Here is a 56702-nt window from a genome sequence, read left to right on the forward strand (position 1 = left end):
CCGGCCAGGTGCTGGATCGCGCCCGAGATGCCGCAGGCCACGTAGAGCTGCGGCGCGACGATCTTGCCGGTCTGGCCCACCTGCCAGTCGTTCGGGGCGTAGCCCGCGTCCACCGCGGCGCGGCTCGCGCCCAGCGCGGCGCCGAGCTTGTCGGCCAGCGGGGTCATGACCTCGTTGAACTTCTCGGCGCTGCCCAGCGCGCGGCCACCCGAGACGATGATCTTGGCGGCGGTCAGTTCGGGGCGGTCGCTCTTGGCGATCTCGCTGCCCATGAAGGTGCTCTTGCCGCTGTCGGCCTGCGCTGCCTGGGTTTCCACGGCGGCCGATCCACCGGCGGCGGCGGCGGGATCAAAGCCCGTGGTGCGCACGGTGATGACCTTGGTGGCGTCGGCGCTCTGCACGGTGGCGATGGCGTTGCCGGCGTAGATCGGACGCTCGAAGGTGTCGGCGGCGATCACCTTGGTGATGTCGCTGATCTGGCCCACGTCGAGCTTGGCGGCCACGCGCGGGGCGATGTTCTTGCCGCTGGCGGTGGCAGGGAACAGGATATGGCTGTAGGCCGATGCAATGGCCAGCACCTGGGCGGCCATGTTTTCGGACAGGCCGTGCGCGAGGTACTCGGCGTCGGCGTGGATGACTTTGGCGACGCCCGCGATCTGGGCAGCGGCGGCTGCTGCGGGGCCGGCGTTGTGGCCGGCGATGAGCACGTGCACATCACCCCCGCACTGGGCGGCGGCGGTGACGGTGTTGAGCGTGGCGCCCTTGATGCTGGCGTTGTCGTGTTCGGCAATGACGAGTGCGGTCATGTTGTTTCTTCCTCAGATCACTTTGGCTTCGTTCTTGAGCTTGTCCACCAGGGCGGCCACATCGGCCACCTTGATGCCGGCACCGCGCTTGGGCGGCTCGCTGACCTTCAGGGTCTTGAGGCGAGGGCTCACGTCCACGCCGAGGTCTTCGGGCTTGACGATGTCCATCTGCTTCTTCTTGGCCTTCATGATGTTGGGCAAGGTCACGTAGCGCGGCTCGTTCAGGCGCAGGTCGGTGGTGACGATGGCCGGCAGGCTGAGGCTCAGGGTTTCCAGGCCGCCATCCACTTCACGGGTCACGTTGACCTTGCCGTCGACCACTTCGACCTTGCTGGCGAAGGTGCCCTGCGGCAGATCGGCCAGGGCGGCGAGCATCTGGCCGGTCTGATTGCAGTCGTCGTCGATGGCCTGCTTGCCCAGGATCACGAGGCCGGGCTGTTCCTTGTCCATCAGCGCCTTGAGCAGCTTGGCCACGGCCAGCGGTTGCAGTTCTTCGGCGGTTTCCACCAGGATCGCGCGGTCGGCGCCGATGGCCATGGCGGTGCGCAGGGTTTCCTGGCACTGCGTGACGCCACAGGAAACAGCGATGACCTCGGTGACGACGCCCTTTTCTTTCAGGCGCACGGCTTCTTCGACCGCGATCTCGTCAAACGGGTTCATGCTCATCTTGACGTTGGCCAGGTCCATGCCGGACTGGTCGGCCTTGACGCGCACCTTGACGTTGTAGTCCACCACGCGTTTGACGGGGACGATGACCTTCATATTCGGTTGCTCCTGATGGTTGTGAGAACGAAAGGGAAAACGAGATTCGAGTTGACGTATACGTCAATCAGTGGATTGTATGCCCGCCCTCATGGGCGGACCATCCAGAGGCAGGAAATCATGCCGCGATTACAAAAAAACGAACGACCGTGCTTTTTCGTGATTATAGGCGAGACCCTCACAGCTGCAACCCCATATCCCTCAGACGCCGTGGAACAGCGTCGCCCCGGCGATTAACCAACCGAATGGTCGGCTAATTCGGGTAAGTCTGGAGACGAGAAAGCCGTGTATTCGCCTATAGTGAATTCTGACTGATTTGCTTATATTTAGAAACCATATCCATTCACCGCCCAAGGAAACGCTTCATGAAACTTCGCCACGTTTTTGCCGCCGCCCTGTCCACCACGGTGCTGTCCAGCGGCCTGGTCTCCGCCCAGACGGTGTTCACCGTGTCCAGCTGGCTGCCGCCCACCCACACACTGTCCACCGTGCAGAAAAACTGGTGCGACATGCTGGAAAAAGAAAGCACCGGCCGCATGAAGTGCAACATCCTGCCCAAAGGCGTGGTGGCTGCGCCCGGCACTTTTGATGCCGTGCGCGACGGTCTGGCCGACATCTCCTACACGGTTGACGGCTACACCCCGGGCCGCTTCATCAACACCCAGGTGGCCGAGTTCCCCTTCCTGGGCGACAACGCCGTCGCCACTTCGGTGGCCTACCAGCGCATTTACAACAAGTACTTCGCTCCGCTGGGCGAGCACCGCGGCGTGAAGGCCCTGGCCGTGTTCACCCATGGCCCCGGCATCATCTTCAACAGCAAGAAGCCCGTCACCAATGCTGCCGACGCTGCCTCGCTGAAGTTCCGCATCGGTGGTGGCAACATCAACGAACTCTCCAAGGCCATGGGCTGGAACACCACGCTCAAGGCGGCGCCCGAGTCGTTCGAACTGCTGTCCACCGGCGTGATGGACGGCACTTTCTTTCCCGATGAGTCGGTGGCCTCGTTCAAGCTCAGCATGATCAAGCACGCCACCACCTTCCCCGGCGGCCTCTACAACACCAGTTTCGTGTTCATGATGAACGAGGGCAAATACAAGGCACTGTCGGCGCAGGACAAGGCCGTGGTCGACAAGCTCTCCGGCGAAGTGGCCGCGCGCATGTTCGGCGAAGGCTGGGACAAGGTGGACGCCGCCAGCCGCGAGGGCGCCCAGAAAGCCCAGGGCGTGAGCCGCATCATGGCCGACAAGGCCTTCGTCAAGGCCGTGATGGACAAGCAGGACTACCTGGAAACCAAGTGGGCCGCGAGCGCCCAGGTCAAGGGTTTGAAGGACCCGAAGGCCGTGCTGGCCGAATTCCGTGCTGAAATCGCCAAGGTGAAGTAAACCCTGGTCAACCGGCCGAAAGCGGCCGGTCAGCCCCCGTGGGCCGATGGAACAGCGACTCTGCTGCCCACCGGCCCATTTCACATGCAGGAAGCACAACATGCACAAAACACTCGACCGGGTGCTGTACTGGTCCACCGGCATCATGGCCGCCATGGCGCTTTTTTCCCTCATGTGGCTGACCGTGATCGATGTGGTCGGCCGCAAGTTTTTTGACAACTCGGTGCCCGGTGGGCTGGAGCTCACCGAGATGCTGATGGTGGTGGTGATCTTCGCGGCGCTGCCGCTCGTGTCGTGGCGTGGCGAACACGTGGTCTTTGACACGCTGGACGCGCTGATTCCCGACTGGCTGAAAAGCATCCAGGCCCGCGTGATCCACCTGGTCTGCGCCGGCACGTTTGCGTTTCTGGGCCGGCTCATGGCGATGCGCGCCGAGCGCTTCGCCGAATACGGCGACACCACGGTGCACCTCGCGCTGTCCATCGCCCCGGTGGCCTGGCTGATGGCGGGCCTGCTCGTGCTCACCGGACTGGCCCACCTGCTGCTCGTGTTCGTGCGGGCACCCCGCACCGGTCACGTGCCGGTCGAAGCCCAGGGAGCATCCACATGATCGAAGCGTTGCTGGGTTTTCTGGGTGTGTTTGGTCTCGCATTCCTGCGTGTGCCGCTGGCCGTGGCCATGTCCATCGCCGGCATGGTGGGCCTGGGTCTGATGCGCGGCTGGCAGCCGGCCTACGCCAGCACCAGCCAGGTGATTTTCGAGACCGGTTTCCACTACGTGCTGTCGGTGATCCCGCTGTTTGTGCTGATGGGCAACTTCGTCGCCCGCGCCGGCATGGCCAAGGAATTGTTCACCGCCGCCAACGCCTTTGTGGGCCACAAGCGCGGCGGCCTCGCCATGGCCAGCATCATCGCGTCGGGCGGTTTCGGTTCCATCTGCGGCTCGTCCATCGCGACCGCCGCCACCATGACGCGCGTGGCCTACCCCGAGATGAAGGCCCACGGCTACAAGGACACGCTGGCCACCGGCGCCATCGCCTCTGGCGGCACGCTGGGCATACTCATCCCGCCGTCCACCATCCTCGTGATCTACGGGATCATCACCGAGACCGACATCGGCAAGCTGTTCATCGCCGGCATCCTGCCGGGCATCGTGGCCGTGACCTGTCTGTGCCTGGGCGTGGTGTTCGTGACCTGGCGCGATCCCGCCGCCGGGCCACCGGCCGAGCGCTTCTCCTGGGCACAACGCTTCGCTGCCATCCGCGGTATCTGGGGCGTGGCCATCCTGTTTGCCCTGGTCATCGGGGGCATCTACGGTGGTGTGTTCACAGCGACCGAGGGGGCCGGCGTGGGTGCGGCGGGTGCTTTCCTGTTCGCGCTGCTGCGCGGCACGCTGCGCCCGCGTGTGCTGCTGGACATCCTGGTGGAAAGCACCCGCACCACCGCCATGCTGTTCATGATCCTGATCGGCGCGATGATCTTCACCAACTTCATCAACTTCACCTCCATGCCCGGGGACCTGCGCGACTTCGTGCTGCAGTTCAGTCCTCACCCTATCATGGTGGTGGTGATGATGATGGGCATCTACCTGATGCTGGGCATGGTCATGGAAGAGCTGGCCATCGTGCTGCTGACGATTCCTGTGTTTTTCCCGGTGATCACCGGTCTGGGCTTCGACCCGATCTGGTTCGGCATCCTGATCGTGACCATCGTCGAGATCGGCATGATCTCGCCACCGGTGGGCCTCAACCTTTTCGTCATCAGCTCGCTGCTGCCCAACGTCAGCCTGGGCACCATGTACCGCGGCGTCTGGCCGTTTGTGGCGGCCGACATTGTCCGGCTGGGCATCCTGATCGCCTTCCCGGCCATCGCCCTGTGGCTGCCGGGCTTCATGGGCTAGGCTTCAGGACTGCGCTTCAGGTGCACGATGCGTTGCGGGTACGGAATCTCGATGCCGTGCTCGCGCAGTGAACGCAGGATCGCCAGGTTGACATCCGAGCGCAGGTTGAGTTGCCCGTTTTCGGGGTCGGTGATCCAGTAACCCAGCGTGAACTCCAGGCCGTCGGCGCCAAAGGCGGAGAGTGCGGCACTGGGTGCCGGGTCCTGGAGCACCCGCGGCTGCGCCACCGCCGCCGCGGCCAGGAGGCGCCGCACCAGTTCCACGTCGCTGTCATAGGCCACCGACACGGTGGTGGACTGCCAGACCCGGGCATCGGCCAGCGAAAGGTTTTCCACCCGGTTGGTGATCAGGATCTCGTTGGGCACGATGGACTCACGCCCCGTGGCCGAGCGGATCACGGTGTAGCGCGCCTTGATGTCGCTGATGCGGCCCTCGAAGTTGTCCACCTTCACGTTGTCACCGATGCGCATGCTCTGCTCGGCCAGGATCACGAAGCCGCTCACGTAGTTGGATGCGAGCTTCTGCAGACCCAGGCCAATGCCCACACCGATCGCGCCGCCCAGCACCGAGAGCGCCGTGAGGTCAATGCCCACGGCCGAGAGTGCAAAGATCAGGCCCAGGAACATCAGCACGGCGCGCGTGGCGTTGCTGACGGCCTTGCGCAAGGAGAGCTGGCCGCCCACGGCCGACTTGAGCAGGCGCGCCTCGATGGCGGCCGAAATCCAGAGCGTGACGATCAGCACCGCGCCCGCGGTGAGCGCCCCTTCGATCAGCGTGCGCAGGCTCAGCGTGGATGCGCCCATCTTCCAGTGGATGGCATCGAGTTCGCTCAGCACCAGGGGCAGCAGTCCGCTGACCCAGAGCACCATGGCCAGCCAGGCCACCCAGGAAATGGTGCGCTCCAGCAAGCGCACCCAGGGCGTGCTGCCAAACGCCACCTGCAACACCTTGACGCCCACGCGGATGACCACCAGCGAGACCAGCACCGGGATCGCCACCTTGAACACCGCCAGCGGCACCACGGTCAACAACAGCGAGCGCGCGATGTACCCCAGCACGAGCAGCAGCAGCGGGAACATCACACCGTCGAACAGCTTGCGGCCAAACAGCACCGACGATTTTTCGTCGCGCATACCCAGGGCCCGACGCAAACCCGCCGCCAGCCCCCAGGCCAACAACACACAGAACGCCAGTGCAGCGAACTCAAACCACACCGTGGTCTGGGTGAAGCCGGCCAGCCAGGCCTGCAGGTCGTCGATGGGCGGCGGGGTGGTGGTAAGGGAGACGGTGGAAGTCATGCGGTATCAAAGAGAGAAATGTCTTTTTTTCCAGAATGCCGCGGAACCGCCCGTCGACAGGCTCAGGCCGGGCCCCAGGCGTTGCCCACGGGTGGAATGCGGCCAGGCGCTGCGAGCAAGCAACCGGGGCTACCAGTTCGGCGCGCGCTTCTCGATGAAAGCCTGCACGCCCTCCTGGGCCACGTCGTGCGCCATGTTGCAGGCCATGGTCTGGCCCGCGAGCTGGTAGGCCGATTCCATGCCGGTTTCGAGCTGGCGGTAGAACAGCGCCTTGCCCATGGCGATGGCCTCGCGCGGCTTGGCCACGATGCGGTCCACCAGCGCGGCCACTTCGGCGTCCAGCGCCTCCGCCGCCACCACCCGGTTCACCAGGCCCCGCGCCCTGGCCTCGTCGGCCGAAATGAAATCGCCGGTGAGCAACATCTCCATCGCCTGCTTGGGCAGCATGTTGCGCGAGAGCGCCACGCTGGGCGTGGCGCAGAACAGGCCGACGTCGATGCCATTGACGCCGAACGTGGCGGCCTGCACGGCCACCGCCAGGTCGCACTGCGCCACCATCTGGCAGCCCGCCGCCGTGGCCAGGCCCTGCACCCGCGCGATCACCGGCACCTCCAGCTTGCGGATGCTCATCATCAGCTTCGAACAGGTGGCGAACAGCGCCTGGTAATAAGCCAGCTCGGGCCGGGCCTTCATTTCCTTCAGGTCGTGCCCGGCGCAGAACGCTCGGCCGTTGGCCGCGATCACCACGGCGCGCGCTTGGGGGTCGGCCGCCACCGCGTCCAGCGCGGCCTGCAGCGCGCTCATCATGGCTTCGCTCAGCACGTTGAAACTGCGTGGTGCGTTCAGCGTGAGCGTGTGCACGCCACGCGCATCGCGGTGGCTCAGCAGCAGATCGGTGTTCGGGGTTTCAGACATCGGCCAGTACCCTCAGATGCGCTTCCACGCTGCGTGCGAGCGCGCTCAGGTCGTAGCCGCCTTCGAGGCAGCTCACGATGCGGCCTTTGGCGTGGCGCTGCGCCACTTCCTTGATGCGCTGCGTGATCCACGCATAGTCGTTTTCCACCAGGCCGAGCTGGCCCATCTCGTCTTCGCGGTGGGCGTCGAAGCCGGCGCTGATGAAGACCATCTGCGGCTTGTGGGCGTCCAGCCGGGGCAGCCACATCATGTCGATCAGCTCGCGCACGTCCATGCCCTTGGTGTAGGCCGGCACGGGCAGGTTCACCAGGTTCGCCGCCGTCGAATGTTCCCAGGGCGGGTAGAACGGGTGCTGGTAGAAGCTGCACATGAGGATGCGTTCATCACCGGCCACAATGTCTTCGGTGCCGTTGCCGTGGTGCACGTCGAAATCGATGATGGCCACGCGCTTGAGACCGTGGCGCTCCAGCGCGTATTTCGCGGCCACCGCCACGTTGTTCACGAAGCAGAAGCCCATGGCCTGGTTGCGGGTGGCGTGGTGGCCCGGCGGGCGCACGGCGCAGAAGGCGTTGGCCAGTTCACCGGCCATCACGGCGTCGGTGGCATCGATGGCGGCGCCCGCTGCCACCAGGATCGCATCCCAGGAATGGATATTGATGGACGTGTCCGGGTCCACCTGCGCGTGGGTCGGGCCGCCGGCCGCGATCTCGTCGCGCAAGCCGTCGGACAGGCCGCGCAACGACGCCAGGTGCATGCGGCCATGGGCCAGCTCCATGTCGGCCAGCGAAGCCGCCGTGGCCTCGCGCCGCTCCAGCGCGGTGTCGAGCCCGGTGATCAGCAGACGGTCCTCGATCGCATCGAGCCGCGCCGGGCATTCGGGGTGCCCCGCGCCCATTTCGTGTCTCCAGCAATCCTTGTGGGTGAAATAACCTGTTGCCTGGCTCATCACATTTTTACGCTAAGGTTCATGGCATGCATGCCGACGAAAAAATCCATCAATTACTGAATCAGCTTAACACGGTGATCGTGGGCAAAAGCCCCCAGGTGGCGGACTGCGTCGCCTGTCTGCTGGCGGGTGGACACCTGCTGATCGAAGACGTTCCCGGCGTGGGCAAGACCACACTGGCGCACGCGCTTTCGCGCTCCTTCGGGCTGCAGTTTTCACGCGTGCAGTTCACCGCCGACCTGATGCCGAGCGACCTGGTGGGCGTGTCCATCTACGAACGCGGCCGAGAGGGTTTTGTCTTCCACCCGGGCCCGGTGTTTGCCCAGGTGCTGCTGGCCGACGAGATCAACCGCGCCAGCCCCAAGACGCAGAGCGCCCTGCTCGAAGCCATGGAAGAAAAGCAGGTCACGGTGGAAGGCGCCACACGCGCCCTGCCCCAGCCCTTTTTCGTGATCGCCACCCAGAACCCGCACGACCAGCTCGGCACCTACGCCCTGCCCGAATCGCAGCTCGACCGCTTCCACATGCGCCTCTCGCTCGGCTATCCGGACCGCGCCGCCGAACGCGAACTGCTGCGCGGCCAGGACCGGCGCCACATGCTGGAACACCTGCAGCCGGTGCTGACCCCGGCCGATCTGGCGCGCCTGCAGCAGAGCGTGGCCGACGTGCACACCGCCGAACCGGTGCTGGAATACCTGCAGGACCTGGTGGCCGCGACCCGCTCGGGCCGCTGGTTTGCGCAAGGGCTGTCGCCGCGCGCGGCCCTGGCCGTGGTGCGCTCAGCCAAGGCCCAGGCGTATCTCAATGGCCGCGACTACGTGGCGCCCGACGACATCGCCGCCATCCTGCCGCAGACCGTGGCGCACCGCTTGATCCCGGTGAGCGACGCCGGGCGCGGCGCCGTCGAACAAGTCCGCGCGATGGTGGAAGCGACGCCGCTTCCATGAACCACCCCCGCCGCGCTGCGCGCGACCCCCTCCAGGGGGCGATGCGAAGTGGCCCGGCCAAGCCGGTTCCACCGCATCCGGGGTTGGGGCCGTTCGCGCCGGACACGCAACCCCCGACGGCCGGTCGACCTGGCCCGAACGCAGCCGTTCTGCGACCTGTCGAAAGTGCATGGCGCCACCCGCTGCGAGCCCTGCGCGGTCGCCTCCAGCGCTGGTTCCACAGCCGGGCGCCGCGCACCGACACGCTCACCCTGACGCAACGCAACGTCTACATCCTGCCCACGCGCGCGGGCTGGATGCTGGGGCTCACCCTGCTGCTGCTGCTGGTCGGCTGCATCAACTACCAGCTCAATCTGGGCTACCTGCTCACTTTTTTGCTGGCCGGCAGCGCGGTCGTGGGCATGCACGTGTGCCACAGCAACCTGCGCGGGCTCACGCTGCACCTGGCCGCGCCCGCACCGGTGCACGCCGGCCAGGCGGTGGCGCTGGACATCCGGCTCGCCAGCGAACGATCGCGTCCGCGCTACGGCATCGGCCTGGGCGTGATCGCCGACAGCCGACCGGGCGACGCCCACCTGGCCTGGACCGACGTGCCCGCCCGGGGCAGCGCGGTGCTGCAGGTGGCTTGGAAAGCACCCCGCCGAGGCCAGCACGAGCTGCCCCCGCTCACAGCGCTCACCCTGTTCCCGCTCGGCACCTTCCGCGTCTGGACCGTCTGGCGCCCTGCCGCGCAGGTGCTGGTGTACCCGGCCACTGAGACCCATCCGCCACCGCTGCCGCCCGGTGAACCCCAGGCCGGCAGCTCGGGCAGTGCACGCGTGCAGAGCACCGGCGAGTTCGACGGCGTGCGCGCCTACCGCCGCGGTGACCCGCAGAAAACCGTGGTCTGGAAAAAAGCCGCCCAGGCCTTCGCCGCCGGCCGCGACGATCTGGTCAGCCGCGACGCCCTGTCCACCCAGCGCCAACAGCTCTGGCTGGATTTCGCGCACACGGGTGCCGCCGACCTGGAGGCGCGTCTGTCGAGACTGGCGACCTGGGTGCTGATGGCCGACCGGCAAGGGCTTGACTACGGCCTGCGCCTGCCCGGACGCGAACTCCCACCCGACCAGGGGCCGACCCATCGGGCACGCTGCCTGGAGGCCTTGGCACTGGCATGAAACACCCCCTGCGCCGTTTCGCATCTTCTTCCTCTCCTTCGGGAGGTGGACACAGCCTGTGGCCCGGCAAAGCCCGTTCCACGGCTGCCAAAGAAGGCTCCTCCGCGCTCCACTGGGAGCCTCTGCCATGGCTTTGACGTCTTTCCAATCACTGCCCAGGGACACACGCGACACGCTGTTCCTGCTCGCCGTCATCGCCTGGGTGGTGGCCATGCAGGTCGGCAACATTCCCTGGTGGTGCAGCGCGCTCGCGGCCGCCGTGCTGGCCTGGCGCACCACTTTGACCCTGCGTGGCCTGCCCCTGCCGGGCTGGATCTGGCGCGTGGGCCTGCTCGCGCTGACTTTGGGCGCGACCTGGACGACACACCGCACCCTTCTGGGGCGCGATGCGGGTGTGACGCTCATCGTGGTGCTGCTGGCGCTCAAGACCCTGGAACTGCGCGCGCGGCGCGACGCCTTCGTGGTGTTCTTCCTCGCCTTCTTCACGCTGCTCACCCACTTCTTCTATTCGCAGTCGCTGCTCACCGCCGCCGGCATCCTGATCGCGCTGCTGGGTCTGCTGACCGCGCTGGTCAATGCCCACATGCCCGTGGGGCGGCCACCCCTGGCTCAGGCCGCCCGCATCGCTGGGGGCATGGCGGCGCTGGGCGCACCCATCATGCTGGTGCTGTTCCTGCTGTTCCCCCGCATGGCACCACTCTGGGGCATGCCGGGCGATGCCATGACCGGGCGCAGCGGCCTCTCGGGCAGCATGAAAGTGGGACAGATCGCCCAACTGGTGCTGGACGAAGGCATTGCCTTTCGCATCCGCTTTGACGGCCGGCCCCCGCCCCAGCGCGACCTGTATTTCCGCGGCCCGGTCCTGAGCGATTTCAACGGCGTGGAGTGGCGCCCGCTGCGCTCGGGCTTCCCTCCCAGCATGGCGCTGGACGCCGGGCTTGCCGTGGCAGGCGAGCCGGTGCGCTACGAAGTCACCATGGAACCGCACAACCGCCCCTGGCTGTTCCTGCTGGAGGCGGCGGCCCGCCCGCCAGTCCTGCCGCGTGGCGAGGCGTTCATGACATCCGACCTGCGCTGGCTCACCCAGCAGCCCACGACCGAACTCGTGCGCTACCGGGCCGAGAGTTACCCGCGCTTTCGCCACGGCCCCCTGAACGCGGTGATTGCGCTGCAGGACCACATCGAACTGCCGCCCGGCTACAACCCGCGCACGCTGGTGCTGGCCCAGCAACTGCGCCGCGAGTTCGGAGCCGGCCCGCAGGCCGCGCCTGCACTGGTGAACGCCGCCATGGAGCGCCTGCGCACTGGCGGCTACACCTACACGCTCGAACCCGGCCTCTACGGCCAGCACACAGCCGACGAATTCTGGTTCGACAAGCGCGAAGGTTTCTGCGAGCACATTGCGTCCAGCTTCGTCATACTGATGCGCGCCCTCGACATTCCAGCGCGCATCGTCACCGGCTACCAGGGCGGCGAGCTCAACGCCGTGGACGGCTACTGGACGGTGCGCCAGCAAGATGCCCACGCCTGGACCGAGGTCTGGCTGGAAGGCCAGGGCTGGGTGCGTGTGGACCCAACTTCCGCCGTGGCACCCGGCCGCACAGATTCGCTGCAACGGCTGCAGGCACCCGAAGGCGCACTGACCGACGCCATGCTCTCCCTCAACCCGACCCTGGCCGCCCATGTGCGCGCCGTCTGGGAAGCGGTGAACAACCGCTGGAACCAGTGGGTGCTCAACTACACCCAGGGCAAGCAGCTCGACCTGCTGAAGAACCTGGGCTTCTCCAGCCCCAGCTGGACCGACCTGGCCTACGTGCTGATCGGCGTGGTCGTGCTGGTCAGCCTGGCGGGCGCCGCCTGGACACTGTGGGAGCGTCAGCAACACGACCCCTGGCTGCGCCTGCTGCGGCGCAGCCGCCAGCGCCTGCGCCGCCTGGGGCTGGACAGCGGCGATCACACACCCCCTCGCGAACTCGCCCAGCAGGTCAAGCGGCATTTTGGCGACACGGTATTCGCCCACAGCCTGCGCTTGTGGCTGTTGCGGCTGGAGGCCCAGCGCTACAGCCGCCAGCCCGGCGGGACGCTGGCTACACTGCAACGTGAATTCCGCCAGCTCGCCTGGCCCAGGAGAGGCTCCCGTTGATCTTCAAGTCTGTTTTTTCGATGTCCGGCGGACGCGGCCACGGTGCCCTGGCCGGGCTCGCGCTGAGCCTGCTGCTGTTGCCGTTCGGCGTGTCGGCTTCCAGCGCCGCCAAACGGCGACCGGCGTCGCTGGCCCTGGCGGCCGCACCCGTCTTTTTTTACGCCAACCACGAAGCTGCGATGGCTTTTGCCACCGATCTGGCGCAGCGGCGCAACCTCGACCCCGACTGGGTCCGGCAGCAGATCGGACAGGCGCAGCACCTGCCTCAGGCTGTTCGCCTCATGGCCCCCGCCCCGAGTGGAATGCCCAAGAACTGGTCGGCCTACCGTGCCCGATTTGTCGAACCGATCCGCGTCGAGGCCGGCCGCCAGTTCTGGCTGGCCAACCGCGAGACGCTGGAGCGGGCCGAAGCCGAGTTCGGCGTGCCCGCCAGCCTGATCGTCGGCGTGATCGGTGTGGAGACACTCTACGGCCGCCACACGGGCACTTTTCGTGTGATCGACAGCCTCACCACGCTGGCGTTCGACTTCCCGGCCAGCCACCCGCGCGCGCAGGCCCGCACCGAATTTTTCCGCGCCGAGCTCGAACAGTACCTCAGCCTGGCGCACCGCACCGGCATGGACCCGCAGAGCGCCCGCGGCAGCTACGCCGGGGCCATGGGCTGGCCCCAGTTCATGCCCAGCAGCTGGGTCAAATACGCCATCGACTACGACCGCGACGACCGGATCGACCTGTTCAACAGCACCAGCGACGTGATCGGCTCCGTGGCCAACTACTTCAAGACCTTCGGCTGGCTGCCCGGCATGCCCACCCACTACCCCGTCACGCTTGCGGGCGAGGCCACCGATCTGGACACGCTGCTCGCGCCCGACATCCTGCCCAGCTTCAGCGTGGAGAGCTTCACCGCCAAGGGCGCCGTGCTCAAAGGTGCGGCGCTTGAACACACCGGCAAACTCGCGCTCGTCGAGCTGCAGAACGGCGGTGGCCCGCCCAGCTACGTGGCGGGCACCGACAACTTCTACACCGTCACCCGCTACAACTGGAGCAGCTACTACGCCCTGGCGGTGATCGAACTGGGTGAAGCGGTGCAGGCCGGTTTGCCCTGGCGCTGACAGGGAGCTCCGGTCAGCCCGAGCAGGGATCACCGAAGCGTGAAACCATTTCAGACATGCCCGACTCTCACCAGAACACCTGACGCCCTCACCGGTCTCAATGAAAAAGCACCTCAAGGCCTGGCTGCCCTCCCCCGACACTGTCCGCAACAACCGCTGGTTGCGCTGGCTGGGGCCGACCCTGCACCACCCCCGCCTGTGGCACTTCAGCCGCAAGGGCATTGCCATGGGGCTGGCGCTGGGCATCTTTTTCGGGCTGCTGGTCCCGGTGGCGCAGATGCCCCTGTCGGCCGCCGCCGCCGTCATCCTGCGGGCCAACCTGCCGATGGCCGTGGCCAGTACCCTGGTGACCAACCCGGTGACGTTCGGCCCGGTCTACTACGGGGCCTACCGCGTGGGCAAGGCCGTGCTCGGCGAACCACCACTCACCGAAGCGCAGGCCAGCGCCTTGCTGGAACGCGCCGTGAAAACGCAGCAGGCCGAAGGATGGAAAGACCGTCTGGACGGTGCGCTGCGGCGGCTGGCGACGGTCGGCAAGCCGCTGGTGGTGGGCCTGGCCATCGTGGCCACCCTGAGCGGCCTGGCGGTGTATTTCATCATCAGCGCGATCTGGACCCTGCGCGTGCGCTGGAGCCGTTCGCGCCGCCTGAAAGACCGGGTCACCCGGTTGAAACCGTCGGCCGATCAGCCCTGAGCGCGGCCCGGCTCGTCCGCATCGGTCCAGAGCCCGATGCGGATGTCCACCGCCATGCTTTCTTCGCCACCGCCGCGGCGCAAGCCCTTGACGGGCAGGCAGGCGGTGTAGTCGGTGGCGGCGGCCAGGCGGATGTGGCGCTGATCGGTGGGGCAGCGGTGGGTCACGTCCAGGCTGATCCAGCGGCGGGTCGCGGGATCGAGGCAGACGTCGGCCCAAGCGTGGCTGGCCAGATCGGGCTCATTGGCCGCGTAAAAATAGCCGCTCACGTAACGCGCCGGCAGGCCGATGCTGCGGCACACCGCCACCATCACATGCGCCTGGTCCTGGCACACGCCGAGCTCCCAGTCAAAGGCTTCCAGCGCTGTGGTCTCCACGTTGGTCGATCCCTTGCGGTAGCGCACCCGGTCGGCGACCGCCCCCGCGAGCACCACCAGATCGGCCACGGCGGGCAACCGACCGGCATCCAGTGCCGCAGTCAACGAAGGCACCACCGAGCGCGCCCAGGCCGCCAGGCGCGGGTGGGGTTCGGCCAGCGCCGTGGAGCGCAGGTAAAAGGCCGGGTGCGGCAACAACCCGGTGTCCGTGAATTCGGCCACGCCGTGGGTGGACACCGTGCCCCAGGCCACGATGCTGTTGTCCCGCAGCCCCTGCTCGGGTCGGGCGACGAGGCTGAAGCTGTGCACCCGGTTGCCCTCGGCGTCGGGCTGGCTGTGCAGCGTTCCCGGGGTGCGGATGTCCCAGAACTCCACCGTCTGGCAGGCGCTGCTGACCGGCCACAAATGCAGGGTCTGCACCGTATAGAGCAGCGGCTGGCTGTAGGTGAAGTGGGTGTTGTGGTGAATGACGAGTTTCATGCGGAAGCTCCCGGGATCGGTCCGGGGAAATGCCCCCGGTCATCCCAGCGAACCGCATGGTACCTGCCGACCGCTGGGGCGGTCGGCAAGTGCGCCAGTTCAATGCACAGTCGGCACGAGGAAGTCCTGGCTGATGCGGCCGCCGAGCTCGTTCACGCGGTCGAGGAACTGCGTCAGGAAGGCGTGCAGGCCGGTGGACAGGATCTCGTCGATGCGGGCATATTGCAGGTCGGCCTTGAGCTTGCCAGCACGGCGCAGGGTCTCGCCCGAGGTGTCGTTGGCCACCACAGCGAGATTGCTCACCACCTCGTTCAGGCTGGCGGCCAGGCTGCGTGGCATGTCGGGACGCAGGATCAGCAGCTCGGCCACGCGCTCGGGCGTGATCACGTCGCGGTAGACCTTGCGGTAGACCTCGAAGCCCGAGACCGAGCGCAGGATCGCGCTCCAGTGGTAGAAGTCGTACTCCTGATCCTGTTCGCTGGCGGCGCCAAAGAAATCACTCTGCACCGCGTGGAACTTCACGTCCAGCAGGCGCGCCGTGTTGTCCGCACGCTCCAGGAACGAGCCCATGCGGTAGAAGTGGAAGGCCTCGTCCTGCAGCATGGTGCCCACCGCCACACCGCGCGAGAGGTGTGAGCGGTGCTTGACCCATTCGAAGAAGGCGCCGGGATCGCGTTCGAAGTCCTTCGTCTTGAGGTACCCCGCCAGTTTGAGCCAGGTGGCGTTCTGCGTTTCCCAGAGCTCGGTGGTCAGCGCGCCGCGCACGGCCCGCGCGTTTTCACGGGCCGCACGCAGGCAGGAGCAGATGCTCGACGGGTTGGACTCGTCGCGCACCATGAAGTCCATGACGTTGCGCGGCGTGATTTCCTTGCCGTATTTGGCGGTGTAGCTCGGCAGCAGCTCGCTGATGACCAGCAGGCCTTCCCAGCCCACCTGGGCCACGGCAGCCGACTGCGGCAGCAGCGAGGTCTGGTAGTTGATGTCGAGCATGCGTGCGGTGTTTTCGGCGCGCTCGGTGTAGCGGGACATCCAGAAAAGGTGGTCGGCGGTGCGTGAAAGCATGATCAGTCTTCCAGTATCCAAGTGTCTTTTGTACCGCCGCCCTGTGACGAGTTGACGACGAGCGAGCCTTCTTTCAGCGCCACGCGGGTCAGGCCGCCTGGCACCATCTGCACCTCCTTGCCACTCAGCACGAAGGGACGCAGGTCGATGTGGCGCGGCGCCACGCCGCTCTCCACATAGGTCGGGCAGGTCGAGAGGCTGAGCGTGGGTTGCGCGATGTAGCCCTCGGGGTTGGCCCTCACCACGGCGCGGAATTCTTCGACCTCGGCCCTGGTGGATGCCGGCCCGACCAGCATGCCGTAGCCGCCGGCACCGTGCACCTCTTTGACCACCAGCTCGGCCATGTTGTCAAGCATGTATTTCAGATCGTCCGGATTGCGCCCCATGAAGGTCGGCACGTTGTTCAGGATCGGCTTCTGGCCCAGGTAGAACTCGATCATCTTGGGCACGTAGGGGTAGATCGACTTGTCATCCGCGATGCCGGTGCCCACCGCGTTGCAGATGGTCACGTTGCCGCTGCGGTACACGCCCAGCAGGCCGGCACAGCCCAGCGTGGACGTGGGGCGGAACACCAGCGGATCGAGGAAGTCGTCGTCCACGCGGCGATAGATCACATCCACGCGCTTGGGGCCCTTGGTGGTGCGCATGTAGACGAAGTTGTCCTTGACGAACAGGTCCTGGCCTTCGACCAGCTCCACACCCATCTGCTGGGCGAGGAAGGCGTGTTCGAAGTAGGCGCTGTTGTACATGCCGGGCGTGAGCACCACCACGGTGGGCTCGGCGGTGGTGGCGGGGCTCACCGCACGCAGTGTTTCCAGCAGCAGGTCGGGGTAGTGCGCGACCGGCGCCACACGGTTCTGTCCGAACAGGTCGGGGAAGAGCCGCATCATCATCTTGCGGTCTTCGAGCATGTAGCTCACGCCGCTGGGCACGCGCAGGTTGTCTTCGAGCACGTAGTACTCGCCCTCACCTTGTGCGTTGGGCGCACGCACGATATCCACGCCCGAAATGTGCGAGTACACGCCGCCTGGCACATCCACGCCCATCATCTCGGGGCGGAACTGCGCGTTCTGGAAGATCTGGTCGGCCGGCACGATGCCCGCCTTGATGATTTCCTGGTCGTGGTAGACGTCGTGGATGAAGCGGTTGAGCGCGTTCACGCGTTGCACCAGACCTTCTTCCATGGTGCGCCACTCGTGGGCGGGAATGATGCGCGGGATCAGGTCGAAGGGAATCAGGCGCTCGGTGCCCGAGCCGTCTTCGTCCTTTGCGCCGTACACCGCAAAGGTGATGCCGACGCGGCGGAAGATCATCTCAGCTTCTTCCCGTCGAGCAGCCATCACCTCCGGGGGTTGCTGCGCCAGCCAGCGAGCGTAGTTTTCATAGTGGGCCCGCACCTCGGTGGGCGTGGCGTTCATTTCGTCAAACATGGGTCGGCTCATGGGCTTTTTTCTCCTGATCACAGCATAGCAAGGACTGGGCCAGGGACACCACTTTCGGCCCCAAACAGGTGCATCTTTCAATGCGCGGGTGCCGAACCGCGATCGTCTTCGGGCACCAGCGCCAGGACCGGATCGGCCGGCTGGCTTGCCTCGCCGCCGTGGTGCCAGTACCGGCGCGCCGCTTCGCGCTGGCAAACCACGGTTCCGGGCACGTCGCTGCGCCACGTGGCGGCACCACAGTCAGGCGTTGCAACCCAGCGCATGCCCCGCTCGCGGTAGCGCGCCAGCACCGTGGGCGCAGGATGGTTGAAACGGTTGCGGTAGCCCGCCTGCACCAGCACCCACGCTGGCGCCAGCGTGTTGAGCAGCGCGGGGCTGCTGGACGTGAGGCTGCCGTGGTGCGGCGCCAGCAGCAGGGTCGCCCTCAGGTCCGGTCGCGCCAACGCCAGCCGGGTTTCGCGATCGGCGTCCAGATCGCCGCTCAGCCAGACGCTCTGCCGCGCGTGACCGACCCGCAGCACGCAGGACATGGCGTTGCTCGGCAAGCGACCGGCGCCGTCGGGGCCGAAATCTTCGGGGGACGGGTGCAGGATCTCGAAGTCCACACCCTCCCAGGTCCAGCGCTGTCCAGCGATGCAGCGCCGGGCCGGGTCGGCATCGAAGGACGACAACCAGCGGGCCTCGGGCCATTCGGTCTGCACCGCTGCGGAGCCGCCGGCATGGTCACTGTCGCGGTGGCTCACCACCACCGCGTCGGGCCGCTCACCCAGCGCGCGCAGCAGCGGCACCACAACGCGCTGCCCGGCGTCGCTGGTGGGCGAATAGCGGGGCCCGGTGTCGTACAGCAGGCTGTGCCCTGCCGTGCGCACCAGCACCGCGCTGCCCTGCCCCACGTCCAGCGCCATCACATCGAACTCACCCGCTACCGGACGCGCCGGTTGCCAGCTCAGCACCGGCCACAACAGCACCAGTCCGGCCAGCCGGGTGGCCCAGGGCCAGCGCATCACCAGCAGGGCGCCGCCCAGCACCCCGGCCAACGCCAGCGGCAAGGGCGGTATGGGCCGGAACACGGCGGCAGATGGCCATTGCGCGAGCCAGGCCAGCCAGCCGCCCAGCCCCTGCACCGCCAGCGCGGCCAGATCCCAGAAGGCCGGCACCGCCACCCCCAGCATCGCCAGCGGCGTGATCACCAGCGTGACCCATGGGATCGCCACCAGGTTGGCCACCAGGCCGACGAGCGAAAACTGGCCAAACAGCAGCAGCGAGAGCGGCGCCAGGGCCACCGTCACGACCGATTGTTCGCGCAACATGCCCAGCGCCGCGGCCATGATCCGCCGGGTGCGTGTGGGCACCTCGTGCCCGTCAAACGGTGCGCTTTCGTGGCGGATGCGCCGCCCCGGGTCGGTCGCAAACAGGATCGCCACGGCCACGAAGCTGAGCCAGAAACCGGGCTGCAGCAGCGCCCAGGGATCGAGCAGCAACACCGCGGCCATGACCAACAGCCAGACCACGGGCCACGGCCACTGGCGGGCCAGCAGGCGCAAGCCCACCACCACGGCCAGCATCAGAACGGTGCGCTGCGAGGGCACACCCCAGCCCGAAAACAGGGCGTACGCCGCCGCCAGCGCCACACCGCCCAAGCCGGCGGCCCAGGGCACGGGCACCGCCAGCAGGGCTTGCGGCCAGACAAACGCCAGACGACGCCAGAGGCCACCCACCAGCCAGATCGCGAGCCAGGCGAACATGGTCACGTGCAGACCCGAGATGCTCATGAGGTGGGCCACGCCCGTGGTCCGGAAGAGGTCCCAGTCAGAGCGCTCAATGGCACTCTGATCACCCACCACCAGGGCGGCGAGCACGCCAGCGCTGCGGGGATCATCCACCCGGCCGGCAATGCGCTCGCCGACCGTCTGGCGCATGGCTTCCAGCGGGTACCAGCCCTGGCCCGCCAGCCGCTGCGGGATCGCATCGCGTGGCCCGTTGCGCACGTAGCCGGTGGCGCCGATGCCGTTTTCCCAGAGCCAGCGCTCGCGGTCAAAGCCGTGCGGGTTGGCATTGCCGTGTGGCGCACTCAGCCGCACCGTCAAGCGCCAGTGCTCACCCGCTCGCCAGTCGGGGCCGCGGGCAGATCCATCGTCTGTGACGCCCCGGCTGTACCACGCCAGCTGCAGCAACGGGGGCAGGCTCACCGGTCGGCCATGGCGGGTGGCCGACTCCACCGCCAGTTCGAAACGCACACCATCGGCATGGCGCCGCGGCATCGAGTGAATGCGCCCGGTGACCTCGATGTCCAGGCCTTGCAGGGCCGGGTCCAGCGCCTGCGAGGCCAAGTGCGCCGCACGCACGCCGGTCAGGCCCGCGCCCGCCCATGCACCGGCGGCCATGGCCAGCACCAGAAGCCACGCAGCCCGGTGCCCACCCCTGGAGCCGCGCCAGAGCAGCCCGGCCATCAGCAGCCCGCTGGCCAGCAGCAGCGCCGCATACCCTTGCCAGGGCCAGAGGGCGACCTGCTGCAACTGCCAGGCGACCCCGAGCACCCACCCGGGCAGCCAGGCCAGCACCAGACCCGCCATGCTCAGGCCGGCTCTCTGGGTCCGCACGCTGCGGGGTTGTCACACAGCTGTGGCGCAAGACTTGCTAGCATGGCAGCAAGCCGCGATGACAATGCGCTTGTCCGCGGTCCCATCGTTTTCTTCCCCCTGTTGAAAGACACCAGCATGGCCATTCATGTTGCCCTGAGCCACATCACCCATTATCGGTACGACCGCCTGGTCAAACTCGGTCCCCAGGTGGTCCGCTTGCGTCCGGCGCCACACAGCCGCACCAAGGTGCTGTCGTACTCGCAGAAGATCGAACCGGCGGGCCACTTCATCAACTGGCAGCAGGACCCGTTTGCCAACTACCAGGCCCGCCTGGTCTTCCCCGAGCCCACCACCGAGTTCAAGGTCACGATCGACCTGGTGGTCGAGATGGCGGTGCACAACCCGTTCGACTTTTTCCTGGAGCCGCGCGCCGAAGAATTCCCGTTCACCTACGACGCCTCGCAACTGCAGGAACTCGCGCCCTACCTGGCCACCGCGCCGCTGACCGAGGAGCTCAAGGCCTACCTCGCCCGGGTGGACATGAAGAAACGCCGCACCATCGACTTCCTGGTCGATGTGAACCAGATGCTCCAGCGCGACATCTCGTACACCATCCGCATGGAGCCGGGCGTGCAGACGCCCGAAGAAACGCTCAAGCTCAAAAGCGGCTCCTGCCGCGACACCGGCTGGCTGCTGGTGCAGATGCTGCGCCACCTCGGCCTGGCCGCGCGTTTCGTCTCGGGCTACCTGATCCAGCTCACCCCGGACGTGAAAGCCATCGACGGCCCGAGTGGTCCCGAAAAGGACTTCACCGACCTGCACGCCTGGTGCGAGGTCTTCCTGCCCGGCGCCGGCTGGATCGGCCTGGACCCGACCTCGGGCCTGCTCGCCGGTGAAGGCCACATTCCGCTGGCCTGCACGCCGCAGCCCTCGAGCGCCGCGCCGGTGGAAGGCGCGATGGACAAGTGCGAGGTCGAGTTCGAGCACCACATGGGCGTGACGCGCGTCTACGAATCACCGCGCGTGACCAAGCCCTACACCGAAGAACAGTGGGCGGGTGTGGTGGCGCTGGGCGAGAAGGTCGACGCCGACCTGGAGAAACACGACGTGCGCCTGACCATGGGCGGCGAACCGACCTACGTCGCCACCGCAGACCGCGACGCCGCCGAGTGGAACACCGACGCCCTCGGCCCCACCAAACGCGGGTACGCCACCGAGCTGCTGGGCCGGCTGCGCGAACGCTACGGCGCGGGCGGTTTCGTGCACATGGGCCAGGGCAAGTGGTACCCGGGCGAACAGCTGCCGCGCTGGGCGCTTTCGATCTTCTGGCGCGCCGACGGCGAACCGTGCTGGAACAACCCGGCCCTGCTGGCCGACGAACGCGACGCCGCGAAATACGACAGCGAAGACGCGAGCCGCTTCACACAGGCACTGGCGCGCCAGCTCGGCCTGTCCACGCAATTCATCACCCCCGGCTACGAGGACACCTGGTACTACCTCTGGCGCGAACGCCGCCTGCCGGTGAACGTGGATCCGTTCGACGCCAAGCTCGACGACGAACTGGAGCGCGCGCGCCTGCGCCGCGTGTTCACGCAAGGACTGGACGCAACGGTGGGCTATGTGCTGCCGCTGATGGCCAACGACCACATCCCGCTGTCGGGCAACGGCAAAGGGGGCGACGGCTACCACCGCGTCTCGGGCACGGTCTGGTCCACTGGACCCTGGTTCTTCCGCGACGAGCGCATGTACCTGGTGCCCGGCGATTCGCCCATGGGCTACCGCCTGCCGCTGGATTCGCTGCCCTGGGTTTCGGCCGCCGACTACCCGTACCACATCGAGCAGGACCCGCACACACCACGCGACCCGCTGCCCGCGGGCGCGGTGCTCAAGCACCAGGTCTCACCGCACAGCATCGGTGGCGGTTTCGCCGAGGGCGGCACCGTGTCGCTGCAGGGCACGGACTTCGACCCGGCCGGTGGACCGGCCATGGACGGCCAGGGTGCGGGTCGATCCGGCCCGGGCTCCACACCCGCCCAGGCGCTGTCGTCCAGGTTCCCGCAGCGCGGTGAATCCGCCGCCTGGCTCACGCGCACCGCCCTGGTGGTGGAAGCCCGTGACCCGCACCGCGCCAACGGCCCCAAGGCCGAAAAGGCCGGTGGCGGCAAGAACCAGCACCTCTACGTGTTCATGCCGCCGATGCAGCGGCTCGAAGACTACCTGGACCTGCTGGCCGCCGTGGAAGCCACGGCCGACCAGCTCGGCATGACCATCGTGCTCGAAGGTTACCCGCCGCCGCGCGACCCGCGCCTGAAGATGCTGCAGGTCACGCCCGACCCCGGCGTCATCGAAGTCAACATCCACCCCAGCAGCAGCTGGCCCGAGCTGGTCGAGCGCACCGAGTTCCTGTACGACGCGGCGTTTGAAACGCGCCTGTGCGCCGAGAAGTTCATGACCGACGGCCGCCACACCGGCACCGGCGGCGGCAACCACTTCGTGCTCGGCGGCGCCACGCCAGCCGACTCGCCATTCCTGCGCCGCCCCGAGCTGCTGGGCAGCCTGGTCGCCTACTGGCACAACCACCCCTCGCTCTCCTACCTGTTCAGCGGCCTCTTCATCGGCCCGACCAGCCAGGCGCCTCGCGTGGACGAAGCGCGCAACGACCAGCTTTATGAGCTCGAAATCGCGCTGCAGGAGATCGAAAAGAACCGCCAGACCCACGGCCAGGACATGCCCCCGTGGCTGGTCGACCGCACGCTGCGCAACATCCTGATCGACGCCACCGGCAACACGCACCGCAGCGAGTTCTGCATCGACAAACTCTTCTCGCCCGACTCGCCCACCGGCCGCCTGGGCCTGCTGGAGCTGCGTGCGTTTGAAATGCCACCGCACGCCCGCATGAGCATCGCCCAGCAGTTGCTGCTGCGCGCCATGGTCTCGCGCTTCTGGCAGAAACCCTGGAGCGGCAAGCTCACGCGCTGGGGCACCGAGCTGCACGACCGCTTCCTGCTGCCCACCTTCATCCGCATGGACTTCGAAGACGTGCTGGCCGATCTGGCCGAGTTCGGCTACCCGCTGGACATGGCCTGGTTCGAGCCGCACTTCGAGTTCCGCTTCCCGCTGGTGGGCGAGGTCTCGGCGCGCGGCATCGAGCTCACGCTGCGCAGTGCGCTGGAGCCCTGGCATGTGATGGGCGAAGAAGGCGCACCCGGCGGCACCGTGCGTTATGTCGACTCGTCGCTGGAGCGCATCGAGGTGCGCGTCTCCGGCTACAACGACAGCCGCTACGTCATCACCTGCAACGGCCGTGCCGTCCCCATGCAGAGCACCGGCACCGTGGGCGAATTCGTTTCCGGCGTTCGCTACAAGGCCTGGAGCCCGCCATCGGCGCTGCACCCGTCGATCCCCTCGCACGCACCGCTCACCTTCGACATCGTGGACACCTGGATGCAACGGTCGCTCGGCGGCTGCCAGTACCACGTGGCCCACCCGGGCGGGCGCAACTACGACACTTTCCCGATCAACGCCTACGAAGCCGAGAGCCGCCGCATGTCGCGCTTCTTCCAGATGGGCCACACGGCGGGCAAGATGGTGGTGGCACCGGCCGCGCCAAGCCGCGAGTTCCCGTTCACACTGGATCTGCGGCATTGATCCCCCCGCGCCGCCTGCGGCATCACCCCCCAGGGGGCGCCAGCAGCGGCCCGGCAAAGCCGGTTCCGCGCTGGCCCTGGGTTGGCGCTGCGTCGTTCGTTCCGGATCGTGCTCCGGCTGCAGCAAGCTGCGGCCTTGCACACAGGCAGGTTCACTAGCGTGAAGGACGGCACACGCCCTCCCGCGGATCGGGTTTCGCCCCAAGTGCCCGAGAAGGAAGCGAAGGCATACTCGGAACCCGTGACCCAAGAAGCCTCCGACTCCCTCTTCGACGAGCTCAGCCCCGATTCCCCCGGTGACTGGGCGCTGTCGCTCTCGGTGCCCGCCGATACCGGGCACCGGGACGAGTTGCGCGGCCCCCCAGCGCCCGGTGCCGAGAACGCCGACGCGCTGGCGCCGACCTGGTCGAGCTTCTTTGAGCACGTCGGAACCGACGGCCTGGCCGACCTGAACCGCCGCAACGACAACCTGCAGCGCCAGATCCGCGACAACGGCGTCACCTACAACGTCTACGCCGAATCCTCCGGCCAGCAACGCCCCTGGGCGCTGGACCTGTTCCCGATGGTGATCGGCCCGGAAGACTGGGCCCACATCGAAACCGGCGTGCTGCAACGCACCCGCCTGCTCAACGCCATGATGGCCGATCTGTATGGCGAACGCGAGCTGCTCAAGCGCGCCCTGCTGCCAGCCGCGCTGGTGCAGGGCCATCCGGGCTACCTGCGCGCCATGCAGGGCGTGCAGCCCGCGGGCGGCACCTGGCTGCACATCGTCGCCTTTGACCTCGCTCACGGCCCGGACGGCCGCTGGTGGGTGGTGGGCCAGCGCACCCAGGCGCCCTCGGGCCTGGGCTATCTGCTGGAAAACCGCATCGCCATCGCGAGGCAGTTCCCCAAGGCCTTTGCCGGCATGAAGGTGCAGCGCCTGGCCGCGAGCTACCGCGCGCTCATGGACGGCATCAAGGCCATGGCCCCCGAAGGCGAAAACGCGCGCATCGCCCTGCTCACGCCCGGCCCATACAACGAAACCTACTTCGAACACGCCTACCTCGCGCGTTACCTCGGCCTCACGCTGGTGGAGGGCAACGATCTCACCGTTCGCGACCAGCGCCTCTACCTCAAAACCCTCAGCGGTCTGGAGCCGGTGCACGCGCTGATCAAGCGGCTCGACGACGAATGGCTCGACCCGCTGGAGCTGCGTTCCGACTCCCGCCTGGGTGTGCCCGGCCTGCTGCAGGTGCTGCGCGCGGGCAACCTGCTGCTGGCCAACGCGCCGGGCTCGGCCCCGCTCGAATCGAGCGCGCTGCTCGGGTTCCTGCCCGCCATCAGCCGCCACCTGCTGGGCGAGGAGCTGGCCCTGCCCTCGCTCGCCACCTGGTGGTGCGGCGAAGACGCGGCGCTGCGCGAAGTGCTGCCCTTGCTCAAGGGCAGCGTGATCAAGCCCACCTACCCCAGTTCGGGCCTCGACACCGCCATGGGCCAGAGCCTCAACAAGCGCGAGCTCGACGAATGGGCCGGCCGCATGGTGCGCCACCCGGACGACTACACCGTGCAGTCCTGGCTGCCGCTGTCGCAGACCCCCACCTGGACCGGCGAGCGCCTGCTCCCGCGCTCGGCCATGCTGCGCGTGTTCGCGCTGGCCGATGGTCCGCAGTCCTGGCGCATGCTGCCCGGTGGCCTGGTTCGCCTCGCGCCGCGCGGCCAGCTCATCGCCGCCATGCAGCGCGGCGGCAGCAGCGCCGACTGCTGGGTGCTCACCAGAGGCGAGGTCGACCACACCAGCCTGTTGCAGTCGGCCCCCAGCACCATGGCGCTGGCGCACCAGACCCGCCCGGTGACCAGCCGCGCGGCCGAAAACCTGTTCTGGCTCGGCCGCTACACCGAACGCGCTGAAAACAGCATCCGGCTCGCGCAGATCGTGCTCAACCACCTGGGCGGCGAAGAGCCCAACTCGCGCCCGCTCATGGCCTGGCTCTCGGCCACCGCACAGGAAAACTCGCTGGTGCTGCCCGGCGTACCCGCCGCCGAACAGTCGGCGCGCGTGTTTGCGCGTTCGCTCATGGCCGGCCTCTCGCCCGTGCCCGGCACGCCGCTGGCCGAACAGTCCTACAGCGTGGGCTTCAACCTGCGCGCGCTCAAGGCCTCGGCCGCGCAGGTGCGCGAGCGCCTCTCGCAGGAACACTGGAACCTGATCGAACGCACCGAAGCCGGCTTTGCGACCGATTGCGCCAACATGGCCGCCGATGCCGAATACGGCACCACCGAAGCCCTGGCCGCGCTGCAGAACGCGAGCGAACTGCTGGCCGCCATCACCGGTGCACAGACCGACCGCATGGTGCGCGACAACGGCTGGCGCCTGCTGTCGATCGGCCGCCACATCGAGCGCCTGATCACGCTGTCGCGCGCGCTCACGCTCAGCCTCGAACACGGCTGCCTGCACGACCAGGCGGGCTTCGAGGCCGTGGTGGCGCTGTTTGACAGCACCATCACTTTCCACGCCCAGTACCAGCAGCGCCGCGACATGGTCGCGTTGATCGACCTGCTGGTGATGAACCGCGACAACCCCCGCTCACTCGCCTGGGTCGTGCAGACATTGAGATCGCGCCTGGCCAAGCTCTCGCATAGCGCCACGCCGCAAGACGCCGAGCTGGCCATGGGCCTGCCCGATCCCGACACCTGGGTGCTCGCCGACCTCAGCAACTGGCAGCGCAGCCCCGAGGGCGAGCGCCACTGGGGCGAGCTGGAGACCCTGTTCGACGACTGTGAAGCCGCCGCGGGTGAGCTTTCCGAAGAAATCACACGCCTGCATTTCAGCCACGCCGACCGGCGCAACCAGACCCTGGGCGCCTGACCGTGTTGCTTCGCATCCTTCACCGCACCCGTTACCTCTACCAGGGCAGCATCGACATGGCGCAGCACATGGTGCACCTGTCGCCGAAGGACACCGCAACGCAACAGCTGATCGAGCACAGCCTGCGCATCCAGCCCGAACCGGCGGCGCGCAGCCAGACCACCGACGTGTTCGGCAACCTGCGCACCTTTTTCTCATTGCAGGCGCCACACGAGACCCTCACCGTCGAAGCCGACAGCCTGGTGCAGACCGAGGCCCCGCAGGCGCTGCCCGACAGTGCGGCGTGGCAGCAGCTGCACTGGGAAGACGTGCGCCGGCATTTCCGCTACCGCGCCCATGCGCCCTACGATCCGGCCAGCGAATTCCTGTTTGCGTCCCCCTATGTGCCGCGCGACGACGCCTTCGTGGCCTTCGCGCGTCCGGCCTTCAAGGCGGGTCTGCCGGTGCTGGAAGCCACGCGCGCGCTGATGGAGCGCATCCACACCGAACTGACCTACGAAACCGACAGCACCGAGGTCAACACCCCGGCGCTGCAGGCGCTGGAACAGCGCAAAGGCGTGTGCCAGGACTTTGCCCACATCATGATCGGCTGCCTGCGCAGCCTGGGCCTGCCCGCGCGCTATGTGAGCGGCTATCTGCTCACCCAGCCGCCACCGGGCAAGCCCCGCCTGATCGGTGCCGATGCCTCGCACGCCTGGGTGTCGGTCTACGTTCCGCCGCTGGCCGACCTCCGCGACGCTGCGGACGACGCGTCCGATGAATCACCTGAAACGCCGGAAGATGAAGACACCCCCGCAGCCGGCGGTGCCTGGTTCGACTTCGACCCGACCAACAACCGCTGCGGCTGGGGCAGCCCTGGCGAAGACTACGTGACCCTGGCCACCGGGCGCGACTTCTCCGATGTCTCGCCCATGCGCGGTGTGATCCAGGGCGGCGCGCGGCACAAGCTCAGCGTGGCGGTCACCGTCGCGCCACCCGAAGAAGTCGCGGACCAGCTCGACACCTGAGCCCTCACACGCCTCGGGCCTTGATGAACCTCAGCCTCAGGAAGCCTGTTCGCCCAGCCGCCGCAACCGGGCCCGCCACTTCGCCACACCCGCCTCGCCCAGCTGCTCCACCATCCCGATCAGGGTTTGATGGACCGGGGCGATGCCGACAAACCCCAGGATGTTGCGCTCCAGCGATTTGACGCTGTGGGCGCGGAAGTACCAGCGGTACAGCAGCGCGGGCATGCCCATGGTGACGACCACACGGGCCGAGCGACCGGTGAGCCCCTTGTGGCCAAACGGGTTGTCACCGCCCTTCTTGAAGGCAAATCCGGGCCGCGCCACCTGTTCCAGAAACCCCTTGAGCACGGCCGGCATGTCGCCCAGCCAGAGCGGAAAAAACAGCACCAGGTGTTGCGCCCAGGCGATGTCGTCCTGGGCGCTCTGCAACGAGGGCGGCAACGGGCCGTGTTCCCAGTCGCGCTGGCTCCTGAGCAGCGGAAAGTCGAGAGCGGCCACGTCCACCCGGCGCAGCGCATGCCCGGCCGCCTGCGCGCCTTCGGCGTAGGCTTCGATCAGGGTGTGGATGAGGTGGCGCTCCCCGGCGTCGGGGTGGCCGTTGACGAGCAGGATGCGGCGCGGTTCGGTCATGGCAGGGCTCCGGTGGAATGACGCCATGCTGGCACCGCGGCGGCGCGGGCGGTTTGAGCCGCGTCAAGTCCGGGCCGGCTCAGCCTTGGTCGAACACCGGATCCACCGGCACCTGCAGCGCGGTGGCGAGCTGGTTGGTCTTGGCCGCCAGGGCCACGATGGACAGCAGCTCGGCGTGCTGCTCGCGCGTCATGCCCTTGGCCGTGGCGGCGGCTGTGTGCGAGTGCACGCAGTAGCTGCAGCCGTTGATGATGGACGCGGTGATGTAGACCAGCTCCTTGGTCAGCGGATCAAGCGTTGACGGCGTGGCCATGACCCGCTTGACCTCGGCCCAGGTCTGCTCCAGCAGCGCCGGATCAAACGCCAGGTAGCGCCACATGTTGTTGATGAAATCGGTCTTGCGCGTGGCGCGGATGTCGTCGAACACGGCTTTCACGCGCGGATCGGCTTCGGGGTTGTCGTAGGGCGCAACGGTGGTCATGCGGGGTCTCCTGGGGGTGGGCTCAGCGCGATCAACGCGGTTTGGCGGGCTTGGGCGCTTTGGCTTTGCGCTCCGGGCTGATGAGGCCCTGCTCGCGCAGCGTCTTCTTGCGCTCGGCGCGATCAGCGTCGGATTTCAGACCGGCCTTGAGCCAGCGTGTGAACTGCTCGGGCGTTTCCAGCGTGATGCGGCCGATGTGCAGCGCACGGAAGTCGGCGATCACCAGTTCGGCGGCCTTCTGCATGTTGACCTTGCCACCGCCCGCGAGCGCACCACGCTGGCGGCCGATGGCTTCGATCAGTTCTTCTTCGTGTGCCTGGGCGTAGGCTTCGGGCGCGCGGCCGAGCTTGTAGCGGGCTTCGAGCAGCGCAGGGTAATCGGCCTTGAGCAGGGCCAGCAGTTCGTAGGCCACTTCCTGTTCGTCGTAGGCGTTCTTGCCCACCGCGCCACTGGCGGCGAGGTTGAAGCCGCTCTCGGGCACGACGATGCGCGGCCAGAGCATGCCCGGCGTGTCGTAGAGGTAGAAGTCGTCGGCCAATGCGATGCGCGATTCGGTGCGCGTGACGCCCGCCTCGTCGCCGGTCTTGGCGGCGCGCTTGCCCTTGAGCGTGTTGATCAGCGTGGACTTGCCCACGTTGGGAATGCCGCAGATCAGCACGCGCATGGGTTTGACCATGCCGCCGCGCCGGGGCGCGAGGTGGTGGCAGGCGTCGATGATGGCGCGAGCGGGCGCGGTGTTGCTCGCGTCCAGCGCAATGGCCTGCGTGTTGGGCTGTGCGTTGTAGTGCGCGAGCCAGAGCGCGGTGCGCGCGGGGTCGGCCATGTCCTGCTTGTTCAGCACCTTGAGCGTGGGCCGCCCGCTGGTGAGTTCGGCCATCAGCGGGTTGGCACTGCTGCCGGGCAGGCGCGCGTCCAGCATCTCGATCACGACGTCGATTTCTTTCACACGCTCGCCGATCGCCTTGCGCGTGAGGTGCATGTGTCCGGGGAACCACTGGATGCTCATTGTTTGTTCTTTCAGTCAGACCGGGATTGTGCGCTGGGGTGTCTTCTCTATCGGCCCGGCGGGGTGCCGTGCCACAATGATTTTTCATTTCCCACCCCCCAAGAGGAGACACATGAGCATCACCGTCAAGATCGATCTGGGTTACGAATTCGACGTCAAGGCCAAGGCCGCCGAGGTGTTCGACGTGCTCTCGGACGTGCCGACCTCGGTCAGCCATTTTCCCAAAGTCGAACAGCTCACCGACCTGGGTGATGGCGTCTACAAATGGGAGATGGAAAAGGTGGGCACGGCGCAGGTCAACATCCAGACCATCTATGCCAGCAAATACGTCAGTGACAAGGCCAAGGGCACGGTGAAGTGGACACCGGTCAAGGGCGTGGGCAACGCGCTGGTGGGCGGCCACTGGAAGATCGTGGACAACAAGAAGTCCACCGGCGTGACGCTGGCCATCCAGGGCGAGATCGAGGTGCCGCTGCCGGGCCTGATGAAGATGGTGGTGGCGCCCATCGTCGAAGGCGAGTTTGAAAAACTGGTCGAGAAGTACATCGACAACCTGATCCAGCGTTTCGGCGGCGAAGCCTGAGCCTGGCGCAGTCTCCCCCGTCCACCGATGTTGTCCAGCGAAACACTGGATAACTTTGTGCATAACCCAGGGTCAACCGTGTACGGGGTGCGCAAGTGCTTGTGGCCCTAGGCGCTTCGTCAATCTGCCCACCAAACAGGCACCCGGACAAAGGTGGTTATCCACTTGTCCATCGAAACCTTGGACAAGCTTGTGCATAAGTCAGGACAAGCCTTGTACGGGCAATCTAAGTGCTTGTTTCACAAAGGGGTTCTTCAGATTGCCTGTTCAGAAGGCAGCGCCTGCACAAGCCCTGCACCATCCGTTGACGCGGCAATGCGGTTAGATTTGTGCACATGAGCGCCCCACCCGCACCGACGGCCTTCCGCCTGCACCTGTCCGACGCCGGCGAGACCTTCTCCGCACCGGCTGACGCGACGCTGCTGCAGACCCTGCTGCGCGCGGGCGTGGTGTGGCCCGCCTCGTGCCGCAACGGCAGCTGTCGCGTCTGCATAGGTCGGCTGGTGCGGGGCCGTGTGCGCTACGCGATCGAATGGCCGGGCCTGCTGCCCGAAGAAAAGGCGTCCGGCTGCGTGCTGCCCTGCGCCGCTTATCCGCTGGAAGACCTGGAGCTGAGCGGTCCCGGCGCCTAGCGCTGACTTCCCAGGTATCAGTTTCCTTGGTGCCGGAGCACCACCCCGATGCATGAATCGGTCCAGCCCAGGGCACCGCCGGGCCGGCTTTGCCGGACGGCCAGTGCCACCCCCTTGAGGGGGCTGAGGGCCGCGGCTCCGATCCTGCCTGTGCAGGATTGGACAGCCCGAAGTGGCTTCGACTCTGACGAAGCCCCGGCCTGGAAGGTGCGCGAAGCGCTGCGGGGGTGTTTCTAGTTTCTATTCAGCCAGCTTGCAGGTGCTGCCTGAAGAAACCGAGCGTGCGTTCCCAGGCGAGCTGGGCGGCGTTGGCGTCGTAACGCGGTGTCGTGTCGTTGTTGAAGCCATGCTGGGTACCCGGGTACAGGTGCGCGATGTGGCGCACGCCTGCTGACTTGAGCGCAGCTTCATATGTAGGCCAGGCGGCGTTGATGCGCTCGTCGATCCCGGCGAAGTGGATCAGCAGCGGCGCCTTCACCTTGGCCGCCTCCTCGGCGGGCGGATGGTTGCCGTAGAACGACACCGCCGCGCCCAGATCGGGCAACTGCGTGGACAGGTGGTGCGCCACGCCGCCGCCGTAACAAAAACCCACCACACCGATGCGACCGGAGCAGTCGGACCGGCCTTTGAGCACGCCCGCGGCGGCGATGAAGTCCAGCCGGGTCTTGGCCTGGTCGAGCTGGGCGAACAAGGCCCGGGCCTTGTCTTCGTCCCCGGGATAACCGCCCAGCGGGGTCAGTGCATCGGGCGCCATCGCGAGGTAGCCGTCGACGGCGAGGCGGCGGGCGATGTCTTCGATGTGGGGATTGAGACCGCGGTTCTCGTGCACCACCAGCACGCCCGGCAGCTGGCCGCTGGCGCTGGCGGGTTTGGCCACATAGGCCTTGACCGTGCCGGAACCCGAGGGCGAGGCAAACTCCACCCGCTGCGTGCTGATGCGCGGGTCGCCCTGGGGCACCACCTGCGCGATGGCGAAGTCGGGGCTGAGCGCGGCCAGCAGGCCCGCTGCCGTCACACCACCAACGGCGAACTTCGCGGCACGGTCCAGGAAGCCGCGCCGGTCGATGTCACCGTGCACATACGCGTCAAACAGGATCAGCAGTTCCTGGTCAAAGTCCGCAGCAGTCAAACGTGCCATGGCAGCCTCCTTGAATGGGAAGCCCGCAGCTTATCGCCAGCCCGGCCGGTGATGAATACGCCTGACAGGGGAGCGGGTTTCCAGAGGTAACGGCCGCAACACATGCCGGCCGCTGGCACGACGCAGCCGACGGCTCAGAGGCTGAGAGTTTTTCGGGCGTGACCGAGCAACGCGCCAGAACGTGCCCAATCAAGGCGCAAAGCACAGCCATAGCTCGGGCTATGGCGCGCATTTGCAACGCCGAGTGGGTGCGTTCTGGCGTAGTGAGCGGGCATGAGCGAAAGACTCTCAGCCTCTCAGACGGGCGCGATCGCGGACCAGTCGGGATGCCGCCCCAGGCGCGCGGGTGAGGTGTACTCCTGCCGGTACACCTCGAACGGCATGGTGTCCGCGGCTTCGATGGCGCGCTGGGCCTCGAACGACTGGGCGGCCATGGCCTCGAACCGCGCCTGCTGCTTGGCGCTCCAGGGCAGCCCCAGCAGGTGGGCATGGATCTGCTGCGACTGCTCGCGCACAAAGCCGACAAAGGAATCGCCGTGCTCCTGCCGGATGGCGGCGAGCACACGGGCCGATGGCAGCGTCTCGGGAGCGAGCAGCGAGGCACGGGCCTGCGCCACGGCATCGCGGTGGTCACTGCCACCGTGGGTCGCGTCCAGGGTCGCAGCAATGGGCGCCAGCTGATCGATCAGCTCGATGCCCCACTGTTGCAGGCCCACGCTTTCCCCTTTGCGCCACAGACAGAGGCCAGGTTCGCGTCCGCGCGCGGCGGTGAGGTGCTGGTTGTACTTGAGCTCGTGGATTTCGTCCGGCGTGTCGGGCGGGCTGTCGCTGAGCAGGCAGTGCATCAGGAACACGTCGAGAAAGCGCAAGGTGGGCGCGCCGATGCCGATGGGCTCGAACGGGTCGAGGTCCATCAACCGCACCTCGACGTATTCCACGCCGCGTTCGCGCAACGCGTGCAGCGGGCGTTCGCCGGGGTAGATCACGCGCTTGGGCCGGATCGTGCCGTAGAACTCGTTTTCAATCTGCAGCAGCGTGGTGGCGAGCTGGTTGTAGTCGCCACCCGGATTGCGGATGCCCACCGCTTCGTAAGCCGGCCAGGGCCGGGTGAGCGCGTCGTGCAGCGAGGCGGCATAACCTTCAAGCCCGTTGTAGCTCACGTCCAGCGTGGCCTGCGCCTCGCTCTGGTAGCCCAGACGACCCATGCGCAGCGAGGTACCGTAGGGCATGTGCAGGCTGCCGCTGCTGCCCAGCGGCAGCAACTCGTGCTGGCGGCCTTCGACGAAGCTGGAACACAGGGCGGGCGAGGCACCGAACAGCGCGAGCAGCAAGAAGGCGTGGCGGCGGAAGTTGCGGATGAGCGCGAAATACCCATCGTTGTCCACGCCCGGCAGCGACCAGTTGTAGTGGATGCCGCTGATCGTCTGCATGCGCCGGCCGTAGCGGTGGCCCAGGCCCATGCGGTAGACGCTCTTGGCACGCCCCACGTTGGACGACCCATAGCGGCCCAGCGGAATGGTCTCGTCGGTCGGCAGGCCGCAGGGCATGCTGGAGGCCCAGAGCATTTCGTCCCCGGCCGCCTTCAGGCTGCGCACCGTGTACTGGTGGATTTCGGTGAGCTGCTGCAGGCAGGTTTCAACGCTGTCGTGCACCCCCGTGATGAGCTCCAGCTGCGACTCGCTGTAGTCGGTGGTGATGTGCGGGTGCGTGAGCGCGCTGCCCAGCGCCACCGGGTGCGGGGTGAGCGCGAGCTTGCCATCGGCCTGGGCGCGCAGGCTCTCTTTTTCAAGACCGCGGCGCATGCCACGCAGGCGCTCGGCGCCAAGCGCTTGCAGCCGTTGTTCCAGTGAAGTCATACAGGGGGTGGTTATCGGGTCCGGGGCCGGAACTTAACACGGCTGGGCCATTTCCGCTGGCGGCACGGCCATGCGGTTTTCGGGTAGGAAGCGGCGCGTCGCCGGCGCGACGGGGGTCTCCCACGCCGCGGCCAGCCCCGTGCTGGCATGCAACCAGGCATCGATCTGCGGTGGATCGTTGCAGCAGCGCAGCGCGTCGAACGCGGTCTGGGCCTCGGGATAGCGCTTGCGCAGGTAGTTGAGCCACTGCTTCAGACGCCCGGCGCGGTGGCGCCGCTCGACGCGGCCGCTCACCTGCTGCCAGAACACCGCCAGCAGAGGTGCCACCTCGCCCCAGGGCACGCCGCCCTGCCCCTTGATGGCCAGCGCCAGGCCCGGATCGGTCACCATGCCGCGGCCGATCATGAGCGCATCACACCCGCTCACTTCGCGGCAGCGCAGCGCTTCGGCGACGCTCCAGATTTCCCCGTTGGCGATCACCTGCATGGCCCCCGAGGGCAGCGATTCCCGCACCTGGGCGATGCGCTCCCAGTAAGCCGGGGGCCGGTAGCCATGGGCCTTGGTGCGGGCGTGGATCACCAGTTCGTCGGCACCGGCTTCGGCGATCGCCTGCGCACAGTCCTCGGCGCGCTGGTCGTCGTTGAAGCCCAGGCGCATCTTGGCCGACACCGGCACATGGGCCGGCACGGCCCGGCGCACCGCGGACACGACGCGGCCGATCAGTTCGGGTTCGTCCAGCAACACCGCACCGCCGCGGCTCTGGTTCACCGTCTTGGCCGGGCAGCCGAAATTGAGGTCCACCCCGAACGGACTCAGGCCCGCGAGCCGTCCGGCGTTGTCGGCCAGGCAGGCCGGATCGGAACCCAGCAGCTGTGGCCGCACCGGCACCCCCGAGCGCGTGCGCCCCCCGTTGAGCAGCTCGGGCACCACCCGCACGAAGGCGCGCTCGGGCAGCAGCGTGTTGGTCACGCGAATGAATTCGCTCACACAGCGGTCGATACCGCCCGTGCGCGTGAGCACATCGCGCAGCGTCGCGTCGAGCAGGCCTTCCATGGGCGCGAGCAAAAGGGTCATCTGGGGGGAGGAAAAAGGCCACAACAAAGGCCGCGCCCGGCCAGCGGGCAGGGCCTGCATTTTACCGGCCGGCCCCGTCCGGCGGCGGCTTGTGGCCCCCGTGGGGGTCCGATAGCATGCTTTGTTCACCCGCTTTCACCGCGTTCCCGGAGACGACCATGCATCTGTTTTCCCGTGTTTCCCTGGTCGCTGCACTGGCCCTGACCACCTCGCTTGCCATCGGGCAGACCACGAGCACCGACGCCACCGGCAGCGCTCGCATCGGCACCTTCAAACACGTCGAGGGAGACACCCGGATCGGCCGGACCGACGCGACGCGCACCCCCGCACCGGGCGAAGGCTTGCGCGAGACCGACCGCATCCGCACCGGCCGCAATGGCGCAGCCAGCCTCACGCTCAAGGATGGCACCGTGCTCGTGGTGGGGCCCGACACCACGGTGGATCTGACGCGCTTCCAGTTCGACACAACCACCCAGAAAGGCCACTTCGCGCTCGATCTGCTGCAGGGTTCCGTGCGGGTCATCACCGGTCTGCTGGCGAAGATCAACCCCGACCTCTTCAAGGTGTCCACGCCCACTTCGGTGGTCGGCGTGCGTGGCACCGACTTCATCGTGGAGGCCGCTCCACCCCCTCAGGTGCCACCGCCGCGCGTCAGGAATGGCCCGCGCCAGGTACCTGCCACCTGAGCTCAGACTGTTAAAGTGACGCCTCACCCCTGTGCAATTTCGCACAGGGAGGGGTCTTTCTTCTTTCCCCGCTTTCATGAAACAGAAGACCGCATTGAACGCCCCCATCCTGGCCGCCGGCCTGGTGCTGACCGCCCTGATCGGCGCCTGTGCACCCGCCACCCGGGTCATCCTGCTGCCACAGGCCCATGGCGCACCGAGCGCTGTGGACGTGCGCACCGCCCGGCAGACGCAACCGCTGAACCAGCCCTATCAGGTCGCCGATGTCGACCGCAGCGGCGCCATCACACCCGGCACCACCACCGCAGAGCAGGTGCGCAAGGACCACCCGCGGCTGCTCGCGCTCGTTCCGCAGCCCCTGGAGAAGTTCGCACTGGAGTTCGAGCCCGGCACTTCGGTGCTGACCAGCGCCTCAGCGGCCCAGCTGCCAGCCATCATCGAACGCGCCAGCGCGCGCCCGGGCGGTGAAATCGTGGTCACGGGCCACACCGATCGACAGGGCGCCGACGACGCCAACGACAGGCTCTCGCTGGAACGCGCCCAGGCGGTGCGCGCATTGCTGGTCGAGCGCGGTTTCAACGCGGACCGGATCGAGGCCGTGGGCCGCGGTGAACGCGAGCCCCTGGTGCCCACCGACGACGACGTGGTCGAACCGCGCAACCGGCGCGCCGACATCGAGGTGCGCTGACCCGACCATGGCGCACGAACCCCGCCTCACCGCAGCGCTGCGCGAACTGCTGGCCTCGCAGCGCATCGCGGCGCTCGGCACGCTCGACGAAACCGGCGCGCCCTTCGTGTCCATGGTGCCGTTCGCCGTGTTGCCGCTGGCCGGCGAACTGGTGATCCACGTCAGCGGACTGGCGGCGCACACGCGCAACCTGCAGCGCCAGCCACGCGCCTCGCTGATGGTCTGCCAGGCTGAAGTCGCGGGCGAACCGGTGCACGCGCTGCCCCGCGTGACGCTGGACGTGAACGCCCTGCCCTGCGAGCCCGGCAGCGATGCGCACGGGGCTGCGCGCGAGGCCTATCTGGCGCGCTTTCCCGAGGCCGAGCCCATGACGGCGCTGGGCGATTTCCGCTTCCTGCGCCTGGTGCCGGGCGGCGCGCGCCAGGTGGCCGGTTTCGGCGCCGCGCGCAGCATCGAAGCCGACGAGTTGCGCCAGGCGCTTGGCCCCGCACCGTGAGCGACACCGCCACCGCGCAGCCACCCGGCCCGCAAGCCACCCCGGCGGCGATCCCGGCCGGGCTGCAGGTGCTGTACGCCGACGAGGCCCTGCTGGTGCTGGACAAGCCCGCCGGGTTGCTGGCGGTGCCCGGGCGCGGCGAGGACAAGCAGGACTGCCTGAGCGCGCGTGCCCAGGCCGCCTACCCCGACGCGCTGGTGGTGCACCGGCTGGACATGGCCACCTCCGGCCTCGTGGTCATGGGTCGGGGCATCGAAGCCCAGCGCGCACTGGGTCTGGCGTTCGAAAAACGCCGGGTGCACAAGCGCTACGTGGCCGTGGTCAACGGGGTTCTGGCCAACCCCCAACCGGACAACGGCTGGAACACCATCGACCTGCCGCTGCTGCTGGACTGGCTCAACCGCCCGCGCAGCGCCGTGAACCATGAACTCGGCAAACCCAGCGTGACGCACTGGCGCCTCGCCGCCGAACCAGCGCCCCTGCCGGGCACCACCCGGCTCGATCTGGAACCCGTCACCGGCCGCTCGCACCAGCTGCGCGTGCACCTGCAGGCCATAGACCACCCCATCGTGGGCGACCCGCTCTACGCGGCGCCCACCGGGGCGGTGGACCGCATGCTGCTGCACGCGCAGGCACTGAGCCTTCCGCACCCGGTCACAGGCGCACAGATGCGTTTCGAATCAACCTGTCCTTTTTGAGTCCCTTTGCCATGCACGACCTCTTCATCCTCACCGGCGCCTCGCGCGGCATGGGCCTGGCCATGGCCCGACAACTCATCGCGCCGGGCCAGGTGCTGCTGTGCCTGTCGCGCCAGTCCAGCGCCGAACTCACCGAACTGGCGAGCCAGCGCGGCGCCACGCTGCTGCAATGGCGCATCGACCTGGCCGACACCCTGGCCGCGGCCGAGCGCCTGCAGAACTGGCTGGCGCAGCTCGACGCGCCCAGCCTGGCCAGCGCCACGCTGATCAACAACGCCGGCGTCATCCCGCCCATCGGGCCGCTGGACGCCTGCCCGCCCGATCAACTGGCCAACGCGCTGCGCGTCGGGCTCGAAGCCCCCATGCAGCTCACCGCGGCCTTCCTGCGCGCCACCGGCGCCTGGGTCGATGGCGGCTGGCGTGGCCCGCGCAAGGTGCTCAACATTTCTTCCGGCCTGGGCCGCCGCCCCATGGCCGCGCAGGCGCCGTATTGCGCCGCCAAGGCCGGGATGGACCACTTCACCCGCTGCAGCGCGCTCGACGAAGCGCAGCGCGAACACGGCGCGAAACTGGTCTCGCTGGCGCCCGGCGTGATCGACACCGACATGCAGGTGCAGTTGCGCGCCGGTGACCCCGCCGCCTTCCCCGACCTGCAGCGCTTCGTGGAACTCCAGCGCCAGGGCCAGCTCTCAAGCCCAGAAGACGCCGCCCGCCAGGTCCTGGCCTGGCTCCAGCGGCCCGACTTCGGAGACCAACCGGTGGCCGATGTGCGGGATTGAATTGACTCACCCCCGCAGCGCTTCGCGCTACCCCCTACAGGGGGCGGCACTGGCCGTCCGGCAAAGCCGGCCCGGCGGTGCCCTGGGTGGCACCGCTTCATGCGGCGGGGTGGCGCTCCGAGGCCACGGGATACCGAAGTGACAAACCCTCGCAGGAGGTAAGCACCATGCAGACCCCTTCTCGCCGCCAGTTCACCGGCTCGCTGCTCACCCTGGGAGCCATGTCCAGCGTGCCGATGCTGGCCATGGCGCAAGGCAGCGGCGATTTCTGGGCCTTGCTGCGCCGCGGAGGCTGCGTGGTACTCATGCGCCACGCACTCACCGAACCCGGCATCGGCGACCCGCCGGGCTTCCGGCTCGACCGGTGCAGCACCCAGCGAAACCTGAGCGAAGCCGGCCGCGAGCAGGCGCGCCGGGTCGGTGCGGCGTTCACCCGCGAAAGCGTGCCAATCGACGAAGTGCGCTCCAGCGCCTGGTGCCGCTGCACCGAAACCGCCGAACTCGCCTTTGGCCGCCACACGGTCTGGGCGCCGATCAATTCCTTTTTCAACGACGCCACCGGCCCGGCACAGACCCTCGAAGTGTTGCGCGCGGTTCGCGGGCTGGCGGCACCGAAGAACCTCCTGCTGGTGACGCACCAGGTCAACATCTCGGCACTCACGGGAGCGTCTCTGGCCATGGGTGAGGTCTTCGTCACCCGGCCCGCTGCCGGAGACCGCCTGCCGGTGCTGGCGCGCCAGGTGTTCTGAGAGGCTGAGAGTCTTTCGCTCATGCCCGCTCACCACGCCAGAACGCACCCACTCGGCGTTGCAAATGCGCGCGATAGCCCGAGCTATGGCTGTGCTTTGCGCCTTGATTGGGCACGTTCTGGCGCGTTACTCGGTCACGCCCGAAAAACTCTCAGCCTCTGAGCGCTCGCAACGGGCGGTGCGCCCGAGTTGACAGCCGACAAGCCCGGTGTAAGCCTGCCGCGCATACCATGTGCTGTTGATCCGGCGATCACCGCCCTCACGGCGCGGGTCACCACCCATCACACCCCCACCACACACAGGAGATGAACATGAGCCGAGAAGTTGTTGTCGTCAGCGCCGCCCGCACCGCCATTGGTACCTACGGCGGCAGCCTCAAGGACACGCCCCCCACCGAACTGGCGGCACTGGTCGTCAAGGAAACGCTGGCCCGTGCCGGCGTGGACGGCAAGGATGTCGGCCATGTGGTGTTCGGCCACGTGGTCAACACCGAACCCAAGGACATGTACCTCTCCCGCGTCGCCGCGGTCAACGGCGGCTGCGCCGAAGGCACGCCCGCGTTCAACGTCAACCGCCTGTGCGGCTCGGGCCTGCAGGCCATCATCTCGGCCAGCCAGGCGATCCTGCTCGGTGACTGCGACATCGCCATCGGCGGCGGTGCCGAGAACATGAGCCGTGGCCCCTACGCCAGCCTGTCCGCCCGCTGGGGTGCGCGCATGGGCGACACCAAGATGGTCGACATGGTGGTCGGCGCGCTGCACGACCCCTTCCACACCATCCACATGGGGGTGACGGCGGAAAACGTGGCCGCGAAATTCGGCATCACGCGCGAGATGCAGGACGCGCTGGCCGTCGAGAGCCACAACCGCGCCCAGCGCGCCACCGAGGCCGGGTACTTCAAGGACCAGATCGTGCCGGTCATGCTCAAGAGCAAGAAGGGCGAGGTGGCCTACGCCACCGACGAGCACTTCCGCCCGGGCTGCAAGCTCGAGGACATGTCTAAGCTCAAGCCCGTGTTCGTGAAGGAAAACGGCACCGTGACCGCCGGCAACGCCTCGGGCATCAACGACGCCGCCGCGGCCGTGGTGCTGATGGAAGCCGGTGCCGCCAAGGCGCGTGGCGCGAAGCCGCTGGCGCGCCTGGTCGGCTACGCCCACACCGGCGTGGACCCCAAGATCATGGGCATCGGCCCGGTGTCGGCCTCGCGCCTGGCGCTGCAGAAAGCCGGCCTCACCGTCAACGACATGGACGTGATCGAAGCCAACGAAGCCTTCGCCGCACAGGCCTGTGCCGTGACGAAAGAGCTGGGTCTGGACCCGGCCAAGGTCAACCCCAACGGTTCGGGCATTTCGCTCGGCCACCCGATCGGTGCCACCGGCGCGCTGATCACGGTGAAGGCCCTGTACGAGCTGGAGCGCATCAACGGCCGCTACGCCCTCGTCACGATGTGCATTGGTGGTGGGCAGGGTATCGCTGCTGTATTCGAAAAAATGTGACCCCCCCGCGCCGCCTTCGGCGTCACCCCCCAGGGGGCGATGCGAGTGGCCCGGCAAAGCCGGTTCCACCGCATCTTGGGTTGGGGCACGCGCTCCGGGGACGCTTGACTCGGGCGCAGGTGCCGGAAACACTGGTGTCCTTTGCTTTTCTGTTTCAAGTCGCATCCCATGACGCGTGAACACACCACAGGCGCCACCTGGGCGCCCATGCTGGCCGAGCTGGAGCGCGGCCTGTTGCAGCGCGACGTGGCCGCCCGCGCGCTGCTGCTGGCGGCGCTGGCGGGCGAGCACGTGCTGCTGCTCGGCCCGCCCGGCACGGCCAAGAGTGAACTCGCGCGCCGTCTGCAGCGCCTGCTGCCCGGTGCGCACTATTTCGAGCGCCTGCTCACCCGCTTCACCGTGCCCGAAGAGCTGTTCGGTCCGCTCTCGCTGCGTGCGCTGGAAGACGACCGCTACGAGCGCCTGACCGAGGGCTACCTGCCCAGCGCCGAAGTGGCGTTTCTCGACGAGGTGTTCAAGGCCAACTCCGCCATCCTCAACACCCTGCTCGGCCTGCTGCACGAGCGCCAGTTCGACAACGGCAGCCAGCGCCTGCCGGTGCCACTGGTCTGCCTGGTTGGTGCCAGCAACGAACAACCGCAGGACGACAGCCTGCTCGCCTTCTACGACCGTTTCCTGCTGCGCGTGCCGGTGCAGCCGGTGGACGACCAACACTTCACGGCCTTGCTGCTGACCGACGCGACAGCCGCGGGCGACACCCCGGCCGACGCGCTGATCGACCCGGCCGTGGTGCGGGCCCTGCGCGAGCGCGCGCCGCATGTCCCTCTGGGTGAACCCGCGCTGGCGCTGCTGCTGCAGGCCCGGCAGCACGCGAGCCAGACTGGGCAGACCGTGTCGGACCGCCGCTGGCGCCAGCTCGTGGCCCTGCTGCAGCTGCAGGCCGCCAGCCGCGGGGCCGTCGAGGTCGGCCCCTGGGACCTCTGGCTGCTGCCTTTCGCATTGGCGGCCGATCCAGCGCAGGTGCCCGGCTGGACCACGCTGTTCCTGCACAGCGTCGCTCAGACCGCCCCGCTGCCCATCGACGGGCTGGAGCGGGCGGTGCAGGCCTTTGAGTCGCAGCTCGACACCGAGCGCCGCGCCCCGCCCGACGCGCAGGACGACAGCGCCGGCAAGCTGGCGCTGGCGCGCGCCATCACCCGCCCGGGCGAAGAAAGCGAGATGGTTCGCATCACGAGCGCGCGCGCGCAGCGCCACTACAGCCCGGTGCACATCGAAGCCCGCGTGGCGCAATGCGACCAATTGCTGGAGCGGCTGCTGGCGCTGCACGACCAATGGCTGGCGGTCGCGCACGCGGTGCTGGCCGAGGCGCGGTCGCACGACTGGTTGCCCCCGAGCTGGCTGCTGCAGATCGAAGCCGCGCACGCCGAGCGCTGTGGTCAGCTGGCGGGCCTGTGTGCACAGCACCAGTCCACCCGCAACGGTTTTGCAGACCTGCCGGTGGACGCGGAGACTGCCGCCAGCGCACCGGCACCGGTGCACTGGGAATCCCCATGAATGCGTCGACAGGCTCAGCCCGAACGGGCGGGTCGGTCGACACCGCGCCAACGGCCACCGTTTGCCCGGAGACGGTCGAAGGGCAGAACTTTCCCGACCAGCCCTACCACCACCTGAATGCCCTGCCGCGCGAACTCTGGCGCTGGGCCGTGGTGTGCAGCAGCGGCCCGGCCACGCGCCGCCTGCCGGAACTGGCCCATTGGGAGAGCGCGCTCATGGGGGGCACCCTGCCCGACCCGGCGCACGATTTCGGCGACGCCGCCGCCACGCAGGCGCTGCGTCCGCTGCTGACCGAGCTGGACCTGCTCACCCTCACACGGCAAAGCGCGCCACTCACCCGGCAGGTGCTGCAAAGCCTGCTGTGGCACCTGGACAGCCTGATCGACCGCCCCGCCGACGAACCCCGCACACAGGCGGTGGCCCGCATGCAGACCAGCTTCCGCGACAGCTGGGACGTGCAGCGCCAGGGCTGGGACGAGGTGCTGGCGCTGCTGCAGTCGCTGGGCGATCTGGCGCATCTGCGCTGGGACGACCTCGCCGGCCAGCTCAACCGGCGCGAGTGGCAGGAAGCGCGACGCATCGGCCAGCTGCTGCAGCGCCTGCCGGCGCTGGCCAGCTTCATCGACGGCGTGGGCCGCCGCGATACCGACCGGCAACGCCCGCCCGCGCGCACCGCCCGGCCCGATCCGGCGCCCGATGCCCAGGCCGCGCAACGCCAGGCCGACGAGGAAGAACGCCGCCCCGAGCCCACCGCGGTGGACGGCGTGCGCCGCTCGCGCAACCTCGCGCGCATGGCCGGCAGCGAGAGCCTGAACCTGACCCACCCGGTGCTGCACCGCCTGTGGCGCGCGCGCTTCGCCGAAGCCCAGCTGCTGACCTACGACGACCGCGCCCGCGAAACTTCGCGGCGACCGCTGCCGTTGCCCGAACACCGGCCACACCGGCAGGCACCCACCCACGCCGGGCGCGGCCCGCTGATCATCTGCCTCGACACCTCGGGCTCCATGCGCGGTGCGCCGGAAAACGTGGCCAAGGCCTGCGTGCTGCAGGCGCTGCGCAGCGCCCACGCCGGCCAGCGCCCCTGCCGGCTGCTGGCCTTTGGTGGCCCCAGCGAACTGCTGGAGCGCGATCTGACGCTCGACGCCACCGGGCTGGAGCACCTGCTCGACCTGATGGGCCAGAGCTTCGACGGCGGCACCGACGTGCAGACGCCGATCGAGCGCGCCATCGCCCTCGTGCAGACCGCCGGCTGGCACGAAGCCGACCTGCTGGTGGTGAGCGACGGCGAATTCGGCGTCACGCCCGCCACGCTGCAGCAGCTGCGCGAAGCCAAAGAACGGCTGGCCTTGCGCGCGCACGGCATCCTGATCGGCGACCGCGAGACCATCGGCCTGCTGGAGGTCTGCGACCACCTGTACTGGGTGCGCGAGTGGCGGCGTTACGGCAGCGGCGCCCGCGCGGTGGCCGACGATTTCTCGCCCGTGCACAGCCGCAGCCTGACCGCCCTGTATTTCCCCAACGCCATACGACGGTGAGCCCCCTGCGCCGGAAGGCCACGGGGTCATGGCACAGCTCTGGCGGGGTGCGGCCGCCGCCCGGCACCCGCCTCACTTTCCGCCAGGGACGGCTGCAGGCTGGCCAGAAGCCGGTTCAGGTTCGGCACCGCCGCCTGGGCCATGGCCCCACTGACCCGCAGCAGCGCCAGATGGGCCGGGTCGTCCGGCCGCGCACCTTCCAGCAGCACCGCCGCGGTGTTGAGCCGGCTCGCTTTCAGCCAGGTCTCGACGGTTGGGCTCTGCCGCCAGCGCTGGGCGTTCGCCAACGTCACGGCCCACCCGCTCAGCCAGTCGATGGGCCGCTCGGGCACCGGCACCGGTTCACACAGGCGGTTCATCTCGGCTTCGTTGCTCAGGGCGGATTCGATGTGCGCGATCAGGGCCGCGCTGAACAGCGGCCGGCACCAGCTGACCATCAGCAGGTTGATCCGGTCGCCATCGAACACCGGCACCGGTGGGGCTGGGTGCAGGGCCGCGGCGCTGCAATCGACATACAGTGTGTCCGCGTGGGCGCCGATCACGCCCTGGTCCAGCACCAGGTGCGAGCGCTCGACCGAACGCAGCCGCCCGAGCCGCACCACGTCGGTGATGCGACGCAGCCGGGCCAGCTCTTCGCGCGAGGCGATCGCGCAGCGGTAGGTGCTGGGCGCCACCACCGGGTCCAGGCGCATCAGCACGCCACGCTGCTCCAGGCGCGCAAACAGGTCGGGCACCGAGGAGGCTTCGGCGATCGCCTCGAACTGGTCGATGGTGCGGCGCATGCTGTGGGCGAAGTGCTCCGCGCCCGTCAGGATGTTGGCGCGGTCCTGCACCCAAGCGTCGCGCGGCATGATCCAGCGGATGCGCGAGGCCGGCACCCCGGCGTCCAGCAACCACAGGCAGGTGTCCATGCCGGTCTTGCCCGATCCGACCACGGTGTGGTGGGCGTAAGACCGTTGCAGCTGCGGCAGCTGGCCCGGCGCTATGCAGTCCACGCCGGGCGCGAGCGCGTAGGCGGGCCGGCGGACCGACGGCACCTCGGTGCGGGCGTGGGTGCCATCGACCCGTTTTCGACGCACCGTCACCACCTGCTCCGCCCCGGTGGCCAGGCACACCAGGCGGTGCGAGCCGTCGTCGCCCAGGCGGTAGGCGTGGCCCGGGAACCAGCGCACGCGGCCGGTCGGCAGGAAGCGCTCGCGCATCAGCCGCCCGAAATACGCCAGCACCTCGGCGCCCGTGGCGCCGCGCCCGTAGCCGGACGGGTCGGGCACCGCCTCGTCCACCGGGGTCGAGGCGACGCCGTACCAGGCCGAGGGCTGGTGCAGCCGCACGAACGGGTAGGCGTCGTTCCAGTGGCCACCGGGCTGCGGGTGCGGGTCCACCATCAGCACGGTGGCGTCGGGGGAGGCGTCGATCAGGGTGTCGACAAAGGCCATGCCCATGGCGCCCGCGCCCACGACGAGGTAATCGGTCTCGATGGTGTGGTGGTGCATGTCAGCGCTCCTCGGGTGAAGACGGGTTCACGAACAACCGGCTCATCACGGCGCCTCCCGCAGCAGCCGCTCAACCGCCAGCCGGCCCACCTGGCGGCCCAGGGCCTCGCCGGCATCGGTGGAGAAGCGGTAGTGCAGGCCCCCATGGATGCGGGCTTCCGAGACCTCGCGAATCAAATCCTCGGTGCGCTTCCATTGCCGCACCGCGCCCTTGGCGCTCGGGCTGGTGGTGCTCAGCGCGGGCAAGGTGCCGGCACCGAACTCGGCGTCGAGCACCGTGCCGACCGCGCTGGCGAGGCTGCTGTGGGCGCTCGGGTACTCGGGGTGCATCGGTGTGTCGACAAGCGGCGCCCAGCCAGCCACGCGCTCGGTCGCCGCGTGCCCGTCGTTATCGCCATTGCGGATCGCGGTGACGGGGCGCCAGAAGTGGTGGTGGTACTTGGCGTCGATCACGCCGATCACGGCGTCGTCCATGGCCTGCGCGACCGCGGCGAACAGGCGGGCGTTGCGGGCCGGATCGCGCCCGGGCTGGTCGGCGGCCGAGCGCACGACACCGTGGTAGATCGCGGGCATCGAATAGGCCCAGAAGCGCGCGGCCTCGGTCTGCTCGGCGCTGCGCCGGCCGCCCGAGCGCTCGCCCAGCGACTTCACCTCGTTGTAGTCACGCGCCCATTGATCGCTGGTCAGGGATGGTGGCGGTCCGGGGCGGAACTGCGCCGCACCCGACATCAGCCAGGGCTTTCGCTGCGCCCACTGGGGCACGGCCGGCAAGGCGGTCGGCACATAGGCGCCCGCGGCGGCATGCGGCCGGTAGCTTTCGGGCGCACCCGCGCCATCGCCAGCGCGAGCGGCCAGCACGGCGGCCGCGGCGCGTTCACCCGCGGCCATGCCGGCGGCCTTGGCCGGCCCCTCCGGGATGGCCGACAGCGCGGCCCGCACGGCGGCATCGATGCCTGCCCGCTGGCCGGGGAGCAGCTGCGTCAGGGTGCTGTGGTGCGCCATGGCCACCGCGGCGTCCACCGCCGGCTTGGTGGTGGCCACCCGCGGCGGCAAGCCTTCAATCGCCTGGTGCACCGCGGTCTGCACGATCGCCATGGCGCGGATCGCGGGCGGCGTGCCGAGCTGTGAATCGGCCAGCAGCGCATTGACCCGCAGGTTCCAGTCGGTGACGGTGTCGGCGTGCGCCTGCAGCGCTGCCGTGGCGAGCAGCGGTGTCCAAAGGACGTGACGAAAAAAACGTTTTCGCATGTGTGTCTCCTGCGGTTGGACTCATTGTTGGGTGATGACGATTTCGAGGTACTCGCTGGGCACCACCAGCGACTGCGGACCGCCGACGTTCAGTTCTTCCAGCAGCGCCGTGATCGCGCGCTCGAGCGACTGAGCGGCCTGGGCATCGAGTGCGGCAAAGGCCTTGTGCGTGGGGCCATAGAGTTCGCGGAACACCTGCACCCAGTGCGCTGCCGAGCGGTAGCGGAAGTTGAAGTGGCGGTGTTCACAACGGATCTGCGCCGCGTGTGAACCGAACAGCTCGACGATGTGCGATTCGGTTCCCCAGAGCACCGGGGAAGCGAGCCCGGCCGGGGGCGGCACATGGGCACCGATGAGCTTGAACAGCCGGCCGATGAAACCACCGGGTGTCCAGTTCGCCAGCCCGATGCGGCCGCCGCTGCGCAGGACGCGCAGCATCTCGCTGGCGGCGCGCTGGTGTTCGGGCGTGAACATCACGCCAAAGGTGGAGAGCACGGCGTCGAAGCTGGCGTCGGCGAACGGCAGGGCTTCGGCATCGGCCTGCTGGAAGCGGATGTTCAGGCCCTCGGCGACCGCCCGGTCGTGGCCCTTGGCCAGCAGCGCCTGCACATAGTCGGTCGAGGTGACCTGCGCGTGGCGACGCGCGGCGGCCAGCGAAGCGTTGCCGTTGCCGGCGGCCACGTCGAGCACGCGCTCGCCGGCGCGCACGTCGGCCGCTTCGGCCAGCGTTTCGCCGACGATCTGCAAGGTGGTGCCAATGGCGGCGTAGTCGCCGCTGGCCCAGGTGGCCTGCTGGCGCTGTTTGATGGCGGCGTAGTCGGGAACGGGTTTTTCGAGCACGGTGTTCATGGGCTTGTCTCCTGTGGAAGTGGGGGATGTCGGCGCGGGTTTGCGGCGACGGGCCCATTCTTCGGAAAGCGGGGCATTGACGCTTCTCCGGGCGTCCTTCAGACTTGTCTGTTCGTCCTGGAATGCGTCTGGTCAACCGCGACCTTGGCCGGGAATCCACCCCGCTTGATCGCGGCTCCGGATGTGGAGGCCCCGTCCATGCACCACGATCCCTTGTCCGACGTGCTGCGCAGCGTGCGCCTGCGCGGAGCGGTCTTCTACTACGTGAGTTTTGGCGACGAGTGGGCTGCGGAAACGCCGGCCTCACCCGATCTGGCGCGCGCCCTGATGCCGGGTGCCGAACACGTGCTGGCCTACCACCTCATCGTGCGGGGCGCGGGCTGGGCCGCCACCGACGGCGAGCCGCCGGTGCGGCTGGCGCAGGGCGACATCGTGATGTTCCCGCGCGGTGACGGACACGTCATCTCCAGCGCGCCGGGCATGCATGCGCAGGAAGACCGCAGCGACTGGCGCTTCACCACCCGCAACGACCCCAAGCCCATCGCCGTGGCCTACCACCGCGGTGTGTTGCGCCCGGGTGCGGCGATACCGGCCGACGAAGCGACATCGGTCGTCGTCTGCGGTTTCATCGCCTGCGACCTGCTGCCCTTCAACCCGCTGATCTCGTCGCTGCCCCGCCTGCTGCACCTGGCGTCCGGCGGCCTGGGTGCCTGGGTGGCGCAACTGCTGGACCAGGCGGTGGCGGAATCGCGGGAGAGCCGTGCCGGCAGCGCGGCGGTGCTGGAGCGGGTCAGCGAAATGGTGTTTGTCGACGCGGCACGGCGCCACCTGGAATCCTTGCCCAGCGGTGCCTCGGGCTGGTTCGCTGCGCTGCGCGATCGCCATGTGGGGCGGGCGATCCACCTCATGCACGAGAAGCCGGCCCATCCCTGGACGATCGACGAACTGGGGCGCGAGGCCGGGCTGTCGCGCTCCGCCCTGCACGAACGTTTCGTCGAACTCGCCGGGCAGCCGCCGATGCAATACCTCACGGGCTGGCGCATGCAGCTGGGTGCCGGTCTGCTGCGCAACAGCGACACCAAGGTCGCAACGATCGCGCAGGAGGTGGGCTACGACTCCGAGGCCGCCTTCTCCCGCGCGTTCAAACGCAGCGTGGGCCACCCGCCGGCGGCGTGGCGGCGCCGGCAGCGTGGAGGCGCCTGACGCGCCGCGCGTTCAATCGCCCTGGAAGCCGCCCGAGCGGTAGGTCAGCACCAGCGTGTCGCGCCAGCCCAGTTCGCCGTTCACCAGTGGCTGGATCGGCGTGGTTTCGTGGATCACGCGCGCATCGTCCAGCAGCAGCAGCGACCAGGGCTCGGTCAGCGTGAAGCGCTGACCGCTGGGGCCGTCGGCCTCGAACACCCGGCTCTCGCCGCCCTTGATGCGGTGGCGTCCGAGCATGAACACCGCCACCAGATCGACGCCGTCGCGGTGCGCGCCTTCGGGCGTGGGCCGTCCAATGCCGTCGGTGGTGTCGATGCGGAACGGATGCGCCTCGACAAACCAGGGCTGCGTTCCGCGCAGGGCCGACACCGCCTCGCCCACCCGCGTCAGCAGGCGGCTCCACACCGGCAGTGCCACGTGCTCGGGCTGCATGGGATCAAACATCCGCTGCATGCCGCCGTGCAGCGCGTTGTATTCCAGCGGTTGCCAGTGGGCGCGGTGCGGCGCCTGCTGCACCGACTGGCCATCGACCACGAAGCAGCTGTGGCGCCGGCGCCGGTAGTGCCCACCGTCCTTCAGGTAGGCGTCAGCCGGCAGGTTGTCCCAGCCGGCGTGCAGTGCATCGAGCTCGGCCACGTCGGCCGGCAGCCACCGCCGCACATCGGCGGCTGCGATCAGCGCAAAGCCCTGCGATTGCAGGGCGGCATCAACCCCGTCAAGGGGCACACAGGGTGGAGGGAAAGCACTGGTGGTCATGGCGGGGCAGTGTACCGGTGCCGGCGGTGTCCGCATCCGCATCCGGGTTCACCCGCAGTGGGCCCTGCGGAGTTTCTGCGCTGGATCAAAACGCGGCCGTTTGCACGCTGTCAAGCTGTTGGCAAAGTCAAGGAGATTGATATGAACACTGTTGAATGGTCCGACGCTTTGCTGCTGGATTTTGCGCCCATGGACAGCGTGCACCGCGAGTTTGTGGACCTGCTGGCGCTGGCACAAAGCGCACCCGACGCCACCCTGCCGCAGGCCTGGGCCGCGGTCGTGGATCACACCGTGGAGCATTTCGGCCGGGAGGACGACTGGATGCGAAAAACACAGTTCTCCGCGGCCGAGAACCACATCATCCAGCACCGGGTGGTGCTCAACGTGCTGCGGGAAGGCCTGGCGATGGCGCGCGCTGGCCAGATGGATGCGGTCCGTGAAATGGCCGGTGAGCTGGCGGTCTGGTTCGCCAAACACACCCAGTCGCTGGACGCCGCCCTGGCGCTGCACATGCGCCGCGAGCCCGCTGGCGGCGGAGCGCCCAGACGCGCCCGGGGTGGCGGCACGACCGCCCACGCACACCTCTAGAAAACCCCTCGGACGCGGCCGGCACGGACAGCGCCCGAACGACCCTACCGCGCATGGGGTAAACCATGTAAGAACAATATTCGGCCTTGTTTATATTGTTTCCACTACAGGAGACAACCATGGCCGAAGCCATTCAAGCGAGCGCTGTCGAAGGCGAGGATCGGGCGCGCGAAAACCCGAACGCTGATCAGCATCCGAAAGACGCCGAACGCGGGCCTTCGGTGTTCGCCCTCCAGCTCGCCACCCTGCGTCCATCCGACCCGATCCGCTGGCTCCAGCTGGGATGGCAGGACTTCCAGCGCTGCCCGCGCATCGGCCTGTTTTACGGTCTGTGTTTCTTCGCCATGGGACACGCACTGCTGGCGGTGTTCCAGAACGCCCCGGCCTACGTGCTGGCGCTGAGCGCCGGCTTCCTGCTGATGGGACCGTTCCTGTGCCTGGGTCTGTACGACGCCAGCAAGGCCATACAGACCCACGACCACCGCCCCTCACTGCGCGCCTCCCTGCAGGCCTGGCGACCGACCAAGGGCACGATGGGCATCTTTGCCGGTGTGCTGCTGATCCTGGAACTGCTCTGGGGCCGGGCTTCGCTGGTGGTGTTTGCCGTCACCTTCAACACCATGCCCTCGACCGAGAAGCTGTTGCCGCAGCTGATCAACCCAGAGAACATCGGCTTCCTGATCACCTACACCATCGTCGGCGGCCTCTTCGCCGGCCTGATCTTCATCACCAGCGTGATCTCGATCCCGATGATCATGGACCGCAAGACCGACGCCGTGTCGGCCGGCCTCACCAGCATCCGCGCCTGCCTGCAGAACCCGGGAGTGATGCTGATCTGGGGCGCGCTCATCACGGTGCTGATCGGCCTGGCCATGCTGCCGGTGTTCCTCGGCCTGCTGATCGTGGGCCCGGTGATCGGACACGCCACCTGGCACGCCTACCGGCACATCGTGCCGATGCAGACCGAAGGCAGTGCCTGATCTCAGCCGCTCAGGCGTTGACGTTCACCACCAGCCGCCCGCGCACCTGGCCCGCCAGGATGTCGCTGGCCGCGCCCATCGCCGCCTCCAGACCGATTTCGTGCGTGATCGCGGCAAGCTTGCTGCGGTCCAGGCCACTGGCCAGTTGCGCCCAGGCGGCCTCGCGCCGCGCCAGCGGCGCCATCACGCTGTCGATGCCGTAAAGCGTCACGCCGCGCAGGATGAACGGGGCCACCGACGCCGGCAGGTCCATGCCCTGCGCCAGACCGCAGGCCGCCACCGCGCCGCCGTAGCGCGTGCTGGCACAGGCGTTCGCCAGCGTGTGGCTGCCCACCGAATCGACCACGCCGATCCAGCGTTCCTTCTGCAGCGGCTTGCCCGCGGCGCTCAGCGTGCCGCGGTCGATGACCTCGGCCGCACCGAGGGACTTGAGAAAATCCGTCTCGCCCAGCCGGCCGGTGGACGCCACCACCGTGTGGCCCAGCCCCGCGAGCAGCGCGATGGCGATGCTGCCCACACCGCCATTGGCCCCGGTCACCAGCACCTCGCCGCTGCCGGGCTTCACGCCCGCCTCGGCCCAGTGTTTCTGCAGCGCCATCACGCACAGCATGGCGGTGTAGCCCGCGGTGCCGATGGCCATGGCCTCGCGCGCGCTCAGGCCCGCAGGCAGGGCCACCAGCCAGTCACCCTTGACCCGCGCCATTTGCGCGAGTCCACCCCAGTGCGACTCACCGACGCCGAAACCGTTGAGGATGACGCGGTCGCCGGCCTTCCAGCGCGGGTGTTCGCTGGCCGTCACAGTGCCGGCGAAATCGATGCCCGGCACCAGGGGAAAGCTGCGCACCACGGGTGACTTGCCCGTGATGGCCAGGCCGTCCTTGTAGTTGAGGGTGGACCAGTCCACGCGCACCGTCACGTCGCCGCTGGCGGGCAATTGCGCCTCGTCGAGTTCGGTGAGCGCGCAGCGGTAGCCGGTGTCATCGGTCTTGTTGATCAGCAGGGCCTTGAACATGGAAGTCTCCTTGTGAGGTGGGCGCGGTTTCGCGCCAGAGCCGGGCCAGCAGCCACCAGCCGGCCAGGGTATTGAGCACGGCGAACAGGGTCAGCAGACCCCGCATCGCGCCGGTGGGCTGCATCACCATCAAGGCCGACGTCATGGCAGAAGACATCAGATTGAGCACGATCACCAGCCAGAAAAGGGGCATTCGCGGCTGCCAGAGCCGGCGCAGCGGCGTGAGGGCGTTGTTCATTCAGGCCATTGTGCCGGCAGACGCGTGCCCCGAGGGGTCATCAACCCTTCAGGCAGCGGGTTCCTGCTCCTGCAGCAGGCGCCACATCACCTTGCCGCTGCCGCTCTTGGGCAAGGCCTCGACGAACTGCACCACACGCGGGCATTTGTAGACCGCCATGTTCTCGCGGCACCAGTCCAGGATGTCCTGCTCACGGGTCTGGCCGCGCGCGCTGTCGCGCAGCACCACCACGGCTTTCACGCTTTCGCCCCGGTAGGCGTCTTTCGTGCTGATCACGCAGGCTTCGGCGATCGCCGGGTGGCGGAACATCAGCGCCTCCACCTCGGCCGGCCAGACCTTGAAGCCGCTGGCGTTGATCATGCGTTTGAGTCGGTCGGTGATGAAGAAATAACCGTCTTCGTCCACCTTGCCGAGGTCCCCGGAGCGGAAGTACTTTTCGCCATTGAAATCGATGAAGGCCACTTCGGTGGCGTCAGGCCTTTTCCAGTAGCCAGCGAACACCGAAGGCCCGCGGATGATGATTTCACCCGCCTCGCCCACCGGCATTTCCTGCAGCGTCTCCGGGTCCACCACGCGCGCATCGGTGCTCAGGAACGGGATGCCCAGGCACTGCTGTTTGGGTGCATCGGGCGGGTTGTTGTGCGAGGGCGCGGCGGTCTCGGTGAGACCGTAGCCCTCGGCGTAGCGCAGGCCGAACTGGTCGAACAGGCGCTGTGCCACGGCCTGTGGCATGGCCGCGCCGCCGCCGCCGATGAAGACCAGGCTGGAGAGGTCGTACTGGTCAAAGCGCGGACTGGCCAGCAGGTCGATCACCATGGTGGGGATGTTGCTCCAGTGCGTGACGCGCCAGGCCGAGATCTGGCGCCCGGCGAGCTCGCGGTCCCAGCGCGGCATGATGACCAGCGTGGCGCCGGTGTAGATACCCGAATGCATGCCCACCACCATGCCGGTGATGTGGAACATGGGCACCACCACCAGCGACACGTTTTCCGGCGTGCCGCCGGTCCACAGGCTGCAGGCCACGGCGTTGTGCATGATGCTGGCGTGCGTGTGCATGCAGCCCTTGGGCAGGCCGGTGGTGCCGCTGGTGTAGGGCAGCACGCACAGGTCGGCGGGCTGGCGGTCGTGCACCGGTGCGGCGTGGCTGCTGGCCAGCGCGTCGGCCCAGTCGGCCACGCTGCCTCCCGGCAGGGCCGGCAGCGGGTGGCGCTTCGCCAGCCAGTCGACCCACGCAGGCGGGATGTCGGCCTGCGGGCCGATGGCATCGTGGTAGTGGGCAACGACCAGGTGCGTGAGGCGCTGCGCCTCGGGCAGATCGGCGTTCGCCTTGAGCAGATCGCCCGCGAGGTCGGCGGCGCAGACGGCGACCTTCACGTCGGGGTCGGTGATGTAGTGCTTGAGTTCCTCGGCACGGTTCATCGGGTTCACCGGCACCACCACCGCATTGGCCCGCAGGATGGCGTAGTGCGCCACGATCCACTGTGGGCAGTTCTGCATCAGCAGGATCACGCGGTCACCCGCGCGCACGCCCTGCGCATGCAGGTGGCCGGCCAGCCGCTCGGCCTGTGCCAGCAATTCGCTGTAGCTGAGGTGCTGATCGAAGAACACCAGTGCCGGCTTGTCCGGGTATCGCTGCGCGCTCACCACGAGGTTGTGCCAGAGCGAGGTCACGGGTGGGCTGATGCGGTGCGGCAGGCGCTTCGGCCAGAAGCGGTGGTGGGGGCGCAGCTGAACATGAACGGCCACCGGGGTGGCGTTTGCAAGGCTCATCGGTTTGTCTCCTGGTACTTCTTTTCAACGCGAGCATACGGGGCTGCGCTGCAAAAAGAAAAGCAGCCATGTCGCGCCTGGGACCACTGGCGCGCATGACCGGTGGCACGGAACGTGCTGGTACCAAGGCACGGATTCAGACGTGGGACAAAGACCATACGGTGATACTTTTTACGCATAGTTTTCCCACGTAAACCCCGATGTCTTGGCCCGCACCACGGTAATACAGTCGCTTTGCGGGCCGGATATGCCTCCTTCTGGTGCGCATTGCCCGAATCATCAACAGTTAGACCAAAACGGAGTTACCGATGAAATTGAATGCCTTGAAATTGACCGCGATGGGAGTGGGCGCAGCAGCCGCCTTGATGAGCCTGCCGGCACATGCTGGCAAAACCGTGGACGCTATCAAGGCCCGTGGTCAGCTGGTTTGCGGTGTCAACGTCGGCCTGGCGGGCTTCGCCGCCGCCGACAGCAACGGCAACTGGACGGGCCTCGACGTGGACTACTGCAAGGCCGTGGCCGCCGCCTTGCTGGGCGACCCCGCCAAGGTCAAGTGGGTGCCGCTGACGGCACAGCAACGCTTCACTGCCGTGCAGTCCGGCGAAGTGGACATCCTCGCGCGCAACACCACCAACACCCTCTCGCGCGATGCCTCGCTGGGTCTGCACTTCGTGGGCGTGAACTACTACGACGGCCAGGGCTTCCTGGTCAACAAGGGCAAGATCAGCAGTGCCAAGCAGCTCAAGGGCGCCACGGTGTGCGTGCAGTCCGGCACCACGACCGAGAAGAACCTAACCGACTTTTCGCGCGCCAACAAGCTCAACATCAAGGCCGTGGTGTTCGAGAAACTTGAAGCTTCCACCGGCGCCTACTTCGCTGGCCGCTGCCAGGCCTACACCACGGATGCATCGGGCCTGGCCTCGATCCGCGCCAAGGAAGCCAAAGTGCCGGCTGACCACGTGATCCTGCCCGACCTGATCTCCAAAGAGCCGCTGGGCCCGATGATCCGCCGCGGTGACGACGAGTTCTTCGCCATCACCAAATGGGTGCTCAACGGCCTGATCGAAGCCGAGGAATACGGCATCACCCAGGCCAATGTGGACGAGATGAAGAAGAGCACCGACCCGCAGGTCGGCCGCATGCTGGGCTCCACCGAAGACCTCGGCAAGCACCTCGGCCTGGACAAGGAATGGCTGGCCCGCTCGATCAAGGCCGTGGGCAACTACGGCGAGAGCTTCGAGCGCAACGTCGGCCCCAAGACCCCGATCAACCTGCCGCGCGGCAAGAACAACCTGTGGAGCGCAGGCGGCTTCATGTACGCAGCGCCGCTGCGCTGATCCAGCATCCTCGGCACTTGGCCGTCGCAGGCACAAGTGTTCTATGAACACCGTTTCGTAGGGCACTTGTGCCATTTTTTTAGCCCCTTCCTTTTTGGGAAACGACTCCATGTCCAATCAGTCCATGATTGAAGCGCGGCCGCTACCCGCCAAAAAAAGACGCTCGATTTCGTGGAACAGCCGCGAAGGCCGCAGCGTCATCTACCAGGTGGTCGCCATCGTCTCGGTGATCACCCTCATCTGGCTGCTCGTGCGCAACACGCTGCGCAACATGCGCGAGCGCGGCATCCAGAGCGGTTACGACTTCATGGGCCAGCCCTTCGGTTTCGACGTCAGCGAAACCATGATCCCGTACGACGTGATGAGCACGTACTGGACGGCCTTCTCCATCGGCATGCTCAACACGCTCAAGGTCGCCCTGATCGGCATCGTGCTGGCCACGATCCTCGGCACGCTGATCGGTGTGGGGCGTTTTTCGCCCAACATCCTGCTGCGCAAGATCTGCTACGGCTATGTCGAGTTCTTCCGCAACGTCCCGATCTACCTGCAGCTGCTGATCTGGTACATCGTGTTCACCGAAATCCTGCCGACGTTTGAAGAAGCCTGGCAGATCGGCCACTTCTACCTGAGCAAGGGCGGCCTGTCTTTCCCCTGGCCGATCTGGCAACTGGGGCAGACGCTGGCGCTCATTGGCCTGTTGCTGGGTGTCGTGGGTTCCTGGCTGTATGCCCGCAAAGCCAGCAAACACTTTGACCTGACCGGCCAGCAAAAGCCGGTGGCGCTGGTGTCGCTGGTGTTGATCGTGGGTCTGGCGTTGCTGGGCTGGCTGGCCGGTGGCGCACCCACCGGCTGGAGCCTGCCGGTGAAAGGCACATTCCAGATCGAGGAAGGTGCAGCCTTCAGCCCCGAGTTCCTCGCGCTGCTGCTCGGTCTGGTGCTCTACACCGCCTCCTTCATCGCGGAAATCGTGCGTTCGGGCATCTCGTCCGTGTCGCTCGGGCAGCACGAAGCCGCTGCGTCGCTTGGCCTGAACAAACGCCAGTCCATGCGGCTGGTGGTGTTGCCGCAGGCGCTGCGCGTGATCATCCCGCCGCTGACCAGCCAGTACCTGAACCTCACCAAAAACTCCTCGCTCGCGGTGGCCATCGGCTACCCCGATCTGGTGTCCATCGCCAACACCACGCTGAACCAGACCGGCCGCGCCATCGAAGCCCTCTCGATCGTGATGCTGGTCTACCTCACGCTCTCCCTCATCACCTCGGCGCTGATGAACTGGTTCAACGCCAGTGCAGCCATCCAGGAGCGCTGACATGCAACAAACCTATCAACCCATCGATGCACGCCCGATGCCGGGCCTGAGCACGGGCATACTGGCCTGGCTCAAGACCAACCTGTTTTCCAGCCTGGGCAACAGCATCAAGACGCTGGTGGTGCTGGCCATTGCCTTGTGGGCGCTGTACGGCGCGATGGGCTGGACGCTGACCAACGCTGTCTTCGGCGCCAACCTCGAAGCCTGCAACAGTCTGCGTGGCATCGGCGCCTGCTGGGGCGTGGTGACCGAAAAAGGCCGGCTCATCGTGATGGGCCGCTACCCCGACACCGAGCACTGGCGCCCGGTGATCGCCACCGCGCTGATGTTGG

The 56702-nt window shown here is 67.7% G+C and carries 50 protein-coding genes (1 of these 50 running past the window's edge); 28 read left to right on the top strand and 22 right to left on the bottom strand.

Annotated elements, in window-relative coordinates; genetic code table 11:
* Together ACN5W5_RS12025 and ACN5W5_RS12030 are read right to left on the bottom strand one after the other, a co-directional pair.
* On the bottom strand, positions 1–806 hold an 806-nt coding region (locus ACN5W5_RS12025; protein ID WP_420048747.1), incomplete at its 3' end, for an electron transfer flavoprotein subunit alpha/FixB family protein.
* Between the two features lie 12 nt (positions 807–818).
* Complete coding sequence (locus ACN5W5_RS12030) at positions 819–1568, bottom strand: electron transfer flavoprotein subunit beta/FixA family protein (RefSeq protein WP_420048748.1); 750 nt, start codon at positions 1566–1568, stop codon at positions 819–821.
* 365 nt (positions 1569–1933) lie between these two features.
* Between ACN5W5_RS12030 and ACN5W5_RS12035 the strand changes: the two genes are divergently transcribed.
* The 3 genes from ACN5W5_RS12035 (at position 1934) to ACN5W5_RS12045 (ending at position 4849) form a co-directional block, all read left to right on the top strand.
* On the top strand, positions 1934–2950 hold the full coding sequence (locus ACN5W5_RS12035; protein ID WP_420048749.1) for a TRAP transporter substrate-binding protein: 1017 nt from the start codon (positions 1934–1936) through the stop codon (positions 2948–2950).
* A 100-nt stretch (positions 2951–3050) separates the two neighbouring features.
* Positions 3051–3560 (top strand): TRAP transporter small permease, encoded by a 510-nt coding sequence (locus ACN5W5_RS12040; protein ID WP_420048750.1) that lies wholly within the window; start codon positions 3051–3053, stop codon positions 3558–3560.
* Positions 3557–4849, top strand: coding sequence for a TRAP transporter large permease (locus tag ACN5W5_RS12045; RefSeq protein ID WP_420048751.1), 1293 nt, complete (start codon positions 3557–3559; stop codon positions 4847–4849). The genes ACN5W5_RS12040 and ACN5W5_RS12045 overlap by 4 nt, the downstream gene beginning before the upstream one ends.
* On the opposite strand, the gene ACN5W5_RS12050 is transcribed toward ACN5W5_RS12045, so the two are convergent.
* The 3 genes from ACN5W5_RS12050 to ACN5W5_RS12060 form a co-directional block, all read right to left on the bottom strand.
* On the bottom strand, positions 4846–6147 hold the full coding sequence (locus ACN5W5_RS12050) for a mechanosensitive ion channel family protein (protein WP_420048752.1): 1302 nt from the start codon (positions 6145–6147) through the stop codon (positions 4846–4848). The genes ACN5W5_RS12045 and ACN5W5_RS12050 overlap by 4 nt on opposite strands.
* Positions 6148–6276: 129 nt before the next feature.
* Entirely contained in the window at positions 6277–7062 is a 786-nt protein-coding gene (locus ACN5W5_RS12055; protein WP_420048753.1) for an enoyl-CoA hydratase, read from the bottom strand.
* On the bottom strand, positions 7055–8008 hold the full coding sequence (locus tag ACN5W5_RS12060; RefSeq protein ID WP_420048754.1) for a histone deacetylase family protein: 954 nt from the start codon (positions 8006–8008) through the stop codon (positions 7055–7057). Before ACN5W5_RS12060 ends, ACN5W5_RS12055 begins: the two co-directional genes overlap by 8 nt.
* 26 nt (positions 8009–8034) lie before the next feature.
* On the opposite strand from ACN5W5_RS12060, the gene ACN5W5_RS12065 reads away from it, so the two are divergent.
* The 5 genes from ACN5W5_RS12065 to ACN5W5_RS12085 all read left to right on the top strand — a co-directional run bounded on the left by ACN5W5_RS12065 (position 8035) and on the right by ACN5W5_RS12085 (position 14061).
* Entirely contained in the window at positions 8035–8955 is a 921-nt protein-coding gene (locus tag ACN5W5_RS12065) for an AAA family ATPase (protein WP_420048755.1), read from the top strand.
* 41 nt (positions 8956–8996) lie between these two features.
* A complete protein-coding gene (locus ACN5W5_RS12070) occupies positions 8997–10112 on the top strand; it encodes a DUF58 domain-containing protein (protein ID WP_420049255.1) in 1116 nt (371 codons plus the stop codon).
* 127 nt (positions 10113–10239) lie between these two features.
* Entirely contained in the window at positions 10240–12255 is a 2016-nt protein-coding gene (locus tag ACN5W5_RS12075) for a transglutaminaseTgpA domain-containing protein (protein ID WP_420048756.1), read from the top strand.
* A 20-nt stretch (positions 12256–12275) separates the two neighbouring features.
* Positions 12276–13367, top strand: coding sequence for a lytic murein transglycosylase B (mltB, locus tag ACN5W5_RS12080; RefSeq protein WP_420049256.1), 1092 nt, complete (start codon positions 12276–12278; stop codon positions 13365–13367).
* A gap of 100 nt (positions 13368–13467) precedes the next feature.
* The gene (locus ACN5W5_RS12085) at positions 13468–14061 is read left to right on the top strand and encodes a DUF2062 domain-containing protein (protein ID WP_420048757.1); all 594 of its coding nucleotides are present in this window, start codon (positions 13468–13470) and stop codon (positions 14059–14061) included.
* Here ACN5W5_RS12085 and ACN5W5_RS12090 read toward each other — a convergent pair.
* From ACN5W5_RS12090 to ACN5W5_RS12105, 4 genes are all read right to left on the bottom strand, one after another.
* Positions 14052–14918: a transglutaminase family protein gene (locus tag ACN5W5_RS12090; RefSeq protein ID WP_420048758.1), complete on the bottom strand. Its 867-nt coding sequence runs from the start codon at positions 14916–14918 to the stop codon at positions 14052–14054. The genes ACN5W5_RS12085 and ACN5W5_RS12090 overlap by 10 nt on opposite strands.
* Before the next feature lie 99 nt (positions 14919–15017).
* Entirely contained in the window at positions 15018–15980 is a 963-nt protein-coding gene (locus tag ACN5W5_RS12095) for an alpha-E domain-containing protein (RefSeq protein ID WP_420048759.1), read from the bottom strand.
* Between the two features lie 2 nt (positions 15981–15982).
* Positions 15983–17422 carry a circularly permuted type 2 ATP-grasp protein gene (locus tag ACN5W5_RS12100; RefSeq protein ID WP_420048760.1) on the bottom strand — a complete coding sequence of 480 codons (1440 nt, stop codon included), beginning with the start codon at positions 17420–17422 and terminating at the stop codon, positions 15983–15985.
* Positions 17423–17499: 77 nt separating this feature from the next.
* Positions 17500–20022, bottom strand: a complete 2523-nt coding sequence (locus ACN5W5_RS12105) for a DNA internalization-related competence protein ComEC/Rec2 (protein WP_420048761.1) — start codon at positions 20020–20022, stop codon at positions 17500–17502.
* Between the two features lie 117 nt (positions 20023–20139).
* Here ACN5W5_RS12105 and ACN5W5_RS12110 point away from each other — a divergent pair, with 117 nt between their 5' ends.
* The 3 genes from ACN5W5_RS12110 to ACN5W5_RS12120 all read left to right on the top strand — a co-directional run bounded on the left by ACN5W5_RS12110 (position 20140) and on the right by ACN5W5_RS12120 (position 27506).
* Positions 20140–23652: a DUF2126 domain-containing protein gene (locus ACN5W5_RS12110; RefSeq protein ID WP_420048762.1), complete on the top strand. Its 3513-nt coding sequence runs from the start codon at positions 20140–20142 to the stop codon at positions 23650–23652.
* 204 nt (positions 23653–23856) lie between these two features.
* Positions 23857–26499 carry a circularly permuted type 2 ATP-grasp protein gene (locus ACN5W5_RS12115; RefSeq protein WP_420048763.1) on the top strand — a complete coding sequence of 881 codons (2643 nt, stop codon included), beginning with the start codon at positions 23857–23859 and terminating at the stop codon, positions 26497–26499.
* A gap of 2 nt (positions 26500–26501) precedes the next feature.
* Positions 26502–27506 carry a transglutaminase family protein gene (locus ACN5W5_RS12120; protein WP_420048764.1) on the top strand — a complete coding sequence of 335 codons (1005 nt, stop codon included), beginning with the start codon at positions 26502–26504 and terminating at the stop codon, positions 27504–27506.
* A gap of 36 nt (positions 27507–27542) precedes the next feature.
* On the opposite strand, the gene ACN5W5_RS12125 is transcribed toward ACN5W5_RS12120, so the two are convergent.
* The 3 genes from ACN5W5_RS12125 to ylqF all read right to left on the bottom strand — a co-directional run bounded on the left by ACN5W5_RS12125 (position 27543) and on the right by ylqF (position 29623).
* Positions 27543–28136, bottom strand: coding sequence for an NAD(P)H-dependent oxidoreductase (locus ACN5W5_RS12125; protein WP_420048765.1), 594 nt, complete (start codon positions 28134–28136; stop codon positions 27543–27545).
* 79 nt (positions 28137–28215) lie between these two features.
* Positions 28216–28617 carry a carboxymuconolactone decarboxylase family protein gene (locus ACN5W5_RS12130; protein ID WP_420048766.1) on the bottom strand — a complete coding sequence of 134 codons (402 nt, stop codon included), beginning with the start codon at positions 28615–28617 and terminating at the stop codon, positions 28216–28218.
* Positions 28618–28648: 31 nt separating this feature from the next.
* Positions 28649–29623 (bottom strand): ribosome biogenesis GTPase YlqF, encoded by a 975-nt coding sequence (gene ylqF / locus ACN5W5_RS12135; RefSeq protein WP_420048767.1) that lies wholly within the window; start codon positions 29621–29623, stop codon positions 28649–28651.
* Positions 29624–29735: 112 nt separating this feature from the next.
* Here ylqF and ACN5W5_RS12140 point away from each other — a divergent pair, with 112 nt between their 5' ends.
* Together ACN5W5_RS12140 and ACN5W5_RS12145 are read left to right on the top strand one after the other, a co-directional pair.
* The gene (locus ACN5W5_RS12140) at positions 29736–30206 is read left to right on the top strand and encodes an SRPBCC family protein (RefSeq protein WP_420048768.1); all 471 of its coding nucleotides are present in this window, start codon (positions 29736–29738) and stop codon (positions 30204–30206) included.
* Between the two features lie 335 nt (positions 30207–30541).
* Positions 30542–30838, top strand: coding sequence for a 2Fe-2S iron-sulfur cluster-binding protein (locus ACN5W5_RS12145; RefSeq protein WP_420048769.1), 297 nt, complete (start codon positions 30542–30544; stop codon positions 30836–30838).
* Between the two features lie 244 nt (positions 30839–31082).
* Here the strand turns inward: ACN5W5_RS12145 and ACN5W5_RS12150 are convergent, their stop codons facing one another.
* From ACN5W5_RS12150 to ACN5W5_RS12160, 3 genes are all read right to left on the bottom strand, one after another.
* Positions 31083–31976 (bottom strand): dienelactone hydrolase family protein, encoded by an 894-nt coding sequence (locus ACN5W5_RS12150; protein ID WP_420048770.1) that lies wholly within the window; start codon positions 31974–31976, stop codon positions 31083–31085.
* Positions 31977–32272: 296 nt separating this feature from the next.
* Positions 32273–33832 (bottom strand): glutamate--cysteine ligase, encoded by a 1560-nt coding sequence (gshA, locus tag ACN5W5_RS12155; protein ID WP_420048771.1) that lies wholly within the window; start codon positions 33830–33832, stop codon positions 32273–32275.
* Positions 33833–33865: 33 nt separating this feature from the next.
* Complete coding sequence (locus tag ACN5W5_RS12160) at positions 33866–34906, bottom strand: tRNA dihydrouridine synthase (RefSeq protein WP_420048772.1); 1041 nt, start codon at positions 34904–34906, stop codon at positions 33866–33868.
* A 158-nt stretch (positions 34907–35064) separates the two neighbouring features.
* On the opposite strand from ACN5W5_RS12160, the gene ACN5W5_RS12165 reads away from it, so the two are divergent.
* The 9 genes from ACN5W5_RS12165 (at position 35065) to ACN5W5_RS12205 (ending at position 43587) form a co-directional block, all read left to right on the top strand.
* Positions 35065–35592 (top strand): FecR family protein, encoded by a 528-nt coding sequence (locus tag ACN5W5_RS12165; protein ID WP_420048773.1) that lies wholly within the window; start codon positions 35065–35067, stop codon positions 35590–35592.
* Positions 35593–35686: 94 nt separating this feature from the next.
* Positions 35687–36280, top strand: coding sequence for an OmpA family protein (locus ACN5W5_RS12170; RefSeq protein ID WP_420048774.1), 594 nt, complete (start codon positions 35687–35689; stop codon positions 36278–36280).
* Positions 36281–36287: 7 nt separating this feature from the next.
* The gene (locus tag ACN5W5_RS12175) at positions 36288–36776 is read left to right on the top strand and encodes a HugZ family protein (RefSeq protein ID WP_420048775.1); all 489 of its coding nucleotides are present in this window, start codon (positions 36288–36290) and stop codon (positions 36774–36776) included.
* A 50-nt stretch (positions 36777–36826) separates the two neighbouring features.
* Entirely contained in the window at positions 36827–37474 is a 648-nt protein-coding gene (locus tag ACN5W5_RS12180) for an RluA family pseudouridine synthase (RefSeq protein ID WP_420049257.1), read from the top strand.
* An 11-nt stretch (positions 37475–37485) separates the two neighbouring features.
* Positions 37486–38253 carry an SDR family NAD(P)-dependent oxidoreductase gene (locus ACN5W5_RS12185; protein ID WP_420048776.1) on the top strand — a complete coding sequence of 256 codons (768 nt, stop codon included), beginning with the start codon at positions 37486–37488 and terminating at the stop codon, positions 38251–38253.
* Positions 38254–38420: 167 nt separating this feature from the next.
* Positions 38421–39002 (top strand): histidine phosphatase family protein, encoded by a 582-nt coding sequence (locus ACN5W5_RS12190; protein ID WP_420048777.1) that lies wholly within the window; start codon positions 38421–38423, stop codon positions 39000–39002.
* A gap of 311 nt (positions 39003–39313) precedes the next feature.
* Positions 39314–40498, top strand: coding sequence for a beta-ketothiolase BktB (bktB, locus tag ACN5W5_RS12195; RefSeq protein ID WP_420048778.1), 1185 nt, complete (start codon positions 39314–39316; stop codon positions 40496–40498).
* 168 nt (positions 40499–40666) lie between these two features.
* Positions 40667–42052: an AAA family ATPase gene (locus ACN5W5_RS12200; RefSeq protein ID WP_420048779.1), complete on the top strand. Its 1386-nt coding sequence runs from the start codon at positions 40667–40669 to the stop codon at positions 42050–42052.
* A complete protein-coding gene (locus ACN5W5_RS12205; RefSeq protein ID WP_420048780.1) occupies positions 42049–43587 on the top strand; it encodes a VWA domain-containing protein in 1539 nt (512 codons plus the stop codon). Before ACN5W5_RS12200 ends, ACN5W5_RS12205 begins: the two co-directional genes overlap by 4 nt.
* 26 nt (positions 43588–43613) lie before the next feature.
* Here ACN5W5_RS12205 and ACN5W5_RS12210 read toward each other — a convergent pair whose 3' ends face one another.
* The 3 genes from ACN5W5_RS12210 to ACN5W5_RS12220 are packed head-to-tail and all read right to left on the bottom strand — an operon-like array spanning position 43614 to position 47177.
* Positions 43614–45080 (bottom strand): hypothetical protein, encoded by a 1467-nt coding sequence (locus ACN5W5_RS12210; protein ID WP_420048781.1) that lies wholly within the window; start codon positions 45078–45080, stop codon positions 43614–43616.
* Between the two features lie 45 nt (positions 45081–45125).
* Positions 45126–46328: a vanadium-dependent haloperoxidase gene (locus ACN5W5_RS12215; protein ID WP_420048782.1), complete on the bottom strand. Its 1203-nt coding sequence runs from the start codon at positions 46326–46328 to the stop codon at positions 45126–45128.
* A gap of 21 nt (positions 46329–46349) precedes the next feature.
* The gene (locus ACN5W5_RS12220; protein WP_420048783.1) at positions 46350–47177 is read right to left on the bottom strand and encodes a class I SAM-dependent methyltransferase; all 828 of its coding nucleotides are present in this window, start codon (positions 47175–47177) and stop codon (positions 46350–46352) included.
* A 198-nt stretch (positions 47178–47375) separates the two neighbouring features.
* On the opposite strand from ACN5W5_RS12220, the gene ACN5W5_RS12225 reads away from it, so the two are divergent.
* A complete protein-coding gene (locus ACN5W5_RS12225) occupies positions 47376–48380 on the top strand; it encodes an AraC family transcriptional regulator (RefSeq protein ID WP_420048784.1) in 1005 nt (334 codons plus the stop codon).
* A 12-nt stretch (positions 48381–48392) separates the two neighbouring features.
* Here the strand turns inward: ACN5W5_RS12225 and ACN5W5_RS12230 are convergent, their stop codons facing one another.
* Positions 48393–49136: a 2OG-Fe dioxygenase family protein gene (locus ACN5W5_RS12230; RefSeq protein WP_420048785.1), complete on the bottom strand. Its 744-nt coding sequence runs from the start codon at positions 49134–49136 to the stop codon at positions 48393–48395.
* A 141-nt stretch (positions 49137–49277) separates the two neighbouring features.
* Between ACN5W5_RS12230 and ACN5W5_RS12235 the strand changes: the two genes are divergently transcribed.
* The gene (locus ACN5W5_RS12235) at positions 49278–49724 is read left to right on the top strand and encodes a bacteriohemerythrin (RefSeq protein WP_420048786.1); all 447 of its coding nucleotides are present in this window, start codon (positions 49278–49280) and stop codon (positions 49722–49724) included.
* A 119-nt stretch (positions 49725–49843) separates the two neighbouring features.
* The gene (locus ACN5W5_RS12240; RefSeq protein ID WP_420048787.1) at positions 49844–50704 is read left to right on the top strand and encodes a DUF2189 domain-containing protein; all 861 of its coding nucleotides are present in this window, start codon (positions 49844–49846) and stop codon (positions 50702–50704) included.
* 10 nt (positions 50705–50714) lie between these two features.
* On the opposite strand, the gene ACN5W5_RS12245 is transcribed toward ACN5W5_RS12240, so the two are convergent.
* Genes ACN5W5_RS12245 through ACN5W5_RS12255 form a run of 3 tightly spaced genes read right to left on the bottom strand, consistent with a single transcriptional unit; the run spans position 50715 to position 53724 of the window.
* On the bottom strand, positions 50715–51716 hold the full coding sequence (locus ACN5W5_RS12245; protein WP_420048788.1) for an MDR family oxidoreductase: 1002 nt from the start codon (positions 51714–51716) through the stop codon (positions 50715–50717).
* Positions 51682–51954, bottom strand: a complete 273-nt coding sequence (locus ACN5W5_RS12250; protein ID WP_420048789.1) for a hypothetical protein — start codon at positions 51952–51954, stop codon at positions 51682–51684. The genes ACN5W5_RS12245 and ACN5W5_RS12250 overlap by 35 nt, the downstream gene beginning before the upstream one ends.
* A gap of 48 nt (positions 51955–52002) precedes the next feature.
* Positions 52003–53724, bottom strand: a complete 1722-nt coding sequence (locus tag ACN5W5_RS12255) for a long-chain fatty acid--CoA ligase (RefSeq protein WP_420048790.1) — start codon at positions 53722–53724, stop codon at positions 52003–52005.
* 365 nt (positions 53725–54089) lie between these two features.
* On the opposite strand from ACN5W5_RS12255, the gene ACN5W5_RS12260 reads away from it, so the two are divergent.
* From ACN5W5_RS12260 to ACN5W5_RS12270, 3 genes are all read left to right on the top strand, one after another.
* On the top strand, positions 54090–55061 hold the full coding sequence (locus ACN5W5_RS12260) for an amino acid ABC transporter substrate-binding protein (RefSeq protein ID WP_420048791.1): 972 nt from the start codon (positions 54090–54092) through the stop codon (positions 55059–55061).
* 109 nt (positions 55062–55170) lie between these two features.
* On the top strand, positions 55171–56370 hold the full coding sequence (locus tag ACN5W5_RS12265; RefSeq protein WP_420048792.1) for an amino acid ABC transporter permease: 1200 nt from the start codon (positions 55171–55173) through the stop codon (positions 56368–56370).
* Between the two features lies 1 nt (position 56371).
* Positions 56372–56702, top strand: partial view of an amino acid ABC transporter permease gene (locus ACN5W5_RS12270; RefSeq protein WP_420048793.1) — the 5' portion only. It continues 773 nt past the right edge of the window; 331 of the gene's 1104 nt are visible here — the first part of the coding sequence; it begins with the start codon at positions 56372–56374; its stop codon lies beyond the right edge, outside the window.

Source organism: Hydrogenophaga sp. ZJX-1, assembly GCF_048590325.1.
In the GTDB taxonomy this organism is placed as follows: Bacteria; Pseudomonadota; Gammaproteobacteria; order Burkholderiales; family Burkholderiaceae_C; genus Hydrogenophaga.

Coding starts and splice junctions, on each gene's coding strand:
- ACN5W5_RS12095 (WP_420048759.1), bottom strand. CDS start 15,980: ATGCTTTCACGCACCGCCGACCACCTTTTCTGGATGTCCCGCTACACC.
- mltB (WP_420049256.1), top strand. CDS start 12,276: ATGTCCGGCGGACGCGGCCACGGTGCCCTGGCCGGGCTCGCGCTGAGC.
- ACN5W5_RS12235 (WP_420048786.1), top strand. CDS start 49,278: ATGAACACTGTTGAATGGTCCGACGCTTTGCTGCTGGATTTTGCGCCC.
- ACN5W5_RS12050 (WP_420048752.1), bottom strand. CDS start 6,147: ATGACTTCCACCGTCTCCCTTACCACCACCCCGCCGCCCATCGACGAC.
- ACN5W5_RS12200 (WP_420048779.1), top strand. CDS start 40,667: ATGACGCGTGAACACACCACAGGCGCCACCTGGGCGCCCATGCTGGCC.
- ACN5W5_RS12185 (WP_420048776.1), top strand. CDS start 37,486: ATGCACGACCTCTTCATCCTCACCGGCGCCTCGCGCGGCATGGGCCTG.
- ACN5W5_RS12150 (WP_420048770.1), bottom strand. CDS start 31,976: ATGGCACGTTTGACTGCTGCGGACTTTGACCAGGAACTGCTGATCCTG.
- gshA (WP_420048771.1), bottom strand. CDS start 33,832: ATGACTTCACTGGAACAACGGCTGCAAGCGCTTGGCGCCGAGCGCCTG.
- ACN5W5_RS12225 (WP_420048784.1), top strand. CDS start 47,376: ATGCACCACGATCCCTTGTCCGACGTGCTGCGCAGCGTGCGCCTGCGC.
- ACN5W5_RS12250 (WP_420048789.1), bottom strand. CDS start 51,954: ATGAACAACGCCCTCACGCCGCTGCGCCGGCTCTGGCAGCCGCGAATG.
- ACN5W5_RS12165 (WP_420048773.1), top strand. CDS start 35,065: ATGCATCTGTTTTCCCGTGTTTCCCTGGTCGCTGCACTGGCCCTGACC.
- bktB (WP_420048778.1), top strand. CDS start 39,314: ATGAGCCGAGAAGTTGTTGTCGTCAGCGCCGCCCGCACCGCCATTGGT.
- ACN5W5_RS12110 (WP_420048762.1), top strand. CDS start 20,140: ATGGCCATTCATGTTGCCCTGAGCCACATCACCCATTATCGGTACGAC.
- ACN5W5_RS12075 (WP_420048756.1), top strand. CDS start 10,240: ATGGCTTTGACGTCTTTCCAATCACTGCCCAGGGACACACGCGACACG.
- ACN5W5_RS12060 (WP_420048754.1), bottom strand. CDS start 8,008: ATGAGCCAGGCAACAGGTTATTTCACCCACAAGGATTGCTGGAGACAC.
- ACN5W5_RS12035 (WP_420048749.1), top strand. CDS start 1,934: ATGAAACTTCGCCACGTTTTTGCCGCCGCCCTGTCCACCACGGTGCTG.
- ACN5W5_RS12090 (WP_420048758.1), bottom strand. CDS start 14,918: ATGAAACTCGTCATTCACCACAACACCCACTTCACCTACAGCCAGCCG.
- ACN5W5_RS12055 (WP_420048753.1), bottom strand. CDS start 7,062: ATGTCTGAAACCCCGAACACCGATCTGCTGCTGAGCCACCGCGATGCG.
- ACN5W5_RS12210 (WP_420048781.1), bottom strand. CDS start 45,080: ATGCACCACCACACCATCGAGACCGATTACCTCGTCGTGGGCGCGGGC.
- ACN5W5_RS12215 (WP_420048782.1), bottom strand. CDS start 46,328: ATGCGAAAACGTTTTTTTCGTCACGTCCTTTGGACACCGCTGCTCGCC.
- ACN5W5_RS12255 (WP_420048790.1), bottom strand. CDS start 53,724: ATGAGCCTTGCAAACGCCACCCCGGTGGCCGTTCATGTTCAGCTGCGC.
- ACN5W5_RS12260 (WP_420048791.1), top strand. CDS start 54,090: ATGAGCCTGCCGGCACATGCTGGCAAAACCGTGGACGCTATCAAGGCC.
- ACN5W5_RS12140 (WP_420048768.1), top strand. CDS start 29,736: ATGAGCATCACCGTCAAGATCGATCTGGGTTACGAATTCGACGTCAAG.
- ACN5W5_RS12175 (WP_420048775.1), top strand. CDS start 36,288: ATGGCGCACGAACCCCGCCTCACCGCAGCGCTGCGCGAACTGCTGGCC.
- ACN5W5_RS12130 (WP_420048766.1), bottom strand. CDS start 28,617: ATGACCACCGTTGCGCCCTACGACAACCCCGAAGCCGATCCGCGCGTG.
- ACN5W5_RS12245 (WP_420048788.1), bottom strand. CDS start 51,716: ATGTTCAAGGCCCTGCTGATCAACAAGACCGATGACACCGGCTACCGC.
- ACN5W5_RS12125 (WP_420048765.1), bottom strand. CDS start 28,136: ATGACCGAACCGCGCCGCATCCTGCTCGTCAACGGCCACCCCGACGCC.
- ACN5W5_RS12230 (WP_420048785.1), bottom strand. CDS start 49,136: ATGACCACCAGTGCTTTCCCTCCACCCTGTGTGCCCCTTGACGGGGTT.
- ACN5W5_RS12160 (WP_420048772.1), bottom strand. CDS start 34,906: ATGACCCTTTTGCTCGCGCCCATGGAAGGCCTGCTCGACGCGACGCTG.
- ACN5W5_RS12240 (WP_420048787.1), top strand. CDS start 49,844: ATGGCCGAAGCCATTCAAGCGAGCGCTGTCGAAGGCGAGGATCGGGCG.
- ACN5W5_RS12220 (WP_420048783.1), bottom strand. CDS start 47,177: ATGAACACCGTGCTCGAAAAACCCGTTCCCGACTACGCCGCCATCAAA.
- ACN5W5_RS12100 (WP_420048760.1), bottom strand. CDS start 17,422: ATGAGCCGACCCATGTTTGACGAAATGAACGCCACGCCCACCGAGGTG.
- ACN5W5_RS12265 (WP_420048792.1), top strand. CDS start 55,171: ATGTCCAATCAGTCCATGATTGAAGCGCGGCCGCTACCCGCCAAAAAA.
- ACN5W5_RS12070 (WP_420049255.1), top strand. CDS start 8,997: ATGCGAAGTGGCCCGGCCAAGCCGGTTCCACCGCATCCGGGGTTGGGG.
- ACN5W5_RS12205 (WP_420048780.1), top strand. CDS start 42,049: ATGAATGCGTCGACAGGCTCAGCCCGAACGGGCGGGTCGGTCGACACC.
- ACN5W5_RS12040 (WP_420048750.1), top strand. CDS start 3,051: ATGCACAAAACACTCGACCGGGTGCTGTACTGGTCCACCGGCATCATG.
- ACN5W5_RS12085 (WP_420048757.1), top strand. CDS start 13,468: ATGAAAAAGCACCTCAAGGCCTGGCTGCCCTCCCCCGACACTGTCCGC.
- ACN5W5_RS12065 (WP_420048755.1), top strand. CDS start 8,035: ATGCATGCCGACGAAAAAATCCATCAATTACTGAATCAGCTTAACACG.
- ACN5W5_RS12145 (WP_420048769.1), top strand. CDS start 30,542: ATGAGCGCCCCACCCGCACCGACGGCCTTCCGCCTGCACCTGTCCGAC.
- ACN5W5_RS12045 (WP_420048751.1), top strand. CDS start 3,557: ATGATCGAAGCGTTGCTGGGTTTTCTGGGTGTGTTTGGTCTCGCATTC.
- ylqF (WP_420048767.1), bottom strand. CDS start 29,623: ATGAGCATCCAGTGGTTCCCCGGACACATGCACCTCACGCGCAAGGCG.
- ACN5W5_RS12190 (WP_420048777.1), top strand. CDS start 38,421: ATGCAGACCCCTTCTCGCCGCCAGTTCACCGGCTCGCTGCTCACCCTG.
- ACN5W5_RS12030 (WP_420048748.1), bottom strand. CDS start 1,568: ATGAAGGTCATCGTCCCCGTCAAACGCGTGGTGGACTACAACGTCAAG.